Genomic DNA, 57,671 nt, shown 5'->3' with positions numbered 1-57,671 from the left:
CGGGCATGCGCGAGCGGTTCGACCAGCTGCGCAAGATGGGCATCAAGACGATCATGTGTACCGGCGACAATCCGCTGACCGCGGCGACGATCGCCCGCGAGGCGGGCGTCGACGACTTCATCGCCGAGAGCAAGCCGGAAGACAAGATCGCCGTCATCCGCCGCGAGCAAGCGGAAGGCAAGCTCGTCGCCATGACCGGGGACGGGACGAACGACGCCCCTGCGCTGGCGCAGGCCGACGTCGGACTCGCGATGAACAGCGGCACGATCGCGGCGAAGGAAGCGGCGAATATGGTCGATCTCGATTCCGACCCGTCGAAGATCATCGAGGTCGTCTCGATCGGCAAGCAGTTGCTCATGACTCGCGGCGCGCTGACGACGTTCAGTATCGCGAACGATATCGCGAAGTACTTCGCGATCATTCCGGCCATGTTCATTCTGGCCATTCCGGAGATGAACGCCCTGAACGTCATGGGGCTCGGGTCGCCGAAGTCCGCGATTCTCTCGGCTCTTATTTTCAACGCGATCATCATTCCGCTCTTGATCCCGCTCGCGATGAAGGGCGTCGCTTATAAGCCGATGGGCGCTTCCAAGCTGCTCGGACGCAACATCGTCGTCTACGGTCTCGGCGGCATCGTCGTACCGTTCATCGGCATTAAGCTCATCGATCTGATCGTGCATCTATGGATATAGAAGGGAAGGATCGCATATGAACGAAAGTATCGGGAGCGCGAACCACTCGGGCGGGTCGATCTTCGCCGTCGCCTTGCGGGCCGGCATCGTATTCATTATCCTGTGCGGCATGATCTACCCGCTCGCGACGACGGGACTGGCGCAGCTGTTCATGCCGCATCACGCGAACGGCAGCTTGATCAAGGGGGCCGACGGGCAAGCGATCGGCTCCGAGCTGATCGGGCAGAATTTCGCGGATCCGAAGTATTTCCAAGGGCGGGTATCGAGCATCGAGTATAAGGCCGAGGCATCCGGGTCGAATAACTACGCGCCGTCCAATCCGGACATGCTGCAACGGACCAAGGACTCGATCGAAGCGTGGAAGCTCGCGAATCCTGACGTGCCCGTATCGAAGCTTCCGATCGATCTCGTCACGAACTCCGGCTCGGGGCTCGATCCGCATATTACACCGGCATCGGCGGAGGTGCAGATCCCTAGAATCGGCAAGCTGACGGGCGTATCCGCGGAACGGCTGCAGGCGCTAGTCGACGAGCATACCGAGGGCAGAGACTTGGGCGTGTTCGGCGAGCCGCGCGTCAACGTGCTGAAGCTGAACATCGGCTTGCAACGTTTGCTTCAATAAGATAGCGCATGGGATAGAATCCCTGTCGGTCCGCACGGCGGATCGGCAGGGTATTCGCGCGAGAGGGGGACGCGGCATGGAAGGATTCCGGCGCCGTACGGCGGAAGAGCTGCTCTATTCGATCTATAAAATCCGGCAAGGCCGGTTCACCGTCTATATCGGCGCGGTCAACGGCTCCGGCAAAACCTATCATATGCTTCGCGAGGGCCATTCGCTGAAGAGCGGCGGCATCGACGTCGTGCTGTGCGCGGTGTCGACGAGACAGAGGCCGGAGACGGTTCGGCAGTGCGAAGGGATAGAACGCGTTCCGAGCATCCATTGGACGAAGGGCGATGCGGAGAAGAAAGATTTGAATCTGGAAGAGTTGACGCGGCGCAACCCCGAGGTCGTGCTCGTCGACGGACTGGCGCACCGCAACCGTCCGGGCGCGAAGTTCGCGACGAGGCTCGAGGATATTCAATATTTGCTCGGCAAAGGGATCAGCGTCATTACGACGGTGAACGTCTACGAGCTCGAGGGCGTCACCGATCTCGCGCAGCGGCTGACGGGCATCGAAGCCGAGACGACGGTTCCGGCCGGCACGCTCGACATGGCGGACGAGGTTCGCCTTATCGACGTCAGCCCGGAGACGATCCTGCAGCGATTGGACGAAGGCCATCTGCGCGACCTGTCGGCGTCGGCGGGCGATTCGGGTTTCCTGAAGCGGGGCAATATCGGCAAGCTGCGGGAGCTCGCGCTGCGCCTCGTCGCCGAAGGTGTGAACGAATCGCTGGAGAAGCATCGCGAGAAGCAAGGGCTGGTCGGTCCTTCCGGCGCCGCCGAGCGCATCCTCGTCTCCGCCCAGTATCATTGGAACGGCTCGATCCATATTCGCCGCGGCCAACAGATCGCGAAGCGGCTCGGCGGCGACATGCGGGTCGTCACGTTCGCGAAGCCCGGGCAGCCGCTGTCCAAGGAGTCTGCGGCGTTCAAGCGCTCGATCGGGAAGCTGGCGGACAAGGTCGGAGCCGAGTTCGAGGAGCTGCCTTGGACCGGCCGGAGGAAGATGCCCGGAGCGCTCGTGCGGTACGCGATTCGGAACAACGTGACGCGAATCGTGCTCGGCCATTCGAAGATGAGCTTCTGGCAAGATCTGCGGGGCGGCTCGATCGCCAGAGGCATTCTTCGCAGGGCGAAGAACGTGGACGTCTACTTCGTGGCGGACCGCGCCGACTACGAGGGCGAGCGCGTGCTGCCGGCGAAGACCGCCCGGGCGGCAGCGGCCGAGCCTTACCGCAGGTTAAGCGCGGAGGAGATCGAGCGGAAGATCGAGCGCATTCGCCGCGGCAAGTTCAAAGTGTATATCGGGGCCGCTCCCGGCGTCGGCAAGACGTACCGGATGCTGCGCGAAGGCAACGACCTATTGAAGAAGAGGATCGACGTTGTCATCGGACTGCTGGAGACGCACGGCCGCCAAGAGACGCTGGCGCAGGTCGGCGAGCTCTATACGGTGCCTCGCGAGATCATCGACTACAAGGGCGCGAAGCTGGAGGAGATGGACGCCGCGGCGATTATCGCGCGCAATCCCGAGGTCGTGCTGATCGACGAGCTCGCGCATACGAACGTGCCGGGCAGCGCGAACAAGAAGCGGTACGAGGACGTCGTGAAGATACTCGAGGCCGGCATCTCGGTCATCTCCACGATGAACGTGCAGCATCTGGAGAGCTTGAACGACGCGGTCGAGCAGATTAGCGGGGTGCGAGTGCGCGAGACGGTGCCGGACCGCGTCCTGCATCTGGCGGACGAGGTCGAGCTGATCGACGTCGCGCCGGGCGCGCTGCAGCAGCGGCTCCGGGAAGGCAAAGTGTACGCGATGGATAAGGTCGCGCAGTCGCTGAACAACTTCTTCAAGACCGGCAACCTGATCGCTTTGCGGGAGTTGGCGCTGCGGGAAATCGCGGACGATGTCGACGAACGGCTGGAGGCATGGGAGCGGGGCGGTTCGCTTCGGGGGCCGTGGCGACGGGAGAGCATCTTCGTCTGCGTCGCGGCGGGGGGGAACGCCGGCCGTCTCATTCGGCGCGGCTTCCGGATCGCGCACCGGTTGAAGGCGGAATGGCACGCGATGTACGTGCACGTCGGCGACGGCCCTCTCGGCGTCGACGCGGCCGCCAGCGTCGAGGCGGCGCGGCAACTGGCGGAGCGGCTGGGCGGCACGTTCGAGATCGGCCGCGCGAGATCGAAGCATCAAGTGCCGGAAGCGCTGCTCGCCAAGACCGAGGAATACCGGAGCACGCAGGTCGTCATGGGGCAACCGGCGAGAGGATGGGGCGTGCTGAAGGCGTTGTTCGGGCGGAGCGTCGTGGACGCGATATTGCGGCGCGGCCGCCACATGGATGCGCTCGTCGTGGCGAATTACGAACCCGGCATTCCGATCAAATCGCACTTGCAACCCTCGGAATAGTTCGTTAAGGTGAGCATAGACTCAGCATTTTCGGCGAAAGGGAATGGCTTGGCTATGCGGACTTTTTTTCGTTTTCTAGGTACGTATCGATGGTCGGCCGGCATGGCGATCGGCTTCATGCTGATCGAGCTGTTCGCGGAGCTCATGCAGCCGTTCTTGATTGCTAAGATCATCGACGAGGGCATCGCGAAGCAGGATCTGTCGGTCGTCTGGCTATGGGGCGGCGTGCTGGCTCTCGGGGCGCTGACGGCGTTCGCGGCCGGCATTACAAGCTCGTTCGTCGCGGCGCACGCGAGCCAGAGCCTCGGCTATGACGTGAGGGAGGCGCTCTACGCCAAAGTGCAGGGCATGGCGTACGCCGCGTTCAACCGGTTCGCGACGTCGTCGCTCATCACGCGGCTGACGAACGACGCGACGCAGTTGCAGGACGTCGTGTTCATGGGGCTGCGGTTCTTCCTTCGAATGCCGCTGCTCGTCGTCGGCAGCATGATCATGGCGGTGACGGTACATGCGGAACTCGGGCTGCTGCTCGTGGTCACGGTTCCGTTGCTGATCGTATTCGTCATGTGGGTCATGAAGAAGGCTTCGGTGCTGTTCCGCAAAGTGCAGACGAGGCTCGATACGCTCAACGGCGTCATGCAGGAAAATTTCACGGGCATGCGGCTCATTCGGATTTTCGTGCGGAAGGACGTGGAGGGAGAGCGCTTCGCCCGAAGGGGGCGCGAGCTGATGGACAGCTCGGTGTCGGCGATGCGGCTGACAGAGTTCACGCAGCCGTTCATTCTGTTCCTCATGAACGCTGGCATCATCGCGGTGCTCTGGTTCGGACACAAGGACATCGACACGGGAAGCGCGACGCTCGGGCAAGTCGTCGCGATCGTCAACTACTCGCTTCGCACCTCGATCGCGATGTCGATATTCGGCTCGATCGTCATGACGGTATCGCGGGCCCGGGCTTCGGCTGTCCGGATCGAGGAAGTGTTAACGACCGAGGAGAAGGATGCCAAGGGCGCTTCGAATGCGGGCTCGGGCGTCGAGGGACTCGTCGGAAGCCTGTCGTTCGAGAACGTGACGTTCCGTTATCCGGAAGCGGGCGCGCCGTCGCTGGAGCAGGCGACGTTCCGCGTGCAACCCGGACAGACGGCCGCAATCATGGGCGCGACGGGCTCGGGCAAGACGACGCTCATGCAGCTCGTCATTCGCTTCTATGAACCGGACGCCGGCGTTATTCGCATAGGCGGCGAAGACGTACGCGATATCGATCTGCAGAGACTGCGCGGATCGATCGGTTACGTGCCGCAGGAGGCGCTGCTGTTCACGGGGACGATCCGGGACAACATCGCGTGGGGCAAGGAAGACGCGACGATGGCGGACATTATCGAAGCGGCCGAGCTTGCGCAGATTCACGAGACGATCGTGAAGTTCCCGGACGGCTACGACACCCAGCTCGGCCAGCGCGGCGTCAACTTGTCCGGAGGGCAGAAGCAGCGGCTGTCGATCGCGCGGGCGCTCATCCGCAAGCCGGCGATGCTGCTGCTCGACGACAGCATGAGCGCGCTCGATACGCGTACGGAAGCGGCGCTTATGCAAGCGCTCGGCCGCTTGTCCGGCACGACGACTCTGCTCGTCACGCAGAAGATCAGCGCCGCCTCGAAGTCGGATATGATCTTGCTGCTCGACGACGGCCGACTGCTCGCGCAGGGCAGCCACGAGGCGTTGCTTGCGGAATCGCCGCTCTACCGGGCGATCTACGAATCCCAGTCCGGAGAGGAGGCGGCGCGGCATGCGGCAGATTCGGCAAGCTTTAAGTGATCCTTTTCGCTATCCGCGTCCTTCGAGCTTCATGGTTGCGGAGGAGTCGAAGGAGTCGGGCCAAGGCGGAAGAGAAGGCGTACGCGGAGGTCCGCAGAAGGAGCAGAAGGCGAAAGACTGGCGGAGCACGCTCGGACGCATTTGGCAGTATCTCGCGTACCGCCGATGGCAGATCGGCTTCGTGCTGCTCTTGGTCGTCGTCTCGACGTGCTTATCCTTGCTCGGTCCCTATCTGATCGGGATGGCCGTCGACGACTACTTGGAAGGACCCGGCGGCCAGCCTTGGGTCGCGTTCCTCATCGGCTTGTCCAGCGTCTACTTGCTCGGCTCGGTCATCGGCTGGGCGCATAACGTCTGGATGATCGGCATCGCGCAGGAGACGGTGCTGCGGATGCGCCAGGATCTGTTCGACAGGCTGCACCGGCTGCCGATTCCGTTCTTCGGGAAGCGCCGGCAAGGCGATCTGATGAGCCGGATGACGAACGACATGGACAACGTCAGCTCGACGCTCGGCAGCTCGGCGATCCAGCTGTTGTCGAGCGTTCTCATGCTGACCGGCACCGTCGTCGTGATGCTTCGGCTGAGCTGGATGCTGACGGTACTGACGTTCCTGATCGTGCCGATCATGTTCTACGGCATGAAGTGGATTACGAGACGGACGGGTTCGCTGTTCAAGGAGCGGCAGCGGCACCTCGGCGAGCTGAACGGCTACATCGAAGAGACGCTGTCGGGACAGCGGATCGTCAAGGCGTTCTCCCAAGAGGAGCGCGTCATGCGGGAGTTCCGGGAGCGCAACGGCATGATCCGCTTGGCCGGCTTCTGGGCGCAGTCGATCTCGGGCTTCATTCCGAAGCTGATGAACGGGCTGAACAACTTGAGCTTCGCGATCGTTGCGGGCCTCGGCGGCGTGCTCGCCATCCAAGGCAAGGGCGTCACCGTCGGTACGATTATCATCTTCGTCGAGTACGCGAGACAGTTCACGAGGCCGCTCAACGATCTGGCGAACCAATGGAATACGATGCTGTCGGCGGTCGCGGGCGCGGAACGCGTGTTCGAGGTGATGGACGAGCGGGAGGAGAGCGCGGACGAAGGAGGGGCCGCCGAACTGACGCAGGTGCGGGGCGAGGTGGAATTCCGCGACGTGTCGTTCGCGTACGACGAGCAGGCGGGACAGACGCTCGCCGGCATCAGCTTCCTGGCGAAGCCGGGGGAGACGATCGCGATCGTCGGACCGACCGGAGCGGGCAAGACGTCGCTCATTCAGCTGCTCGCGCGGTTCTACGATGCCGGCGGAGGCAAGATCTTGGTGGACGGCCACGATATTACGGCGATCAAGCGGGACAGCTTGCGCTCGCATATGGCGTTCGTGCTGCAGGACTCGTTCCTGTTCGAGGGCACGATACGCGACAATATTCGGTACGGCCGGCTGAACGCGACGGACGCGGAGGTCGAAGAAGCCGCGAAGCTCGCGAACGCGCACGGTTTCATCGCGCGTTTGCCTGGCGGTTACGAACACGTCCTGAAGGGAGACGGGAGCGGCATCAGCCAAGGGCAGAAGCAACTGCTCGCGATCGCGCGGGCGATACTCGCGGATCCTTCGATTCTCGTGTTGGACGAGGCGACGAGCAGCATCGATACGGTCACGGAGATCAAGATCCAGGAAGGCTTGTACCGGCTAATGGAAGGCCGCACGAGCTTCGTGATCGCCCACCGGCTGAACACGATTCGCAAGGCCGATCAGATTCTCGTGCTGAAGGATGGGCGGATCGTCGAGCGGGGCACGCACGCGCAGTTGCTCGCCGTGGGCGGGTACTATAGCGGTTTGCATCAGGCGTGATGACTACTTTTGAATCAGCACCGGCGTCTTCGTCGCGACTTGATCGTACAGCCAGCGGACGTCCTCGTTGTGCATGCGGATGCAGCCTTCGCTGACGTACTTGCCGATCGACTTCTCGTTGTTAGTGCCGTGGATGCCGTAGGCGTAAGACACTTTGCCGTTCTTGACGACCTTCAGGCCGAACCAGCGGTCGCCGAGCGGGTTGCGCGGATCGCCGCCTTTGATCTTGCCTTTGTAATAAGGGCGGTTCTTGATCTTCTCGACGATGCTGAACAAGCCTTCGGGCGTGTAGGACGGCTTCAGGCCGGTCGCGACGGGGAACGACTTGACCAGCTCGCCCAGCTCGTAGAAGTACAGTCTGTTCTGGCTCTTATCGATGACGATGAATTGCTCGTGCTTGAAGTACTTCTCGGCCAGTTGGTTCGTCGCCTCGGTCTTCGCGCTCGCCGCGGCCGTCGCCGCGTAAGCGGGCGCGCTCAGGGCGAAGGATAGACACAGTACGACGAGCAACAAGGTGAGCGTGCGCAGGCGCGCAGGAACGAAGACGCTCATTGGACGGTTGCCTCCCGCAATTGGTATGAAACTATATATGCGGGATATATTGGCAATATGATGCGTTTAACATATTTTTAAGTTCGGGGGCATATACTCATGAGTTATACGGCGGACGAGGTTGCCGCGTGGATGTTCGGCAGAATGCGAGACGCGGGAATGCTGTACCAGCGGGAAGCGGTGGAGCATATTCGGGCGCATTACGGAGAGTCGTTCATCTACGTGAACGAGGCCGGCCACGAGTCGATCGACAAGGAAGTGAAGAAGGCGTTCAAGAAGATGCACGGCGGCAAAGCCGCCTGGGACCGCGACGGCTTCTTCTGGGGCTGGACTTCGGCGATTAAGGTGTAGGTAGATTGATCGGGTGCTAGAGAATAGGGAAGACCCGTGCGGGCGCGCGGGTCTATTTGTTTTTGCTTGTAGGAGTTAAAAACTTCCAATAGAATAGAGAGTGTTTGTGTCGTATGACCATTGCGTCGAACGCAGCCTAAGGAGGAATTCACATTCATACTCGTACTTACATCAAGCCTCTCATTGTCGCATTGGCGCTCGTTCTTGCCATGTCATCGATAACGTGGCCTTCGCATGCCGTTGCTCAGCCATCGACGCCAAGTTATGCGGAGCAAGGACTTATTCAACAATTGGCGGCTAGCGAATATGCCGGCCGGCAAGCCGGAACGCCGGGTTATGCCAAGGCCGTGACCGCCATTGAATCCCGGATGAAAGCGAACGGCATGTCTCCCGTCTTCGGCAACGGGAAGTTCCGTCTGAGTTCGGCCGCGGAAGTAGCATCGTTAACGAAGGAACAAGTGTCAATCAACGGAAAGACGTTAACTCTTATGAAGGATTACATGCCTTACTCCCGGACCGCCGAAGGCAGGTTTGCTTTCTCCGACGTCTATGATGCTGGCGCGGGCAAGGCTGGGGACTATAAGGGGAAAATCAAGGGAGTTGCGCTGTTCCGATGGTTCGACAAGGACGGTAAATTCCCGGAAGGCGCTTTGGATCGAATTCAGCGGGCGATCGCCCAGGGAGCAACCGGAGTACTCATTATCGCCAACGGCGAATTAAAGGTAGGCAACTACGAGCATCCGTTAAACGGAGCGAGCTTGAAAGTTCCCGTGCTTTATATTTCGGAAGAGGCCGCTAAACGAGCGGGCTTCTCCAGCGGGTACCAAACTGCCGCGCTGACGAATCAGAAGATCGATATTCAGCTGTCGGTAAGCCGAAACGCTGGTTCTGCGGACAATTTAATCGGGGTCATCCCCGGCAAGCAAGAGAAGGCTGTCCTCTGGGTTACGAATATCGACGGTTTCGGCAGCTTGCCGGACGGTAGATCGTACGAGAGCGCGAAATCAGGATCGGCCGCGGCAGCGATGATGCTAGATATGGCGCGATATTACGCCGGCAATCAACCAGAGTATACGCAGTTGTTCGCGTTCGTCGGGGGTAAGTGGAAGGGGCAAGAAGGAATTTCCGCGCTGGCGGGTCGGCTGAACTTCGATAACATCGCGGCTACCGTCGATCTGTACGCGATGGGGGGCAGCGGCAGAGCGGAAGAGATCAACATTGGTTATACCGATCCGAGCTTCGAAACCTTCGCTAAAGCCGTCGCGAATCGAAGCTATTATAACAACGACTTGGGCAACTCGTTGTCCGGCGTGCTGAAGTCGAAGACCAAGCGACTGTTAATGGTACGGGACAGGGATACTTGGGTCGACGATTCCATGACGGATAAGGCATCCGCGATTTCGCCCCAGAGATACGAAGCGGGCGTGAATTCGCTGCTCGACTTGGCCGATCGAATCATGGTTCAGACGGCGAAGGAAGATTCCGCGCCTTTCGATTACGCAAGTCAGAAGATGACGACGGTTACGTTCGACAGTCCTAAGCTTACGCTCGGCAAGACGCAGAGTAAACATTATACGATCTACGCCGATGAACAATACCGCGGCCAGATTACGCAGGATGTTCTGAAGGGCATGGACGAAACCTACGAACGCATCGCTTATTACAATTATTATCCGAAGTCCGGTCAGAAGATTATCGCCCTCTTCATGAAGGACGGTAACGCGGCGGCCATCATCGCGGGCAGGAAGGATCTGGAGGGTCGTTCGGAAGCGGCCGGAGGCGGCTTCGCGAACGTCAATCCGAAGGACGGTAACATGTATATCTACATGAGATCCGGCCCGGCGTTGGGGACGGTCGCCCATGAATCGAACCATGCGTTGGCTTCCGTAAATCCGTATGCCGGCGATAATTTCGAATTGCAGGAGTGGCAGGGGCAAAGCCATATCGTACGATATTCGTATCAAGGAAGCCAACAGACATACATGACGGACCCTGTCCCGATGATGGACATGTGGTTCAAGAACAACAACGAAGTGTCCGGGCTAACGACGCTCATCTCCGATTACAAGACGGCCATGGATTGGGCGTGGTTCACGAAGCGCGTTCCGAATCCGAAAGGCCATCTCTATACTTACTATACCGCGGGCTCCATGTACGCGTTCTTGAATTACCGGTATGGAGCGGAGGCCTCAAGGCGGGCGATGTATCGTAATTATGAGGACGCAACACGCTTCCAGAGCAATCTGATCGCGGATACCGGGCTGTCGCTGGACGGATTCTTGCAAGCTTGGAGAGATTGGTTCGCCAGTCCGGACGCAATACTCGCATCTTCCGGCAACGGCAAGGCTTCAGGCAAGGAGTTTGATTACAAAATACTGTATACTCTCCCGGAAGGTAGTGGCGGCAACGAAAGCGCAGAGAATACCGGGCAGGGTGCCTTGCCGGGAACTACCGTGAAGGCCGGCGTCCAAGGAAATATTCGATATGCCTACGAATTCGCGAGCAAGGATCTATCGATCGTGTCTCTGAAGTTAGCGCCGGTCAAAACGGGGGCGCAATTCGTAATCGTATACAAGAGCAAAGATAGCAGATATATCAACATCTTCAATCCTCCGCAAGCCGATCGATTGTTGAAGTTCCAAGATCGCGTCGCCAAACCCGTCAAAGGACAAGCGACGATTACGCTGACGCAGGAGGAAGTGCGAACGATGCTCGATGTTGGGCGAGTATCTATTAAATTCGGCAATTTTAACGACTTTGTCTATTTGAACAGCAGCGATTGCGCGAAGTTGTTGAGGCTGTAATAAGAGCAGTAGAACAACGACCGGCATCCATATGGTGATGTCTCCGACTACGTCGGGGACCTCTTTACTTTGGATGTCCACCATCTTGATCTTGCGAGAAGTGTCTCATTTTGTATTTTACTGTATTAAATTCCCATAACGTCATGATATACTCGTAAGCGAACTAGGGGGCATGCCTATGACCAGAATCATCATGATCAGCGACATACATGGCTGCGTTGCCGAATTGAATCGATTATTGATCGCCTTGGATTACAGTCCCGGCAAAGACAAGCTGATGCTGCTAGGCGACTACGTGGACCGCGGAACGAATAGCAAGGGGGCGGTGGACCGGGTCATGGAGCTAGTGCGTCGGCATGGCGCGATCGCGCTGCGCGGCAACCATGATCAGCGGCTGGTCGATCTGGCGAGAGCATCGAACGCCGAGGTCAGGCATAAGTTTCTGGAGCATGGAGGCATACAGACGCTTCGGAGCTATTGCGGCGGAAAATGGGCCGAGATGACGGACGAGGCACTGGAGCAAGCCGTCGAACGGATACGTACGGACTACGCGCATCATCTCGATTTTCTGGCGAGCTTGCCCTTATATGCCGAGGACGACCGCCATATCTACGTGCATGCCGGACTGAATCCGGATTACGAGAATTGGAGAGACCAGTCCGATCGCGACTTCATGTACATCAAGGATGCGTTCATTCAATCCCGTCGAACGTACGGCAAGGTGGTCGTCTTCGGGCATACGAGAACGAAGGACATCCATGGGTCTCCGGACATCTGGTTCGGCGAAGGAAAGATCGGCATCGACGGCGGATGCGCCTACGGCATGCAATTGAATGCTCTTGTCTATCGAGATGGGCGATACGAATCGGAGAAGGTTCGCGCATTGTAAGAAGAAAGGAGCGTCGTCAATGGCCGATTATGCGCATAGGGATTTAGCCGAGCGGGACTTGGAAGCAATCAGCATGTTCCCGACTTCCCGGGATGAATTGTTCTTCATTGGTCCCCGGTTCGTCTATCCGCTCACGCCGGAGCAGATTCGCGAGATGCTCGCGAACCGGGCAAGTCCGACGGTTCTGGTAGACGGCAATGACGCGCCTATCGCTTATGCGAACCTGTACGATCTGAATCCGGAAGGGTCGACTTGCTGGCTCGGCAACGTCATCATTTCACCGGCTTATAGGGGACAAGGCGTTGCGGAGCATTTGCTACGGACGATGATGCACAAGGCTCGAGACGAGCACGGGATCGGCACTTTGAAGCTCTACTGTCATAATACGAATACGAGAGCGTTGCTCTTCTACGTCAAGCACGGCTTCGTTCCGTGCGGGGGCAATGTCGTCGAGAACCGCGAGGGGATCAAAATCGTGGCGATCGAGATGGAGCAACGATTAACGGCATAATGGCTTGACGACTGGTGTTAGAAATAAATAGTGGGGCCTAGCCGATGGCTTGTACGTAGAGTGCGACGTGGCAATAATTGGCGTTATGGGATTGGGTTTCGAATTAAATAAATTAAGTTCAAAGCCAAATGGGTTGGGGCTAGATAATTTAGGACTTGGTCTAGTCTTTGGGGTTGTGTGGATAACTTTCTATCAATATTTCGATATTTGGTGGCTAAATATAATGATAATACCGTTCTTATTGTTTGGATGTTACGGAACAATTCTTGGGTTAATTAATATATTTACAAATCTGTTCACTGGTTCGAATGAATCATTGAAATTAAAGTTGACTATCAAATTGCCGGTTGTCATTGCACAACTTGCCGGATTTATATTAACAGTAATATAAATAATGCAAATAATAAAAGATTTCTAGGGTTATCCTCGAAGAGCGAACTTCTGCTAACACCATATTAACGCTATGGACCGGCATTCGCCGACCCCCGATCCGGACCGAAGCGAAAGATGTATTTCTATGAGGCATTTCAGTATCGGGGAAGTAAATTCAGCCGGACACTTCCGCACCACCTGACCGCATCGCGACCGCCCTTCGGGCTTAAGGCTGTGGGACGTCGTGAATACAATAACGGTATATGAAATTATCGCAAAACAAAGAGTTGTGATCGATTGGAAGAATGGAAAGATATCATTGCTCAAAGGATAAGAGATAGAAACGAAAGAAGACTTGGAATTGAACGTATAGGATAGACCTTTCTGTTGAGCTAAATTCAAGTATTATTTATAAATATTTAGAAGAGGTAAAGGATATAAGAGAAGCCTTAATAAGGTTTATAACAACCAATTTTCTTTTCAATGAATAGGAATAATGTGAGCTGCCCGATATGGCGTTAACTTCATATTACATTAACGTTAGGTGAATTCCCCTTAGAGCATAAGATCGTTTTATCAAAACTGATTTTATGGATTATAATAAGTGTAGAAACCTAAAGTCTTACAATCGAGGTGAGTCGATTGAACAAAGAAGAAATACAAAAAACCATAAATGAACATAAAGCTTATATTGTAAAAGTTTTTTCAGTTGAGAAGATAGGACTTTTCGGTTCCTTTGCAAGAGATGAGCAAACAGAAGATAGTGATATTGATTTATTAGTGGAATTTATGCAGCCAGTTGGCTTTGAGTTTATTGAACTTAAAGAATACCTAGAATCATTGTTTCAAAAACCAGTAGACCTGGTAACGGCAAACGCGCTTAAACCATTCATGAAAGAACAGGTCATGAACGAGGTGCAATTTCAATGAAACGAAAGAGCATACAATTAAATGACATCTTAGAGTCAATAAACAAAATAGAGACTTACACAAAGGGAATCGATTTCGATTCCTTTTGTTTCAATGAAATGATGTTTGATGCAGTAGTAAGAAATCTCGAAATCATTGGCGAGGCGGCAAGAAATACGCCAGATGAAATAAAAATTAAATACCCAGATATCCCATGGAGACAGATGATCGGAGTAAGAAATATCTTAATCCATGAATATTTTGGAATCGACAATACGATAATTTGGCAAATAATAAAAACAAACCTACCGGAAATTAAGCCAATAATCATAAAGGCTCTTCATGAAGAAGGGGATATCGAGGTGTGCTGATGTTAGACGCATTCACTAAAAAGAGACTTGAAAAAATTATGACTGAATATATCGACAAGAAAATTCCAAAGCATATCAGAAATGAATTGAGACTGAATTATAAAATCAGAGGAAACAATCTTACACTTTTTGAAGAACGACCGGCTTTTATGAGCGATCAATGGATAGAAATTGATGTCGCACAATTCCGATTAGATCAAAACAAATGGAAAGTATATTGGAGAGACAGTAAAGATAAATGGCATTATGTTGAGGATATTATTCCTGATCAAGATTTTGAAAAGCAATTAAAAATAGTAGATGAAGATAACAGTGGATTATTCTGGGGGTAACTTGAAAGGGTCATGAGAAAGAAGTACACGTGGATAACTATAGCTGCATTGCTAATCGTATATGTCGTATTCTTCCCTTCTCCCACCGCTGAGATTGCCGTAAGAAAGCAATTACTATTTACCCTTCATCCGATTAAAGCATTCAGTAACTCGATTCACGAAGGTAAAATTAAGAATGACCCCAAGTATGGAGATTTATATGAAGTCGATGGGTTAGATTCATTTATTTATGTGAAGAAAAACGCACTGGGGTGGAAAATCAGTTCAATTGGAACGGGTCCATGATGATTCAAAGCTTTACTCGCAAAGAAACCCCCGATCAGTCGAGGCCACTGAATAACCTAGGTTATTCAGTGGCCTCGCGGGTGCGCGGGTCTTTTTTGCGTTTCGGCTGCACGTGTTGACGAACATGTGCTGCGCGTGCGGTGTGGTGTGACACTATAGGCGTTATTTGTGCAGTAGATGCAAATAGGAGCGATAAGCGGACAGTGGAGACGTTAACGTCATCTGTGCCCGTGAAGGATGGGTTGTAAGCTTAGTTGTCGTTTTTTGTATGTTGAAGCGCTCGGTTTCCAATTATCGTGTTATACTAGTTACAAAAATACCCAAACGATTGCGGAATTACTAAATAGTATTTTGTTAAAATGCGATGCCGGTTATAAAGGAGCCATTCGCAATTGGTTAGCAAAGTATTTATGAACGTAAATTACTCTTTGCTATTGTTCTGGTTAGGAATTATTTGCCTATCCTATTCCAGTCCCGCATTCGCTGTGCTTTTTAGCGCGATACACATATTATTCATGTTTTATTTCCTGGTCATCGCTATCTATTTATTATTCGCTGCGAAATCGCACCAAAAGATGATAGCGATCGTTTTTTTTCTTCCTATTGCTATTTTCATTATCGGGCCTCATCTCCGAGACGAATTTCACCGAATCACGACGATTCCGGACGATACCGTGATTAAGAAATACATTAAGACCGAGCATACCGGATGGAAAGAGATCTTAGATACGTCCGTTGCGATCGCTGACTATGATTCCGACGCGAATAATTTAGATTTGAAGTTAATAATCATGCCCGATATCTTCGTTAAGGACCAGTCGGAAATCTATAGAGATATCGATGCTGCAAGCTTCGCAAAAATCATGATGAACGTGATGTATCTTAATCTTATCGAGTTACCGATAAATGTATCCCAAGTGACGAGGCTCCCCTATACGATAACGGCTTACGGATATTGGGGAGATAAATTAATCATGAAAGCGACTTTTCAAAAAAACGGGAAAAAGTATAAGTTAGTTCAACCCTACCCGTTCGTTTCTTTGGTAGGCTCGGCAAATCGCTTACAGTTACAATATGAGATCGACGGGCAAAGGGGAAGTATTGATCTCATTGTGGAACATGTACCTATCTCTGATTTTCATTTCAACTTAATCAGAGAAAGTCTTAAGTAGCCCTTCCCTTAGAGGAGTTGAACTAATGGCCATAATCTGGGTAGTCTTCATGGTATTCGTAATTGTCGGTCTCATCGGCATCGAGCAAAAGCAAAAGGCAAGATTGAAAAACGACGAAAGAATCATTACTAGACTGGATCTAATTATCAAAGAGATAAATAGCAAGAAACAAGAGGAGCAACAATGAAATAATGAGCAAAATCATCATGATCAGCGACATACACGGATGCAGCGAAGAACTGGATCGATTATTGATCGCCTTGGATTACAGTCCTGGCGAGGACAAGCTGATGCTGCTCGGCGACTACGTGGACCGCGGACCGGATAGCAAGGGGGCGGTGGACCGGGTCATGGAGCTAGTGCGGCGGCATGGCGCGATCGCGCTGCGCGGGAATCATGACCAGCGGCTGGTCGATCTGGCGAGAGCATCGAACGCCGAGGTCAGGCATAAGTTTCTGGAGCATGGCGGCATACAGACGCTTCGGAGTTATTGCGGCGGAATATGGGCCGAGATGACGGACGAGGCACTGGAGCAAGCCGTCGAACGGATACGTACGGACTACGCGCATCATCTCGATTTTCTGGCGAGCTTGCCCTTATATGCCGAGGACGACCGCCATATCTACGTGCATGCCGGACTGAATCCGGATTACGAGAATTGGAGAGACCAGTCCGATCGCGACTTCATGTATATCAAGGATACGTTCATTCAATCCCGTCGAACGTACGGCAAGACGGTCGTCTTCGGGCATACGAGAACGAACGACATCCAGGGGTCACCGGACATTTGGTTCGGAGAAGGAAAGATCGGCATCGACGGCGGGTGCGCCTACGGCATGCAATTGAATGCCCTTGTCTATCGGGATGGGCGATACGAATCGGAGAAGGTTCGCGCATTGTAAGATGAAAGGAGCGGCGCCAATGGCCGATTATGAGCACAGGGATTTAGCCGAGCGGGACTTGGAAGCAATCAGCATGTTCCCGACTTCCCGGGATGAATTGTTCTTCATTGGTCCCCGGTTCGTCTATCCGCTCACGCCGGAGCAGATTCGCGAGATGCTCGCGAACCGGGCAAGTCCGACGGTTCTGGTAAACGGCGATGACGCGCCTATCGCTTATGCGAACCTGTACGATCTGAATCCGGAAGGGTCGACTTGCTGGCTCGGCAACGTCATCATTTCACCGGCTTATAGGGGACAAGGCGTTGCGGAGCATTTGCTACGGACGATGATGCACAAGGCTCGAGACGAGCACGGGATCGGCACGTTGAAGCTCTACTGTCACAATACGAATACGAGAGCGTTGCTCTTCTACGTCAAGCACGGCTTCGTTCCGTGCGGGGGCAATGTCGTCGAGAACCGCGAGGGGATCAAAATCGTGGCGATCGAGATGGAACGGCGATTAACGACATAAACATTAACGGCGTAAACGACGGAGGATAACCATCTGCATGACCATTGCAAGTAAACTCATGGGTACGTTCGTTACGGCGCTAGCGGTCTCGATCTTCATCTATGCGGTCGATTTCGCACCGGAAGGCGGCTACTACTCGCTGCCGATTCCCGCGTTCTTCTTCCTCTTCTCGTTTCTGAGCTTGGTTTCGCTTCCGATATCTCTGTTAATCGATATAGCGAAAAGACGGGCCAAGGGGGTGTTCGACACGCTTATCATCTATGCGGTCGTCAGCGCCGGAGGTTTCGGGGCGGCGGCCGCGGGTTGGCGGCTGGCGTTGGATTTGAGAATGACGCACAAGATGGTTTCGTACGGGTTAGCAACGTTGTTGCTGTTCTTATTATTGGAACACCTATTAAGTACAATCGAACGAAAATCAGAGAGAAAGAGGGATCATATTGGACTCGAACATAGCGAACGAAACGAATAAAGAGGTACCGCCGCCGCTTCGATTAGGGATATCGGGCTTGGGCGGATGGCTTGTATTGGTGCAGATCGGGCTATACGCGACGATTCTGCTTCTGATCGTTCAGTTCTTCAACGATACGCTCCCTGCTCTGCAGTCCGAAGAGTGGGATTTACTGACGACCAAGGGCTCCGAGCTCTATGATCCGATGTGGCAGCCCGTGTTAATCTTCGAGATAGCGGCCAACGTACTTTTGCTGCTTATGAGCTTCTATTGCCTCTATAATCTTTACCGCCGCAAGTCGATCTTGCCGAAGTTGATGATTATTTTCTATAGCGGGAGTCTGGCGGCCGGCATTATCGATTATGCGCTGTTGAATCAGATCGCTCTCGTGAAGGAATTTGATTTGCTCGACGCGGATATCATGAGGGATAACGTTAGGGCAGCCATAACGTGCGCTATCTGGATTCCTTATTTCATCAAGTCCGAACGGGTGCAGAATACGTTCATTAGATAAGCATTAATAGAAGGAGCCAACGAAGTGAAGCTCAAGGTGATCGTTTTTATCGTATCTCTTATGATTGTAACAAGTTGCGGTTCAACGACTTCTAATTCAAGCGAACAATTATTGACTGCCCCCGCAATAGACAAAGAAATTTCAAATACGACAGAATCAGAAGATACAAAGATTTCCAGCTTCGTTAACGAGATATTTGTTGATGACAGTTACTCGGCAGATGTGATGGTAGTTGGGTTACCAAACGGAATTAGCGAGAAGGCCGAGCGATTGACGCAACAAATGCAAGAGAGTTTAGCCGAGCATATGGAATGGTACACGAATATGCTTGGAAATTTGAAAGAGGGTGAACCATTGCCCTATGATGAGAGGCTTGGGATAACCGAGGAAGAGTATTCGTTTTTTAAAAGCTTGAACGATTACATGAATATGATCAAGCAAAAAGAGGTTACGATCCAAATCGAGAAAGACCGAGGACAGGTTACGGTTACTAATGCCGAATCGCCGGTACTAAAGAAGTTTACTTTCAATAATACGAAGAATACGATCAGCACAGTACTTGGAGATCTCGAATACAGCAATGAAATCGTAGCTTCAGAAGATCAGAAAGTTACCGGCAGATGGAATGGATATAGTTGGAGATTGGAAGAACGGAATAATAAATTGCTTCAGATCTCTATCGGGCAATTGGAGGGCGAGGGTAAGGGAGTCATATATATCAAATTGCAAGAGATGGGCAAAGAGAGTATAGAAGAAATATTATATTTCTAAAAGAGGAGAGAGATCCCTGGTTAACTAGAGGATCTCTCTGTGTTGGCGCGCATACCGCATTCTACCGCTGCCGCACCATGAAAAACTCGCACTCCCGCCGCGCATGGTACGCGATCTCGCTGACGCTCGATTGCACGACGACGGTGTTGTCGTCGAATCGAAGCACGACGCCGCCGTTATCGATCATGTGGTCGTTCTTGAATACTCTTACGGAGGCGCGCAGCCGGGCCGCTTCTTCGAAATCGCCGTCCGTCTCCAAACGAATGCTTAAAGCCATCGGTTCGTCCACTCCTTCATGCCCCCTATCATAGCATAACGCAAAGGTCGAGGTGAGCCTCATGAAACGAAGACTGACTTCCCCGCGCACGGCGGAAAATTGCAAATCGTTCATTCGACAAAACGTCGATCGGTTCAGTTTGAATTTCGGCGTGCCCGCGATGACGGGATGGACGAAGCTAGGCTGGTTCTGCTTGTCCTACCGGGACGGCAAAACCAGGCGCCACCCGATATTCAACCGGGCGTTCGGCAGAATCTCCCGCAGGGGGGGACGGACGGTCGTTACGTATCGCACCTACAAAGGACTAACGGATCCGATCGGGTTCTTCTTCTTGTTGGCAATGGCTGCCTGCTTCATGATCGCCGTAGCCGGTCGAGAGAGCTTGGTCATCCCGCTGGCCGAGACGGCGGAAGCAATCATCGGCTTAGCGGTAATGATGGCGGGCGTCACATGGCTATCCACCATCGTTCGAGAAGACGGCCGGGAGAACGAGCGGGAGTTGATCGGATTCATCGAGCGCAACTTCGGACAACTGCCGCCGGATGACGTCTAATCCGCAAACCCTCTTCGGCCGTCCCCCTACTTCATCCCGATCTGCGCCTTCGTCTTGACGATGACGTCGGCGATCTTCTTCTCGGCGGCGAGCGCTTGCCGCTGCTTCTCCGCGATCTGCTTCGCGAGCGAGACGAGCGTCTCGAGCGCGTCCATGGCGCCTCGAACGTCCTGCTTCTTGATTGCATGCTTGAAGTTGGTCCAGACGGGCGACTGGCTCTTGCGAGGCAAGGCGGCGGCGCTCTTGTACGCCTTAATCTGCACCTTGATCGCGTCCGTCTCGCCGAGCGTCGCGCGCGCGGCTTTGACGGCCGCGGCAGCCGACGTCTTGGCCGCCTTCAGCGCCGCTTCCTTCGCGCGGATGTCTTCCCGCGCGAGCTGGGTCGCCATCTTCATCGCGTTCGCTTGAAGGTTAAGCGCCGCGTTCAAAGTCTTGCTCTTCAACGCCCGCGCGGCGGAGATCTGCTTGTTCAGCTTCGTATAATCGTCGAACAGCGGCTTGTACTTCGCCTTGATCCGGTCGACTTCGGCTTGAAGCTTGTCCAGCTTGGCGCGGTCGATGTCCCGTATCGCCTTGCGGAGCGCGATCGCCGCCTCTTCGTTGGCGTAATGCAGCGCCTTGATCTGCGCTTCGAGCTGCATGTCTTCGTTCAGCAGTGCCTGCAGCGAAGGATAAGACTGCTTCAACTTCGTCGCGGTCGTGCCGCCGGCCGCGGCGACGGTCTTGTCGAAGTCGGTCTTGATCGGGGCGGTAAGTTCGATCGCGGCGGCCAAGGCGGAGCCGGGCACGGCGATCGATACGGCGAGGACGAGAAGCAACGTCGCGGCGATACTGGACAGCTTAAACATGGATATCCCTCCGGATTGGAATTTATCGGACAACGCGCAACGAACAAAAAAGCACCCGCAAGAAAGGCGTATTTCGCCTTCTCTTACGGGTGCTTCCTTCGTAAGCGGTCCGAATTCAGTTGTGTGCGTTCACTATACCAAGGCTCCCGGCGAGGTGTCAAGCGAACAGCCGACGCGGATCTCCGATGCTTTTTGGGCGTTAGCCGGCCCCCTCCCCCCAAATCTTCCTACCTGTCCGAATCATATATTCATCGTTCAATTACATAGAGTAGATAGGGGAGGCGGGAAGATGCCGAAGTACAAGAGGGTGTTGATCAAGCTAAGCGGCGGGGCGATCGCGGGCAGCGGGGAGTTCGGCTTCGATCCGGCGAGATTGGAGCATATCGCGAGCGAGATTCTGTCCGTGGTCGATATGGGCGTCGAGGTGTCTCTCGTCGTCGGGGGCGGCAATATTTTTCGCGGGAGCATGGCTTCTACGTGGGGCATCGAACGGGCGGAAGCGGACAATATCGGCACGCTGGCGACGGTCATCAATAGTCTGATGCTCCGCGGCGTCCTGAAGGCGAAGACGGACAGAGAGGTGCGCGTCATGACTGCCTTGCCGGTCAGCGCCGTCGCCGAGCCATACATACGATTAAGAGCGGTTCACCATATGGAAAAAGGCTACATCGTCATCTTCGCGGGGGGCAACGGACAGCCGTTCGTTACGACGGACTACCCTTCCGTGCAGCGGGCTATCGAGGTAAGATGCGCCGCGCTGCTCGTGGCCAAGCAAGGAGTGGACGGCGTGCTGAGCGCCGATCCGAAGGTGGATCCGGGCGCGCGCAAGTTCAAGTCCATGCACTACAACGACGTGCTGCAGCGCAACTTGACGGTGATGGATCAATCCGCGTTCATCCTGGCGCGGGATTTCGGCTTGCCGATCCACGTGTTCAACTTCGACAAGCCGGGCGCGATGAGGGCGATCTGCGAGGGCGGCGATATAGGGACGCTCATTAGCGGCAAAGCCGCGCTGTCGCTCGACGAACCGACCGATGCTTAGAACAAAACCATCTGCTCCTCGATGCATTCGGGAACGTCGTTCTTGACGTTGCCGACGATCGGGGAGACGGGGTATGCCCGCATCGCGCCTGCATCGTAAGGCTGCAGCAAGCTCATCAGCCCCGCCGTGTCCGCGTTGCCGCGGTCGAGCCAGAACGCTTCGTCCTCGGGGCGCACGATGACGGGCATCCGGTCGTGAATGTCCGCCATGAGCTCGTTCGGCGTCGTGGTAATGATCGAGCAGGTGCTGATCCGGCGGCCTTCCGGCGACGTCCATGTATCGTACAAGGCGGCCATCGAGAAGATGCCGCCGTCCTTCATCGTAATCCGCATCGGTTGCTTCTTGTCCCCCGCTTGCTTCCACTCGTAGAAGCCGTCGGCGGGCACGAGCGCTCTTCGGCGCGCGACCAGCGTACGGAAAGAAGGCTTCTCCAGCAGCGTCTCCGCCCGCGCGTTAATCATCTTGGAGCCGACGCGGTCGTCGGACGCCCAAGAAGGGACGAGCCCCCAGCGCAGCTCTCCGAGCCGGTTCTTCTCCCCGTCGTTCACGACCGCGAGCACCTGCTGCATCGGCGCGACGTTGTAGCGGGGCGTATGGTGCCCGGTTATCGGCATGTCGACGAGATACCTCAGCATCAGTTCCTCGATGGATACCACGATCGTATAACGTCCGCACATGGAAACCCCTCCTTATGTTTCTCAGTATAAGCCTGTCCGGGCCGAAAATAAAAGCGGATGAAATTGTGGTATAATGGGCGGTAAACGCATTGTCGCGAATGAGCGGGAATGCATCGATTCGGACCGGAGAGGATGTCCCTCGTGACCATAAGAGCAATCGTAACGGGAGCGACCGGCATGGTCGGCGAAGGGGTGCTGCACGAATGCCTGCAGCATCCGGAAGTCGAGCAAGTACTCGTCATCGGCCGCAGGCCGTGCGGCGTATCGCACCCGAAGCTGAAGGAAATCGTGCATGGAGACTTCTACGACCTATCCGCGATCGAAGGGCAGCTTAGCGGATACGACGCCTGCTTCTTCTGCCTCGGCGTATCGTCGGTCGGCATGAAGGAAGCGGACTATCGCAGGGTGACGTACGATCTGACGATGCACGCGGCCGAGACTCTCTCCCGATTGAATCCGGGCATGACGTTCTGCTACGTGACGGGGGCGGGAACGGACAGCACCGAGCAAGGCCGCAGCATGTGGGCGAGGGTGAAGGGCAAGACGGAGAACGATCTGCTGAAGCTGCCGTTCAAGCGGGCGTTCATGTTCCGTCCCGGCTATATGCATCCGACCAAGGGATTGAAGAACGTGCCCAAGTACGCCGTTCTGATTACTTGGTTGTACCCGCTGCTTCGCCCGCTGTTCTCGAAGCATCTCCTCACGCTGAAGGAAGTCGGGCACGCGATGATCAACGCCTCGCTTAAGGGCGACGGTCCTACCGTACTCAATCCGCAGGACATACAACGATTAGCTCGTCAATAGTCGACCGTCGGAGGCCAACCATGTTCGAGAAGGCGTTACCCCCCATCGAGACTTACGAAGCGAGGGACGGAAGATCCCTCTGCTACCGCCATTACCGCGCGGATAGCGATAAGCTGGTCATCCTGCTGCACGGCATCTCGGAAGACGGACAGTACTTGCATCCGCTCGCCGAATTCATCGCCCGGAAGCGGCTGGCGCAAGTCGTCGTGCCCGATCTACGCGGGTACGGCCTGCATCCGATTCGCAGAGGCGACGTGGAATACGTCGGCCAGCACGATCACGATATCGAGGACTTGGCGAAGTGGCTGGAGCAACGCGAGCCGCGGGCGCGCAAGCTCATCTTGGCGGGGCACTCCGGCGGGGGAGGCAACGTCCTGCGTCTCGCCGTGCGGCCGATCTCGCGGCAGATTAGCGGATACTTGCTCTTGGCCCCGGCGATTCATCCGAAGGCGCCGATTAATCACGAGAAGGATCCGGGAAGCGCGATTCGGATCAACATGCCGCGCATCGCCACGCTGACGATGATCAACGCGATCGGCATCCGGACGTTCAATCGCCTTCCCGTCATGCACAACGACAAGGCGCCCGCGCGCAGGCATGGACGGGAGACGCTCGACCTCAGCTACAGGCTGCTGCTGTCGCGGTCGCCGAACGCCAAGTACGAACGCAACCTGAAGGCGATGACCCAGCCGACGCTCGTGCTCGTCGGGGAGAAGGAAGAAGTGTTCATTCCGGGGCAATACGCGCCGCTGTTCGCCGAACATAACTCGGCGAAGGTGCGGATGATATTGGACGCCGACCACGACGGTATCTTATCGAGCGACGGAGCCATGCGCGAAGTCGAGAAGTGGCTGTTGGAGCTGGCGTAGCGAATAGACGGGATTCAGGGAGAACCGCCGGAGACGATCGGCGGTTCTCTTTTTTGGGTCGCGCGCGACATAGACAGGTCAAAAACACCAAGCTATGATGGGGAAAGGGGAAGCGATGATCATGTTCACATGGAGGAGGAGAAACCTATGAACGCCAAAAAAGCAGCAGCCGAGCAAGCCGCGGAACGTATTCGTGAAGGCATGATCGTAGGGCTGGGCACGGGATCAACCGCCTACTGGGCCATACGCCGAATCGCCGAGCGTGTCGGAGAGGGTCTCGCGATCAGGGCGGTGTCGAGCTCCGCGCGAACGGAACAATTGGCCGGAGAGCTCGGCATCCCGCTCCTATCTCTAGCCGAGGTCGATGTCATCGACATCTATATCGACGGCGCGGACGAGGTCGACGGGGAGTTCAACTTGATCAAAGGCGGGGGCGGCGCGTTGCTGCGAGAGAAGATTCTCGCTTACAACAGTCAAGCGTTCGTCGTCATCGTCGATGAATCGAAGCTCGTCGCGACGCTGGGCAAGTTCCCGGTTCCCGTCGAAGTCGTTCCTTTTGCCGTCGAGCTTACCTTGAAGAACTTAGCGAAGCTACAGTGCGAGCCTTCCCTTCGGTTAGAGAATGGCGAGCCGTATATAACCGATAACGGGAATTACATTATCGACTGCTCGTTTCATGCCATTCCCGACCCGGCACGATTGAACGAACGCATCCGAAGCATTCCCGGAGTCGTCGAATCGGGGTTGTTCCCGGGGATGACGAAGTCGGTCATCGTCGGTAGAGAAGACGGGACGACGTATACGCCGTGAGAGGTGAGCCGCTTGATCATTTGGATTAACGGGGCTTTCGGCGCGGGCAAGACGACGACTGCTCACGAGCTGCACCGAAGGCTTCCCGGCTCGCATATCTACGACCCGGAGAATGTCGGGTATTTCGTGAGGAAGAACGCACCGAAGGGAATCGACGACGGGGATTTTCAGAACTTGCCGATCTGGCGGTCGTTCAACCGGGATATGCTGCGGATGATGGCGAACCAATATGCGGGGACGATCATCGTGCCGATGACGCTCGTGAACCCGCAGTATTTCGATGAGATCGTGGGCGGGCTAAGGGCGGGCGGGGTCGAGATCAAGCATTTTGCTTTGGCGGCTTCCCCGGAGACGTTGTTGAGACGATTAAGAACGAGGGGCGATGGGAGCAACTCGTGGCCCGCGCGGCAGATCGACCGTTGCGTGGAGAGTCTCTCGCACGAACGGTTCGAGCGGCATATTCGCACCGACGGACTAACCGTGGAGAGCATCGTCGAACTGATCGCGGAGGAAGCGGGAGTGAAGCTACTGCCCGACAGGAGAAGCACGCTGAGGAAGCGATGGGATCGGCTGATCGTCAAGCTGAAGCATATCCGGTTCTAGAGGACGGAGGAGTTGTACGGACGCATGGGAATCGACTGGATTGCGTAATCGAATTGATGTCTATTCTGTAGAAGTATGGGAGGACTAGCCATGTACGAGACCAAGACGAGAGAGACCGACAACAGCGTCATCGAATTCATCGAGAACTTCGCGGATACGGAGAAGAAGCGGGCGGACGCGTACTTGCTGCTCGATATTTTCGAGGAAACGACGGGTTACGTAGGGAAAATGTGGGGACCGAGCATCATCGGCTTCGGTTCGTATCACTATAAGTACGCGTCCGGACACGAAGGAGACGCCCCGCTCGCCGCCTTCTCGCCGAGAAAAGCGAAGATCAGCCTCTACTTCGAGCCGGAAGACCCGCAGCGCGAAGCGTTGCTGGCCAAGCTTGGCAAGCATACGACGGGCAAATCGTGCGTGTACATTAACAAAGTCTCGGACATTGACGTCGAGACGATGCGGGAGCTCATTCGAAGAACCGTGAAGCTCACGCAGGAGAAGTATCCGAGTCAGGGCTAGAGATTGACCGGACTATAGCGAAGACCCCTATCCTCGTCGATCGGATTGGGGTCTTGCTTTCCCATCCCAACCGTGCTAATATCTGTTTGAACGTTCATTCAAATGGAAAACAGAACCATTCCCTACACTCTTCTACGATGCAGAGGTGCGCCGATGACAGACGCCGACAAACGAGACAGAATCATTACGGCCGCTTACGAGGTATTGGCCAAACAAGGCTACGACCGGGCTTCGACGAAGGAAATCGCGGCGACGGCCGGCGTCGCGCAAGGGCTGATCAACTATTACTTCCAGAGCAAGGATCTGCTGTTCGCGGAAGTGTTCCGCCGGGAAGCCGAGCGATATTGCAACTCGATCGACAAGCTGCTGGACTTCGACCGGAAGGGGCCGCTGGACGTCGAAGCGATCTCCGGCCTGCTGGAAGTGCCGAAGCAGCGCGCGATCGAAGATCCGGAATGGTCTAAGCTGCGCTACGAGTTGTTCGCGATCGGCTTGCGCAACGACGCCGCGATGCCGATTCTCAGAGAGATGCTGCAATTGCAGGGCAACCACTTCCGCAAGACGATGGAGACATTGACCGGATTTCCCCCCGAAGTGGCTGGGCCGATATCCTCGGTGCTGCATGCGACGATCGAAGGACTCGCGTTGCAGCGAATCGCAGATCCGTCGTTCCATTACGACGAAGCTTACGCGATGCTGGCGAAGATGCTTGGGGCATTTTACTTGTCGTTGGTGAGCGAGAAGAGAGAGTCATAAGGAAAGGCCTCTCTTTTTTTTCAAATAGATTGTTTGATCGTTCAAACAAGCACTAAGGAGAGTGGAGAGAGATGCATCGTTTATTGTCAGGTTGGGGAAATCGGATTCATAAAGTCAGGTGGGCGGTCGTTACCGCGTGGATCGTCTGCTTGCTGCTCGGAGGCATCGCCTTCGGCAAGCTGACCCCGCTGCTGAGCGGCGGAGGCTGGGACGTGCCGGGCTCGCATTCGCTGGCCGCCGCGAAGCTGCTCGCGAGCGAATTCGAAGGGCGGTCGGAGAGCGCCATGACTCTCGTCGTCCGCGATTCGGAGCATGCGGTCGGCACGCCGGAATATAACGAGAAGCTGCGCCAGCTCGTGGACCGGCTGAAGACGGAAGAAGGCGTGGCCGGCGTGTTCAGCGTGCTGGATGCCTCCGAGGGCATCGGATCGGGGCTCGTCGGGCAAGATCCGAACATGAGCATCGCTCTCGTCGATATGAGCATGGACGCGGACTTCGTCATTAATAACGTGCCGGACTACCAAGAACGCGTCGTCCTGCAAGGCGAGAGTCTCGGACTCGAGAGTTATCTCGTCGGCGGCATCGCCTTCTGGGGCGAGAGCAGCGTGCAGAGCCAGGAAGGACTGGCGAAGGCGGAGATGATCGTCTTCCCGCTCATCATCCTTATTCTGCTGATCGTGTTCCGCTCGCTCGTCGCGACGATTACGCCGCTCATCGTGACGATCGCGTCCGTGCTCGTCGCGATGGGAATCGTCTACCTCGTCGCCAGGGAAGTGGAGCTGTCGGTATTCGTGACGAACTCGGCGATGATGCTTGGCCTGGGGGTCGGCATCGATTACTCGCTATTCATCGTAAGCCGGTTCAAGGCGGAGCTCGAAGCGGGCCGCACGAAGCAGGAAGCCATAGTCACCACACTTTCGACCGCGGGGCATACGGTGTTCTTCTCGGCGGTCACCGTCATCGCCGCGATGTCCGCGCTGTTCGTCGTCCCGCTCGCGGCGATCAAGGCGATCGCGTTCGGCGGCATCGTCGTCGTGTTTGTCGCCGGATTGGCAAGTTTGACGTTGTTGCCGGCGGTACTCGTCATCCTCGGCGCGCGAATCAACAAAGGCAAGCTGCCGTTCCTCGGCCGCGGACGCAAGACGGGCAAGGAAAGCGCATGGAGAAGATGGACGTTCGGCATTATGCGCCGTCCCGCGCTGTTCCTCGTGCTGGCGTTGGCGGCGCTCGTCGCGGCCGCTTCGCCGGCGCTCGATCTGAAGCTGGACTCGCCGGATATCCGGACGCTGCCGGCGGATACGGCGGTGCGGCAAGGCTCCGATCTGCTCGAGCAATCGTTCGGCATCGGCGCGGCCGGGCAGATCGGCATCGTGCTGCGTAACGAGACGGGCGAGCTGGCGACGCCGGATGCGCTCGCCAAGCTTGCGAAGCTTGAGTCCGACTTGCGGGCGCAAGAACACGTCATTAACGTGTCGTCGGTGCTGTCGTTCTTCCCGGGCATGGATGCCGCGACCGTCTCCGGCTTGCTGCAGAACGGCGGAGGAGCGCTGCCCGCGGACGTTAATCTGATGGCGAAGCGCTACGTCAGCAACGATCGGCATACGAGCTTGATCGAGGTGACGCTCGACCAGTACGGCTCGAGCGACGAGGCGAGAGCAGTCGTCGAACGGATTCGCGATTCGCTGCTGCCCGCCGCGGACTTGCCGGCCGGCACGGCGTTCAGCGTCGGCGGCGAGACGATTACGGGAATGGATACGTCCAAGGCGATCAACGACAGCTTGCTGCCGGCGCTCGGCGTCATGCTCGTCCTGATCTTCCTCATCCTCGTGCTGACGTTCCGCAGCATCCTGCTGCCGCTCAAGGCCATCGTGCTGAATCTGTTCTCCGTCGCGGCGACGTACGGCATTCTCGTGCTCGTGTTCGCGAACGGATACGGGGCGGAACTCTTCGGCGTCGAGGCGAACGGATACATTATCCACTTCGTGCCCGTGTTGCTGCTCGCGCTGCTGTTCGGTCTGAGCACCGACTACGAAGTGTTCCTCGTAAGCCGGATCAAGGAAGAATACGATCGCGCCGGCCGGCACGAGGAGAGCATCGCGGAAGGCATGGAGAAGACCGGCCCGCTCATTACGGGGGCGGCGGTGCTCATGGTCGCGGTGTTCGCCGGCTTCGCCTTCTCCGGCGTCGTGCCGATCGCGATGCTCGGCTTCGGCATGGCGGTCGCGATCGCGTTAGACGCGACGCTCATCCGGATGCTGCTCGTACCGGTGGCGATGAAGCTGCTCGGACGATACAACTGGTGGTTCCCGGGACGGAAGGCAGTACACGGATCGCCGCAAGAGCAAGTGCCAACCCGCCGCCAAGGGAAAGACGTCGCGGGCGCGCGGGAAAGATAACCCGCCCGATTGACATCGTAAGCGATCGGCGGTAAGGTTAGAAGTACCAGATCACGGACGCGAAGCACGCGCCGCTTGCTCTCTTCGGAGAGCGGGCGGCGTTTTTGCTTTTCGGGGGGAGGAGAGACAGTCTTGCACGAGACGAAGCGTTCAGGCGCGACGCCGCACGACGAGGCGTTCAAGAAGCTGTTGCAGACGTTTTTCGCGGAATTCATCGCTTTATTCTTTCCGGAGTTGGACCGGTTGCTCGATCATGGAGAGACGAGATTGCTCATGCAGGAGCTTCTTGTCGATATCGTCGGCGAAGAGGCAAGAACGGTCGATTTGCTGATCGAGACCAAGTACAGGATGACGGACGCGTACGTGCTCGTGCACTTGGAGCCGCAATCGTACCGGCAAGAAGATTTCGCCGAGAGAATGTTCACGTATTTCGGCAAGTTATTCGAGCGGCACCGCAAGGAACACCGGTTGATCATTCCGATCGCCGTCTTCACGACCGCGGACGGATGGGAAGGAGAGGACGAGTTCTCGATGTCGGTTCCAGGCATGGAGATCGTGCGGTTCCGCTACTACAAAGTCGCTCTGCGCAAGCAAGACTGGCGCGCCTTCATCGGCTCCGATAATCCGGTAGCCGCTGCGTTGTTGGCGAAGATGGGATATAATAAGAGAGACAGACGCGAGCTCCGAAGCGCTTACTTAAGCATGCTGCTAAGCATGCGGGGACGGCTGGACAACGCGCGAATGGCGCTTATCATGTCCGTCGCCGATATGTACTACAAACCGAACCAGGAAGAGGATGAGTCCATCCTGCGAGAATTGCTCGCGAACGAATCCGATAAGGAGGAGATCGTCATGGAATTAATGCCGGCTTGGAAAAGATGGGGCTACGAGGAAGGCATCGAGGAAGGCATCGAGAAAGGCATCGAGAAAGGCATCGAGAAAGGCATCGAGAAAGGCCGGGAAGAGGCCAAGCGGGAAGTCGCCCTTCGCATGCTTGGCAAGGGAGCCAGGCCCGCGGACGTCGCGGACGTCCTTGATGTTTCCGTCGAAGAAGTCATGAAGTGGCACCGCGCCTAGCGCCGCAACAAGATAACGGGCTCGCGTTCGATCTCCCGATCGTCGCGAACCCGTTGTCTTTCAGTCCGTAATATTCCGCGTATAATACGCGATAATGTCCTTGCGCCGAATAATGCCGATGAATACGCCGCTATCGTCGACTACCGGAACGAAGTTCTGATCGGCCGCGAGCGTCAGCATGTCGTCCAAATCCGCTTCCAGCCGAACGCATTCGTGATGAATGCGTTTTTTGATTTGCGTTACCGGCACCGTGTCGAGATTATCGAACGTAAGGCCGGACGTGCTCTTCAGCTTCCACAGTAGATCGCCTTCGGATAACGTCCCGATATATTTGCCCGTCTGATCGTCGATGATCGGAATAGCCGAGTAGTGGCATCGCTCCAGGTGCGCAACCGCCTCGCGCATCGTAGCGCTCGACGTGAGATACGCCACTTGATGCTTGGGCAGCAGAAAATGCTCAATTCGCATAACGATCCCTCCACATACGTAAGAAGTTACATAGTTAATTAAACCACATTTAACGTGTCCAATGAAACATTTAACATCATTTACCTAAGTTTGATGCGATTGGTTCGATATGGCCGCTTGCGGACAAATGTGCTATTCGCAGGCTTCATTAACGGTTATGATGGCGATAGCAGGAACTTAAGCGATGGGGGACGACGATAATGGAATTGAAATTGTTCAAGGCGCTGTGGGGATTGGAAGGGACGCTGGAGGAGCAATTCGCCAGAGCGTCGGCCGCGGGTTACGCGGGCATCGAGGGAGCGCCTCCGGGCGCGGACCAACGGGAGCGGTTCATGACGCTTCTGGAGCAGTACCGAATGGAATACATCGCCCAAGTGTTCTCGGGCGGCGACGATCACATCGCCAGCTTCCGCGAGCAGGTCGCGTATGCGGCCAGCTTCAAGCCGATCATGATCAACGCGCATAGCGCGCGCGATTGCATGACGGACGACGAGCAGGACCGGTTCTACTCGGCGGCGCTGGAAGTCGAGCATCAAATCGGGCTTCCGATCGGCCACGAGACGCACCGTCAACGCGCGATGTTCACGCCGTGGACGACCGCGCGGCTGCTGCGGAAGTTCCCCGAGCTGCGCGTCACCGCGGACTTCAGCCACTGGGTGAACGTGTGCGAATCGCACTTGGAGGATCAGGCGGACAATCTTGCGATCGCGATGGAGCGGACGATTCATATTCACGGACGCGTCGGCTATCCCGAGGGGCCGCAAGTGCCGCATCCCGCGGCGCCGGAATACCGGACGGAGCTGGAGCTGTTCACGGGCTGGTGGCGCAGCATTCTCGAGCGTCGCGCGGAGCAAGGCGCCACCTCGGCCACGTTCACCGCGGAGTTCGGCCCTCCGGGTTATCTGCACACGATTCCTTACACGAACGTGCCCGTCGCGGACTTGTGGCAAGTGAACCAATGGATAACCGACTATGTGTCGGAGCGATTTAAGGAATGGAAGCTATAACGAATCGGAATCGGATGGACGCCTACGATAGTCTTTGGGCGTCCTTCCTTTTATTTTGCGGAACGTCCTGTTGAAGAAGCTGATATCGTCGAACCCGGTCTCCAGCGCGATCGCGACGACCTTGTCGTCCGTCGTCTCCAGCAATCGGCAGGCGTGCCGGATCTGGACCGATTGCTTATACTCGAGCATGCTCATTCCCGTCGCGTCCTTGAACTTGGCGGTGAAGGAAGACACGCTCATCCCGCATAGCTTGCTCAGTTGCTCGAGCGAGAACGACCGCGTGTAGTTGGTCTCGATCAGATGGCGGATCGACTCGATCCTCTCCCGGTCCGACAGCTCCGGCCGGTTGCCGGACGTTCCGTCGCGGTGGAAGCGGCTGAGCATGATCAGACACTCGATCCAGCGGTTCTTGACCAGAAGCGGGTAACCGGCCTGACGCTCGGCGAGCTCGGTTTCCATTCTCTTCAAGCTGTCCAGCAGCAACCCGCTCTGAAGCTCGTCCAGCCGGATGAAGGGGACGAACGACGCGCTCGCCCGATGGAACGGAGCCAAGTAGAAGAAGTCGACGAATCCGGGCAACCGGAGCAACGTCTCGATCTCCCGCTGCAGGAACGCCGTGTCGAACAACACGTTGTAGACGATCGTGTCTTCATGGGGAGACGCCTCGTACCGGTGGCTGGCATGGGGCTCGAGGATGAACACGTCTCCGGGACGCAGGGCGTAGCGATGGTCCGCCATCTCGTGCGTCGCGCTTCCGCTTACGACGTAGACGAGCTCGTAGAAGTCGTGGGCATGCGAAGGAATTTCCGTTCCTTTGCGGATATTGTACCTCTGGACGACGAAGGGGAATTCGCCGTCGGGCATATAATCCTGCTTGCGCAATAGCTGTTCCATCCGTCCGTCGCTCCTCGTCTGGCAGATCCACCAATAACGTTCATCGATCCTCCAAGAGGAGCATCGCCTGTCGCTAGTATTATTAACGCATAAGCAAGGCGATTACGCGAGGGGGAATGCGAGATGGTGGACAACAAGATGAAGATTGAACAGGGCAAGATCGATTATTATCGGGAAAATGGTTTCGTGCAGCTGGACGGCGTACTGAGCGAGGAGGAAGTCGAGGAGCTTCGCGGATATTTGGAAGAAGCGATGCGCGAGACCGCGGGCAAATCCGCCAACAACTCGCCGTCGGACGGCCTGTACTACAAGGTGCTGAACCAGAAGGTCAATACGTGGAGAGACCACGGCGGCATGGCCCGGTTCGTCCTGTCGCGCCGGTTCGCCGACATCGGCAAGCAATTGACGGGGTTCGAGGGCATCCGCCTGTTCCACGATCACGCGCTGCTGAAGATGGCGGGCGATTCGAAGCCGACGCCTTGGCATCAAGATACGCCGTATTGGCCGATGAACGAGCCGGGCGCATTCTCGATCTGGATCGCGCTCGACGACGTCGACGAGAACAACGGCTGCATGATGTTCGTGCCGAAGTCGCAGCGCATCCGCAATCTGAAGAGCATCGATCTGGTCGATCCTCAGGATATTTTCGCGGACGCCGCGGATGCGGACCGGAACACGGCGGCGATCGTGCGCATGAAGGCGGGCAGCTGCACGTTCCATAACGGGCTTACGTTCCATTACGCCCATGCGAACAAGTCGGATAAGCCGCGCCGCGCGCTGGCGATCGTCTTCATGGCGGACGGCACGACGTACAGCGGCGCGGGGCATCTGTGCACGGACGGCCTCGGGCTCGCGACCGGCGACAAGCTGGCGGGCGGGCTCTTCCCGAAGCTGGCGTAAGGAGGCGACCGTCTTAGCCGTGTAGCGCGTTCCTCGCAGTCGGAACGCCTCCGTCCGACGGACCGCCGTCGGCCGGGGGCGCTTGCTGCGCTTTTTATTGTCGTTCGGCTATCATCCTTACCTCCGGCGGGTAATGAGTCGTAATCCCATTACCGCATGGAAGGTGATTCCCTATGTCCGCCATTCGAACCGGCGCAACCGCGCCGAACGAACTGCCCCGCCGTCCCGCCGATGCCGCCGTAGCCGCCGAAGCCCGGAAGCTCGCCAACCGGAGCTTCATACGCAAGCTGTGGGCGCGGTATCGCGACGACGACGTCACCGCGCTCGCAGCCCAACTCGCCTATTCGTTCATGTTGGCGTTGTTTCCGTTCCTGCTGTTCGTCGCCAACGTCGCCGGCTTCTTCTATCACGAGAAGGATGGCGCGATCCGCGAAATCGTCCGTTATCTGCCGACGGAGTCCGCGGATACGGTAGTGACGATCGTGAACGAGACGTCCGCCGGCCGTAGCGGATTCTTGCTTGTTTTCGGGATGCTCGCCGCGTTATGGGCCGCGTCGGGCGGCGTGAACGCGTTCATTAAAGGAATGAACAAGGCATACGACGTACGGGAAACCCGCGTCTGGTGGAAAGTACGCGGGCTGTCGCTGCTCGCGACGCTGTTCCTCGCGGCGACGATCTTTATCGTGTTTGCCTTGCTCGTGTTCGGCGATCAGATCGGAGAATACGCGTTCAAGCATTATCCGGCGTTAGAACCGTTCGAGACGTTATGGACCGTCGTCCGGTTCGTCTTGCCGGTCGCCGCGGTGTTCGGCGCGATCGCGCTGCTGTTCAACCGGATGCCGAACCGACTCCTCGGTTGGCGCGAAGTATGGCCAGGCGCGGCGTTCACGACGGTCTCCTGGATCGGAGCTTCCGCGTTATTCTCCGTCTACGTCGACCATTTCGGCAACTACTCCAACACCTACGGAAGCCTCGGAGCGGCTATCATCTTGCTGACTTGGTTGTACTACAGCGCGATCGTTCTGTTGCTGGGCGGGGAAATCAACGCGACGATTCACGCGGATCGTCATTCTGTAGATTGAGGAGCTTGGCGGCGTATGGATAGCGCGTTGCGCGTTGCCGTGGTATGATCACAAGTATAGGATAATGTGGCGAAGAACGCCCCCGGCCGACGGCCTACTGTCAGCCGGGGGTTCGTTGTTTGCGCATACGAGGAGCGATTCCGACGTTGAAGACGCTGATTATCGCGGAGAAGCCGGACATGGGCCGCAACATCGCCGCCGTCATCGAGCCGAAAGCGCAGAATAGGCGCTCTTATCTAGAGGGCGACAAGTTTATTATTACGTGGGCGATCGGCCATCTCATCGGGCTGGCCGAGCCGGACTTATACGACGAGAAGTACAAGAAGTGGCGCTTCGGCGATCTTCCGATCATACCGGACGCGTTCAAGCTGCTGCCGAATCCGCGCACGAAGGATCAACTCGAGGTGATCAAGGAGCTGGCGACTCGAGCGGACGCGCTCGTGAACGCGTGCGATGCGGGGCGGGAGGGGCAGCATATTTTCTCGCTCATCGTCAGGCATCTCGGGCTACGTCAGCCGGTGAAACGGCTGTGGATCTCGGACTTGACGGCGGAGACGATCCGCCGCGGGTTCGACGAGCTGAAGGACAACGCGGAGTACTTGAACTTGACGCAGGCGGCGCGGGCGCGCAGCGAGGCGGATTGGCTCATCGGCATGAACGGCTCGCGCGCGTTCACGACGAAGCATAACGAGCTGCTGTCCGTCGGCCGCGTGCAGACGCCGGTGCTCGCGCTCATCTACGACCGGCAGAAGCAGATCGAAGCGTTCGACTCGCTGAAGTTCTACGACATCACCGGCATGTTCGCGCAGGCGCCGACCGTCTACCGAGGCATCTGGCAGGGCGAACGGATTACCGACGAGGAGAAGGCGAACGCGATCGCCGCCAAGGTGAAAGGTAAGCCGGGCACGATCGCGAGCTACGACGTCAAGGATACGAAGGAATACCCGTTCAAGCTGTACGACCTCACGCTTCTGCAGCGCGAGGCGAACGGCAAGTTCGGATTCTCGGCGAAAAAGACGCTCGACGTCGCGCAGGCGCTGTACGAGAAGCACAAGGTCATCTCTTACCCGCGGACGAACTCCAACTACGTGAACGAGCAGAACGTTCCGGAGATGCATCGCGTTCTCGATTCGATGCGGAGCTCGCCGGACTACGGGGAATTCGTGCAAGGCGCGAACAAGCGGCTCGTCCATACGGGTAACAAGGCGGTGTGCAATCCGACGAAGGTCGAGGATCACCACGCGATCATGCCGACGCTTAAGAAGCCGCAGGGGCTCGCGCCCGACGAGAAGAAGCTGTACGATCTCGTCGTCAAGCGGTTCCTGTCGCACTTCTATCCGGCTGCGGAGTATAAGGTTCACACGGTGCTCACCGAGGTGGAGGAAGAGAGCTTCAAGACGACGGTGAAGCAGCTGCTGTCCTTGGGCTGGAAGGTCATCTACGCCGGCGATCAGGAGAAGAGCAAGAAGGATAGCGGGAAAAAAGAAGGCAAGGACGACGGCGGCGGATCGGGCGGCGCGCAGGAGGACGAGGCGGAGGAGACCGATGCTCCGTTCGAGTTGAACGCGTCGTTGCCCGTGCGCTGCGAGGACGCCGAGGTGAAGGCGAAGGAGACGCAACCGCCGAAGCACTATACCGAAGGCACGCTATTGAAGGCGATGGAGAGCGCGGGCAAGCAGATCGAGGACGACGAGCTGCGCGACGCGATGAAGGATTCGGGGCTCGGCACGCCGGCGACGCGCGCGGCGACGATCGAGCGGCTGAAGCAGGTCGGCTACGTCGACATGCAGGGCAAGCGGATCATGCTGACGCAGAAGGGACGCATCGCCGTCGAGCTCATTCGCGGCGCGGGCGTCGAGCTGCTCACGTCGCCGGAGATGACCGGCCAATGGGAGCGTCGGTTGAACGAGATCTCGCGCGGGCAAGCGTCCGCCGACACGTTCATGGAGAACGTGAAGAAGTTCACGCGCTTAATCATTGCCAAGGTTAACGATCAGCGGCCGGCGCAGAAGAACGCGTTCGCTTCCGCGGAGCCGGCGGGCGGGAGCAAGGGCGGCAAGCGCGCCGCGGGAGGCGCGAAGGCATCGGGCGAGCGTGCGGCCGGCGCGGGCGAGGGCGCAGGCAAGCGGTCTCCGCGCGCTACGGCGGCGAAGAGCGCGGGGGGCGGCACAAGGGGCGGTTCGGCAACCGCCACTGCCGCTCCGGCCGCGCCTGGCGTCGTCGCCGCGTGCCCGCGGCCGGGCTGCGGCGGCCATCTGTTCATGGGCCGCAAAGGCTACGGCTGCAGCAACTACCGCACCGGCTGCGGCTTCGTCATCTGGAAGGAAAGCTTAGGCCGTTCGCTGACCGACGCGATGGTGAAGAGCCTCGCCGAGAAGGGCAAGACGGCGAAGCTCAAGTTCGGCGGCAAGGACGGCGAGGAGGCTTACGAGGCGCGGATCGCGCTCGTTAATCCCGCGACCGGGGAGTTGGCGTTGGAGCGGGGGTAGAGAGCTTCGGATTGACGTATCTTCAAGTTATGAGATAATGGAAACAAATAGTAACGGGAAGCGCCCTTCAGCCGAACACGACGTGTTGGATTGAAGGGTGTTTGCGTTAGGGAGGAAGAGACGGATGACGGACGATCGCAAGCGGAAGGAAGATCGGGTACGCGAGCAGCCGGTGACGTACGAGGCGTACGCAAGCTTACCGGACGACGGAAGGCGGTACGAGGTGCTGGATGGGGCATTGGAAGCAATGTCGCCGTCGCCTACGGCGAACCATCAATCGGTAAGTATGGATCTGGTTCTGCGCCTGCAACGATGCAAGTCGGATTATTTTATTTTAGCCGCGCCGCTGGACGTTATTTTGAGCCGCACGAACGTGCTTCAGCCTGATCTACTCCTTATTCATCGCAGCCGGGCGGACATCGTAACGAAGCGTGGAGTGGAAGGGGCGCCGGATCTGGTCGTAGAGATACTGTCCCCTAGTTCGAGGGCGCGGGATAAAGTACGGAAGATGAAGATCTACGCGAAGCACGGCGTTCCCGAATACTGGGTCATCGAGATCGATTCCCGGACGTTGGAGCGTTACGTTCTGGCCGCGACCGGATACTACGAGCTGACCGAGTTGTTCGAATCCGGGGATACGGTGTCGTCGGACAAGCTGCCCTGCGCTTCGTTCCCGTTGGACGACTTGTTCGGCGATCTCCTTCCGCTCGCCTAGTCCCGCCAGAGCGCCGGATATGCTTGCCAAACGGATCGCTTCGGGTTACCTTATAGAAAGTTGAATCGCTAAATACGAAACGGGTGCTCGATGAAGTCGGGCTGAGATTGCGGCCGCATGCCGCTGACCGTCGATCTGATCTGGGTAATGCCAGCGTAGAGACGTTTTTCGTCGCGCATCCTAACGATGCCGTGCGCTAGCCTGCCCATGCGAGGGGGGCTTTTTTTATTATCGAATGGAGGTTATCGCCATGATCATCATGAACGAGAAAATCAAAGCCGCGGAGCTGCTGCTTACGGGGTTGAACGGAGAGGCGCTCGGCGTCGTCTCCCGGGACGAAGCGCTGCGCATGGCGAAGGAGCTGAAGGCGGATCTCGTCTGCACCTCGCTGTTCAGCAGTCCGCCGCCGTGCAAGCTCGTCGTCAGAGGCATGGCGAAGCAGGACGCGGCCAAGGAGAAGCAAGCCGAGCGCAAGCAGGACGGGCCGCTCAAGGTGAAGGAAATTCGGTTGACGGCGAATATCGAAGAGCACGACTATGATACGAAGATGAGGCAGGCGGACAAGCTGCTCGCCTCGGGCAACGCCGTGCAGTTCGTCGTGAAGCTGCAAGGCAGCAAGGAAGGGCCGCAGGCGAAGGAATTGCTGGAGCGTCTGCTGAAGGAATTGGCGGGCAACGGCAAGAAGGAGACGGGCATTCAGCTCAGCGGCAAACAAGCGGCCGTCAAGGTGCTGCCTCTGTAAGAGGCGCACGCCTGAACGACCGCTTGCGCGTTGCCGGATATTCGGTTATTTCGCCGCCAGCGCGACGGCGAGCTGAGCCGCCACCTTGGCGTTGTTGTAAACGAGCGAGATGTTGGTCGCGAGGCTGCGTCCGTCCGTCAGCTCCTTGATGCGGGCGAGCAAGAACGGCGTCACCTTCTTGCCGGCGATGTTCTGCGCCTTCGCCTCGTCCAGCGCCTGCTGGATGACGCCTTCGATCTCTTCCTGCTTCAGCGCCGATTCCGCCGGCACCGGATTCGCGATAACCGCGCCGCCGTCCAATCCGAGCGCCCACTTCGTGCGGAGCACGTCGGCGACCTGCGAAGGCTCGTCGAGCCGGAAGTCGACGCCGAAGCCGCTCTCCCGCGCGTAGAACGACGGGAATTCGTCGGTCTGGTAGCCGACGACCGGGACGCCGTGCGTCTCGAGGAACTCGAGCGTTCTCCCGATGTCGAGGATCGACTTCGCGCCGGCGCACACGACGGCGACGTTCGTGCGGGCGAGCTCCGTCAAGTCGGCGGAGACGTCCATCGTGACTTCGCCTTCGCGGTGAACGCCGCCGATGCCGCCCGTCGCGAATACGCGGATGCCGGCGAGCGCCGCGCCGATCATCGTCGCGGATACCGTCGTCGCGCCGATGCGGCCGGAGCTCAGCATGTACGGGAAGTCGCGGCGGCTGACTTTGTCCACTTGCTTGTTCGTGGCGAACGCTTCGAGCTCTTGCTCGTTCAAGCCGATCTTCACTTTGCCGTCCATGATGCCGATCGTGGCGGGAACTGCGCCTTCGTCGCGGATGATCTGCTCGACCTTGCGGGCCATCTCGATATTTTGCGGGTACGGCATACCATGGGAGATGATTGTCGTCTCGAGCGCCACGATCGGCTTGCCGGTCGCGAGCGCGTCGCGGACTTCGTCGGTATAAGTCAAGTAAGGGTTCAATGTCATTGGAATCGCTCCTTCATCTTCTGTAGTAGTGTCTCTTCGCTCAAGTCGGCGGATACCGATTGGCTCGTCTGCAGCGTAAGGTGCGCGGCCGTGAGCCCGTATTTGCAAGCGTCGGCGTACGAAGCGCCGCTCAGGATGCCGTAAGCGACTCCCGCGACGAACGCGTCTCCGGCGCCGGTCACTTCGACGACGTCGGTCGGAATCGGCGACAGCAGCCAGCTCTGCCCTTCGCCGGCGTAGAAGATGCCGTGCTGCCCGAGCGTGACGAACACGTGCGCGACGCCCCGCCGTTGAATGGCGGCCGCGAGCGCGGGATAGTCCGGCGAGTCGGTCGGAGGAAGGCCGGCGAGCTCGTGGGCTTCCTCCGTATTCGGGAAGATCGCCGTGACGCCGGACAAGTCGGCTGGCAGCTTGGCGGCCTTATTGGACGATACGGGATCGACGAACAAGGCCAGGCCGGCGTCCTTGCAACGCTTGATCAGCTCTGCCAGGCTATCCGCCGGAATGTTCGTGTCGGCGATGACGAGCCGCGACGCCGCGATGTGCGGCCACCGGTCTTGGATCATGTCGACCGTGAACTTGTCATAGATGCCCATGTCTGCGAACGCGACGTGCATTTCGCCGGCGTTGTCGAGAAGCGCCGTGTACGTGCCGGTTTTCACCCCGGCCAGCGTATAGGTCAGGCTCGTGTTCACGCCGCGCTTGGCGGTTTCCTTCAGCACCCATTCGCCGGCTTGGTCGTCGCCGATGACGGTCAGCAGAGAGACGTCGCAGGCGAGGCTGGCAAGGTTCTCGGCGATGTTGCGCGCGACGCCGCCGCAGGTCTGCTCGACGCGGACCGGGTTCGAGGAAGCCGGGCGAATCGCTTGGAGGCTCGTCGCCTTGCTGTCGAGGTTCGCTCCGCCGATGCACAGCACGGCGTTATCCTCGGCGAGGACGTAGGCGCGGCCGCGAATGACGCCTTTGCGCATGAGGGCGGCGATATAGCCCGCGACCGCCGACCGGGAAATGCCGACGCTGTCGGCGATTTCGTTCTGCGTAATGAACGGATTGTGCCGGATGAGGGCCAGAATCTGAGTATCGCGATCCATCTCGGCGCCCCTTTCGCTTGATCTGGTTTCATTGTACGCCCGTCTATAACAAATGTCCATAACACAAACAAATGTTTATGATCCTAAAAATGGCGAGGAGATTCTCTTATGACGGTATTATTCACCGATGCGATCGCGAAGCTGGCGAGGGAGCGTTCGGCAAGCATGGATCGGGCGCGGACGATCGATCCGGCGTTGCTCGACTATATTTACGAGAACAAACTGTTCAAGCTATTCGTGCCGGAGTCGCTCGGCGGATTGATGCTGCAGTTGCCCGAGGCGCTCCGGGCGTTCGATGACGCGGCGAGGATCGACGGCAGCTTCGGATGGGCGGTCACGATCGGATCGGGGGGCGGATTCTTCTCCGCGACGTTGCCTCCGGAGCAGGCGCGCGCGTTATTCGCCCACGATAAGGCCGTCGTCGCCGGCAGCGGTCATCCGAACGGAGCGGCTCGCAAGGTAGATGGAGGCTATATCGCTAGCGGACGATGGTCCACGTGCAGCGGATCGACTTACGCGAGCGTGTTCACGGCGAATTGCCGGCTCGTGCCGGAAGGCGCCGAACCGTCACCGGACGATCCGTACCGATCGTTCGCGTTCTTGCCGGACCAAGTCGAGATCGTCCGCGATTGGAACGCGTTCGGGATGCGGGCGACGGACAGCCATACGATCGTCGTGCGGGACGCGTTCGTGCCGGACGACATGACGTTCGATATTGTGTCCCCGCCGAACTTCGACGATCCGATCTTCCGATACCCGTTCCTGCCGTTCGCCCAGACGTCGTTCGCGGCGGTGAGCCTCGGCGTCGGGCGGCACTTCGTCGAAGAGGCGGCAGCATTCGCGGAGGAGAAGGCAACGGAGTGGTCGCGGAAGAAGCCGCAATGGCTGGAGGCGCTGCGAGGGCGGATCGGGAAGCAGGCCGCGGCGCTGCGCGAAGCTTCGGATGCGTTCTACGCCGTCGTAGGCTCGACGTGGACGTCGTTCGTCGAGTCCGGGCAACTGGGCGCCTCCGGGGAGGAAGAGGTGGGGCGAACGAGCAAGCAAGCCGCTCAGGCCGCTCTGGACGCGGCTCGCGATATTTTCCCGCTGGTCGGCATGACCGCTCTCATGGAGGATCATCCGATCAACCGCGCATGGCGCGACTTGCACACCGTGACGCAGCACGCGGTGCTCGCGAGGCTCGACTGAACCGCGCTCCGGTTGCCCGCGCAAGAAGGCGAGAGAAGACAACGAATCGCGACAAAGTATTATATCCCCTGTCCCCGCCCGCATCGATAATGGAAGGTGACAAGGGAGGGGCTAGCATGAGACTTGGAGTATCCTATTATCCGGAGCATAACCCGGAATCGAAGTGGGGCGCGGACCTCGCGAGCATTCGCGAGGCGGGCATCGCGCGCGTGCGCGTCGCGGAATTCGCCTGGTCGCGCATGGAGCCGGACAACGGCCGGTTCGAGTGGGGGTGGCTCGATCGGTTCCTCGACTTGGCCGGGGAATACGGACTCGGCGTCATCCTGTGCACGCCGACGGCAAGTCCGCCGATCTGGCTCGTCGAGCAATATCCGGAAGTGATTCCGGTAGACGAGGAAGGCCGGCGCAACGTGTTCGGGGCGCGCCAACACCGTTGCTATAACGCGCCGGCATACGTGCGATGCGGGCTGCGAATCGTAGAGGAGATGGCGGTACGGTACGGCGATCACCCGAACGTCGTCGCTTGGCAGCTCGACAACGAATACGGCGGCGAGCAGAAGCGGTGCCACTGCGACCATTGCAAGCTTGCTTTTCAACGGGATCTGGAAGGGAAGTTCGCGGATATCGGAGAGCTGAACGAGCGGTGGGGGACGGTGTTCTGGTCGATGGAATACCAGAGGTTCTCGCAGATCGCGCCGCCGATGTTATATAAGACCGACCTCTGGCTGAAGAACAACCCCAGCCTCGAGATGGCGTACACGAAGTTCTGTTCGGACGCGATCGTGACGTTCAGCCGCGAGCAGATCGCGCGCATTCGTCCGCGAAGCGGCGCGCGCCCGATTACGACGAACCGGTTCCCGCTCGATTGGGGCGACAACGTCGAATGGACCGAGCTCGTACGCGATCTCGATGTCGCGGGGATGGACCTCTATAGCGAGCATCTGCATGAGATCGCCTTCTACGCCGACTTCAACGAGAGTCTGAAGCCGGGGCGTTCCTGGTTCATGGAGTTCGGCCCGAACGCGGCGAACTTGGCGGACGGGATGCGGCAGTTGCAAGGACGCGGCGTCGAATGGTTCACCGTGTTCAAGTTCAAACCGTTCCCGTTCGGCCAGGAGCAGAGCTTGAAGGAGCTCGTGACGACGACGGGAGAGCCGACGGACAGCTACCGGCTCATGCAGGCGTGGTCTGGCGAGGAACGGGCGGGAAGCCTTCCGGCGCGGTTCGCGTCGTCCGGCATCGGACTCGTCTTCAGCTTCGAGAGCTCGTGGGCGTACACGATCAGCGTCTGGGGCCACCAAATTCACAACCGGATGTACTATCCGAACTACGTCGTCGACGTCGTGTACAAGAGCCTGTACGACGAACGTCTGTCCCACCGCATCGTAAGCCCGGGGGACGCGCTGGACGGCTTGCATACGATCGTCGTTCCGCTTCACATCGTGCACGATCCGGAGCTGGAGGCGCGGTTGCGGGCGTTCGCGGACGAAGGAGGGACTGTCGTCGTCACGAGCGATCTGTTCCAGAAGAACAAGGACAACGTCTTCTTAGGCGAGATGCCTGCGATATACCCCGAATGGTTCGGACTGCGTTCGTTCGTCTCGTCGCCGAAGCCGGAGGGCGATCCGGTGCTCTACCGGGTGCCCATCGGTTCGCGCGGCGGCCGGGTCGTCATGCTGCACAAGGACGCCACGCTCGAAGACTGGCAGGCGCTCGCGGCAGGCTTGTCTCGATAGTTATCGAAATCGTTGCCGGAATGCGAAAGACTCGCTCTCCTATTGGAGGGCGGGTCTTCTTAGCGTTACGGTGCATCGCGCCGAGTTCAACCGCGTCTACGCCTTCTCCACGTCCACCCGGGTCGAGAAGAACGTCGCGCCGCCGCCCATGTCGGCGAGGCGCTGCGACGTAAGGGAGTTGGCCGCCTGCACGCCGTCGTTGCCGCTCTCCCACCACAAGCCTTGGCAGACGAGCACGCCGGGCAGCACGTTGTTCGCGACCTTCACCGTAATGCGAATCTCGCCGCGCTCGTTCCAGACGCGCACTCGGTCCCCGTCGGCCAGCCCGTAAGCGGCCGCGTCGCCGGCGTTCATATCGAGCAGCGGCTGCTTCTCGAGCTTCTTCAAGCGCTCCTGGTTGGCGAACGTCGAGTTGATGAAACTATGGTTCGGCCCGGGGATGAAGAGGAACGGCAAGCCGTTGTCTTCGAGCAACGGCGAGTACTCGGGCACGGGCGGCAAGCCGGCGCGAAGCATTTGCTCCGAATACAGCTCGATGCGGCCGGACGGCGTCGGAAGACGATTGAACTCGCCCGCCGCAGGTCCGACCGGCTTCAGCTTCATCCAGCCGCGCTCCCGCAATGCTTCGTAAGTGATCCCTTCCAGCGCGGGATTGTCCGGGTTGTCGAGCGCCTCGCGAATCATCTGCTCCTCCGTCAGGTCGAACAGCTCCGGCTCGAAGCCCAAGCGCAGGCCGAGTTCCTTGAACAGCGTGAAGTTCGACTTGCATTCCCCGATCGTCTCGATAATCGGCTCGTGCAACTGCACGTATAGGTGCCAATAAGACATGAAGAGATCCGGATTCTCGAAATGGCTCGTCGCAGGCAGGACGATGTCCGCGTACAGGCACGTGTCGGTCAGGAACAGATCGTGCACGACGGTGAACAGGTCGCCCTTCATGAACCCTTCCCTGACTCGGTTCTGATCGGGCGCCACGATGGCCGGGTTGCTGTTGTAGACGAAGACGAACCGAACGGCCGGATCGGCCTCGGTGAGCGCTTCGCCGAGCCGGTTCATGTTAATGACGCGGGCGTTCGGGTCGGGCTGCAGGTCCGGACGCTCGACGCGGCTCGCGTTCAACGCGCCGTACCCGCCGTTGCCCTTGATCGCGCCGCCGCCTAGCGCGGCCCATTGGCCGGTCAACGCGGGCAGGCAAGCGATGGCTCGAATCGCCATGCCGCCGTTGTCGTGGTGCTGCAGGCCGTTGCCGATGCGGATGTAGGAAGGCGAGCCTGCCGCGTACCTACGCGCCAGCGAGACGATCAGCTCCGCCGGAATGCCGGTAATGCCGGCGACGACTTCGGGCGGGTATTCCTCCGCCTTCGCCGCCAATTCCTCGTAGCCGACCGTATTGGCCGCCAGAAACGTCTCGTCCGTCAAGCCTTCCTTGATCAATACGTGCATCAGTCCGAGCGCGAGCGCGGCGTCCGTGCCCGGCAAGATCGGGATGAACTCGTCCGCCCACGTCGAGGTCCGGTTCCGGTGCACGTCGATGTGGACGATCGTCGCGCCGCGCTTGCGCGCCTCGGTCAGGTACATGACTTGGTGCATGTTCGTGGACACGAGGTTGCAACCCCAGATCAGCACGAACTTCGAATGAACGGTGTCCTCCGGATCGATGCCGTAGCTGCCGCCCATCGTATACTTGTATCCGGTGGATCCGGCCGCGCTGCAGATCGTCCTGTCCAACTGGCTAGAGCCGAGTCTATGGAAGAAGCGCCGATCCATGCCTTCGGCGCTGAGCACGCCCATATTTCCGTAGAAGCTATAAGGCAGAATGGCTTCCGGGCCGTACTCGTCGATCGTCCGACGCATGCGGGAGACGATCTCTCCGTAAGCCTCTTCCCAGCTGATCCGTTCGAATTCGTGCGTGCCCTTCGGCCCGACTCTGCGCATCGGATAGAGCACGCGATCCGGATGGTAGACGCGCTCGGGCAGATGGCGCACCTTGTTGCAGATCGCGCCTTGCGTGGCGGGATGCTCCGGGTTGCCGCTAAGCGCGACGATGCGTCCGTCTTCGATCGTCGCGTGCAGGCTGCACGTATCCGGACAGTCGAACGGACATACCGACCTGGCGACGCGGGTTGCGGTTTGTTGCATGGACATGCTCACTCTCCTCATGATGATGCTCTGCGATGAAGAATCTCTATTTTCTCGACAACCGATAGAATCAGTATACAACAATCCGAAGGCGGGCGGCGGGCAGGAAAACAATGTAAACGCGGCGAACTATTGTTCGTAGATCCACTTAACTCGGGAGGTATCGAATTGAGTAAACAAGTGAAGGTGCTCGTCGGCACGAACAAAGGCGTATTCATCTACTCATCGAACGAGGAAAGACGGAATTGGAGCATGAGCGGCCCGTTCCTGAACGGCTGGGAAGTGTACAGCGTGCTCGGCGACAGCCGGCACGGCCATGCGTTGTTCGCGGGTACTTCGCATGCGGCTTACGGGGCGTCGATCCGGGTGAGCCGCGACTTCGGGGAGACGTGGACGCAGATCGAAGACGGTCCGAGCTACTCCGAGGAGAGCGGATTCTCGCTGAACCGGATTTGGCAGCTCGTCAAGGGCGCCCCGTCCCAGCCGGACACGCTGTACGCGGGCGCGGAGGAAGCGGGCTTGTTCGTCAGCCGCGACAGGGGCGAAACCTGGCGAGAGCTGAGCGGCCTTACGAGCCATCCGACCCGACCGGGCTGGGGGCCGGGAGCCGGCGGCATGTGCTTGCATACGATCGTCGTCGATCCGAACCGGCCGGAGCGGATCTGGGTCGCGATGTCGTCGGTCGGCGTCTTCCGTTCGCTCGACGGCGGGGAGACGTGGCAGACGTGCAACGTCGGTCTGGCGCGCGTGCCGACGGGACAGCCTTACGACGAGATCGGTTACTGCATTCACAAAATGGCGGCAGACCCCGATAACCCGGACATTCTGTACATGCAAGAGCATTGCGGCGTGTTCATGTCCAAGGACGGAGGGGATAACTGGTTCCCGATCGAGGAAGGGCTGACGCTGAAGGAAGGCATGGATCCGTTCGGCTTCCCGTTCGTCGTCTCCAAGACGGGGGACTTGTTCATCATCCCGCTCGAGAGCTCGGAGAAGCGCTCGATGAAGGACGGACGCCTGCTCGTCGTCCGCCGTCACCGCGACGAGCCGGAGTGGCTGCCGATCGGGGACGTCGTGCCCGAGGAGCAACAGCACGTGAGCGTGCTGCGCGACGCGATGGACGTCGACGCGCTCGATCCGTACGGCGTCTACTTCGGCACGACTTCGGGCGAAGTGTTCTGCTCGACAGACCGCGGCGTGCAATGGCAGCGGCTGCCGGGCCGGCTGTCCCGCATTCTGTGCGTGAAAACGTGGGTGATCGAGGACGAGGCATGATCATCGAAGCGACCGTGCCGGGGCTGCTTACGGATTGCACGGACGGGAGGGCGCGGGTCAAGCTCGAGGCCGACACGCTGCAAGGCGCGATCGACCGGCTGTTCGCCGACTATCCGCTGCTGAAGCGCCACGTGTATACCGAGAGCGGCAGCGTGCGCAAGCACGTGATGCTCTGCTATAACGACCAGAATATCGCTTGGCTCGACCGGCTCGACGTGCCGCTTCGCGACGGGGATAAGCTGCACGTCATGCAGCTCGTGTCCGGCGGCTAATCGGAACGGCTCTCCCGACGCATATCGCTTGACGCAACAAGCTTTTTTCGCGCCGCGCGCGTACGAACGCCTACCCTCCCGAAGGCATACAATGTATGACTTCATCGAGCGAGAGGGTGGTTCAGGTGGATATCCAATTGACTTCGTTGCATTGGGTATACCTGGCGTTCATCGTATTCATTCTGGCGTTGCTCATCCGGCGACGCGACACGACGATGATCTGCGTCGTCGGCATATTCACGATCGGCTGGATCGCGACGGAGACGCTAAGCGGGTCCGTGTCGGGTATCTTCAACAGCTTCATCTACGCGACCAAGGAGCTGCTGGGGACGATCTTCATCATCTCGATCATCGTCGCGATGAGCCGCGTTCTGATCATTACCGGCATTAACGAGATGATGGTCGGTCCGCTGACCCGGTTCATGAGAACGCCTACATTGGCGTTCTGGGGCATCGGCATCATCATGCTCGTGACGTCGTTGTTCTTCTGGCCGTCCCCCGGCGTCGCGCTGATCGGCGCGGTGCTGTTGCCGGTAGCCGCCAGGGTCGGATTGCCCGCGCTCGGCGCGGCGATCGCGATGAACTTGTTCGGGCACGGCATCGCGCTGTCCGGCGACTACATCATTCAAGGCGCGCCTAAGCTGACGGCGGACGCGGCGGGCTTGCCCGTCTCGGACGTGATGGAGGCGAGCATTCCGCTCGTCATCGTCATGGGGCTCGTCACGACGGTGCTGGCGTTCTGGTTCATGAAGCGGGATATGAAACGCGGCACGTGGCGGGACGGTCTCGTCGGCGCGGACCGCGGCACGGCCGATATCGGCGGCTCGTCGTCGGCGAATTCGGTGCCGCTGCCGACGTCGTTGAAAAGATGGCTCGCGGCAGGCATCGGCTTGGCGTTCATCGCCGACGTCGTCGCGATGTTCGCGCTCGATCTGCAGGGCGGCGACGCGACGGCGCTCATCGGCGGCACGGCGGTCATCATCCTGATCGCGGTCACGCTCATCGCCCACCGTAACCGGGGGCTCGAGGAGACGACCTCTTATTTAATCGAAGGGTTCCAATTCGGCTTCCGGGTATTCGGCCCGGTCATCCCGATCGCGGCGTTCTTCTACTTGGGCGACGCGGCGTTCGGCGAGATTTTCGCCAAGGGGCTGGCCGAAGGCTCGCACGGCATCGTCAACGACCTCGGCGTCTCATTCGCGAACAGCGTGCCGGTCAACGAAGGGGTCGCGGCGGCGACGCTGACGGTAACCGGGGCCATTACCGGCCTGGACGGCTCCGGCTTCTCCGGCATCTCGCTCGTCGGACCGATCGCCCACATGTTCTCGATCGCGATCGAGAGCGGCGCGGCGACGCTGACCGCCCTCGGGCAGATCGCGGCGATCTGGGTCGGCGGCGGCACGCTCATCCCATGGGCGCTCATCCCCGCGGCCGCGATCTGCGGCGTCAGTCCGTTCGAGCTGGCGCGGCGCAACCTGAAGCCCGTGCTGATCGGTCTCGCGGTGACGACGATCGTGGCGATGTTCTTGGTGTAATAATCTCCGGCGCATCGGAACGCCATTGTTTGGGTAAGCTTCGTGATGGAGGCCGCTTCGCACGTCCGGCTATTCCTGCCGGACGTGTCGCTCCCATCGTGCTTTCCGACAATGAATGCTCTGCGTCGCGCGCCGGAATCGCGGGCGTAAGGGCGGTTTTCGAGGGGAGGACAAACTTCTTCCACCGGTAATTTTTGAAAAGATTTGCTTTTCGCTTGCGAACCTGATAACATTAAACCTATCGAAATCGTGACCTGAATTCACAACATGGAATGGGTTATGTTTTGACTGACCCTGCCGTGGTGTGGATTTTTTATTCGTATGAATAAAAAAGTTCATGAGGCAATTGAAGTTGGAGGTGAAATAAATGCAACAAGGAACAGTAAAATGGTTCAACGCTGATAAAGGCTTCGGTTTCATCGAGGTTGAAGGCGGCAACGACGTGTTCGTACACTTCAGCGCGATCCAAGGCGAAGGTTTCAAAACGTTGGACGAAGGTCAACGCGTATCCTTCAACGTGGTACAAGGCAACCGCGGTCCGCAAGCGGAAAACGTGGTTAAACTGTAAGCAACCGACAAAAGCGCCCTTAACGGAAACGTTGGGGGTGCTTTTTTTATGCGCGTAAACGGATGGCTAAGTTGCTTGAAGTTGGATATGCTAAAGGCGACAGCAAGCGAAGGGGGTTCGTCCATGTACTCGCGCAAAAAAACGTTCGAGGAGATTCCGGAAGAGATGACGGCGATCTGGTCGTGCGAGACCGAGGGGTGCAACGGATGGATGCGGGACAATTTCTCGCTCGACGCGGTCCCGACCTGCCATCTATGCCAAACGCCGATGGTTAGCGGCACGAGGATGCTGCCTCAGCTCGTGAATACGAGCCGCAACTATAAGTCGTTACGGTAAAGGCTTCGATAGACGAAAATACGGTTATGCTTGGAGCGTCCATGATATGGGCGCTTTTTTTGTTTTTATTTGATGTTAAGAAATATTACTTATACGGCATTGTTTCCGTTTTCATAGCAGTTAGAGAACGGTTTTCTGAAAATAATGCGCTTGTTTTGTGTAAGTATATATGACATAATAACGCTAAACATTGGCATATCGTTCTCATTAAATGACAGTACATGTTAGATTTTATTGTGGGGAGTTGCTAACATGAAGAAAAAACTCGTTCTGGTCGGGAACGGAATGGCGGGCGTCAGCTGTATCGAGCAATTGCTTAAGTTGGCACCGAACCGTTACGAGATCACGATCTTCGGAAGCGAACCGCATCCGAACTACAACCGGATTCTTCTCTCCTCCGTGCTCGCCGGCGACGCCGACATGCGCGATATCGTCATTAACGATTGGGCTTGGTATGAAGATAATAACATTACCTTATATACGGGGCAGACGGTGAACCGCATCGACTCGGAGAGGAAGCTGGTCTCGACCGACGGGGGCATCAGCGTGCCTTACGACGAGCTGATCGTCGCGACGGGTTCCCTGCCGTTCATGCTGCCGTTGCCGGGCGCGGACAAGGAAGGCGTTATCGCCTTCCGGGACATCAAGGACTGCGAGACGATGATCGAGACGAGCCGCAAGTACAAGAAGGCGCTCGTCATCGGGGGAGGCCTGCTCGGGCTGGAGGCTGCCCGCGGGCTGTTGAACTTGAATATGGACGTCTCGGTCGTCCATATCCACCCGCACCTGATGGAGCGCCAGCTCGACCAGCCGGCTTCGATCATGCTGCAGCGGGAGCTGGAGAGTCAGGGCATGAAGTTCCTGCTCGCGAAGAACACGGATTCGATCCTCGGCAAGAAGCGCGTGACCGGCGTTCGGTTCACGGACGGCTCGGAAGTCGCGGCGGACCTCGTCGTCATGGCGGTCGGCATCCGTCCGAACGTGGCGCTCGCGAAGACGAGCGGCATCGACGTGAACCGCGGCATCGTCGTGAACGACTATATGGAGACGAACGTGCCGTACGTATCGGCGGTCGGGGAATGCGCGGAGCACCGGGGCATCGCCTACGGACTCGTCGCGCCGCTCTACGAGCAGGGCGCCGTGCTGGCGAAGCGGCTGGCGGGCGCGGAGACGGGCCTCGGCTATCAGGGCTCGGTCGTGTCGACGAAGTTGAAGGTATCGGGAGTGAACGTCTTCTCCGCCGGGCAGTTCAAGGATGCGCCGGATACGCGCGCGGTTAGGCTGCAGGACGAATTGGACGGCATCTATAAGAAGATCGTGCTTAAGGAAGGCAAAGTCATCGGGGCGGTGCTGTTCGGCGATACGTCCGACGGCTCGCGCATCTTCTCGCTCATTCGCAGCGGCGAAGACGTAACGGGCAAGGAGAAGGAAGTGCTGCTCGGCACGAGCGCCGGCGGAGGCAAGTCCAAGTCCGGCGTCGAGCTGGCCGCGGAGATGAGCATGGACGAGATCGTCTGCGGCTGCAACGGCGTCAGCAAGGGCGCTATCGTGAAGGCGATCGAGGAGAAGGGCTGCGCCAGCGTGAACGACATCAAGGCATGCACGAAGGCATCCGCCTCCTGCGGCGGCTGCAAGCCGCTCGTCGCGGACCTGCTCACTTGCGTCGTTGGCGCGGACGGCGTCAAGGCGGTCAAGGAAGGCATGTGCGGCTGCACGACGCTCGGTCGGGACGAAGTCGTGACGGCGATCCGGAGCATGCACCTTACCACCTCGAAAGAAGTCATGAACGTGCTGGAATGGAGCAATCCGGAAGGGTGCTCGAAGTGCCGCCCGGCGCTTAACTACTATCTCGGCATGGCGTGGCCCGAGGAGCACGAGGACGAGCGGGAATCCCGGTTCGTCAACGAGCGCAACCATGCCAACATCCAGAAGGACGGCACGTATTCCGTCGTGCCCCGCATGTACGGCGGCGTGACGACGCCGAAGGACTTGATCAAGATCGCCCAGATCGCCGACAAGTACGAGGTGCCGCTCGTGAAGATTACCGGCGGCCAGCGCATCGACCTGCTCGGCGTGAAGAAGGAAGACCTGCCCGCGATGTGGGCCGAACTCGACATGCCGTCGGGCTACGCGTACGCCAAGTCGCTTCGCACGGTCAAGACGTGCGTCGGCTCGACGTTCTGCCGATTCGGCACGCAGGATGCGATCGGCATGGGCATCCAGTTGGAGAAGAAGTTCGAGCGGCTGAACACGCCGGCGAAGGTGAAGATGGCCGTGTCGGGCTGCCCGCGCAACTGCGCGGAAGCGACGATCAAGGACTTCGGCGTCATCGCGATCGACGGCGGCTGGGAGCTGCACGTCGGCGGCAACGGCGGCACGAAGCTGCGGGGCACGGATGTGCTGTGCAGGGTGAAGACCGAAGAGGAAGTGCTGGAATGGAGCGGCGCTTACTTGCAATTTTACAGGGAAACCGGCAAGTACAACGAGCGAACCTCCGAATGGCTGGAGCGCATCGGTCTGGATACGATCAAGGCGGCGCTCGAGAAGCGGGAAGATCGACTCGCCCTCGTCGGCCGAATCGAGCATACGCTCGGCTTGATGAAGGATCCATGGCAAGAGATCATCGCGGAGAAGAAGCTGAACGAGACGTTCGTTCCGATCGTGAACGCCGCGAATAGCTGATTAGACGATAGCGGAGCAAAGGGGAGCATCTATGAAACGAATCGCGATCGGCCACATATCGGAGATCGGGGAACGCAGAGCGCGCACGGTACGTCTGGGCGCAACGGAGATCGCGCTGTTCAAGCTGTCGGACGGCTCGCTGCGCGCGATCGAGAACAAGTGCCCGCATAAGGGCGGCAAGCTGTCCGAAGGAATCGTGTGCGACCATCACGTGTTCTGCCCGTTGCACGATTGGAAGATCAACCTGAAGGACGGTCTCGTGCAGGCGCCGGACGAAGGCTGCGTGTACGCGTTCGAGGTCGAGGTCGACGAGGCGTCCGGCAGCGTCTGGCTTCATGTCGACGACGATCGGATTCTCGTCTCATGAGCGGGTAGGGAGGTTGGCTAGCGATGAAGAAGCTGAAGCTCGTGCTCATCGGCAACGGCATGGCAGGCGTAAGGTGCATCGAAGAGATTATGAAGCTGGCTCCGGATACGTTCGACATTACGATTATCGGCAAGGAACCGCATCCGAACTACAATCGCATTATGCTGTCCAAGGTGCTGCAGGGCGATACGCGAATTTCCGATATAACGATCAACGATTGGCAGTGGTATAAGGACAGGGGAATTACGCTGCACGCGGGAGATCCGGTCGTCGCGATCGATACGGCCAAGCAGGAGGTCGTCAGCGAGAAGGGAGCGGTGGTGCCGTACGATCGCCTCGTGATCGCGACGGGCTCGCTGCCGTTCATGCTGAACATGCCGGGCGGCGATTTGCCCGGCGTTACGGCGTTCCGCGACATCGCGGATTGCAACACGATGCTGGAGGCGTCGCGCCGTCACAAGCGTGCGGTCGTCATCGGCGGCGGCTTGCTCGGACTGGAAGCGGCACGCGGCTTGCTGAACTTGGGCATGGAAGTCAACGTCGTCCATATTAACCGCTATCTCATGGAACGCCAGCTCGACGCCGATGCGGCCGAGCTGCTGCGGGCGGAGCTCGAGAGCCAAGGGATGCGGTTCCTGCTAGAGAAACAGACCGATAGGGTGCTCGGGCGCAAGCGCGCGGAAGGGCTGCAGTTCAAGGACGGAACGAGGGTGTTGGCGGACTTGGTCGTCATGGCGGTCGGCATTCGGCCGAACGTACAGCTGGCCATCGACGCAGGCATTGCGGTGAACCGCGCGATCGTCGTGAACGACCGGATGGAGACGAGCATGCCGAACGTGTACGCCGTCGGGGAATGCGCGGAGCATCGCGGCATGGTATACGGACTTGTCGCGCCTCTGTACGATCAAGGCAAGGTTCTCGCCAAGTCGATATGCGGGGCGGCGACCGACGGCTATCAAGGGTCGGTTCTCTATTCGCAGTTGAAGGTGTCCGGCATCGAAGTGTTCTCCGCGGGAGAGATTCGCGATTCGGAAGTGACGGCTTCGCTGAAGGTGCTCAATACGATCAACCGGACTTACAAGCGGGTAACCGTGCGGGACGACCGGATCGTCGGCGCCGTTCTGTTCGGAGACAGCAGCGAAGGCAATAAGCTGCTCGGCTACATCAAGCAAGGCGCGGACGTATCCGTGCTCGACGCGAAGCAAGGCGGCGGTCAGGGCGGGGACGCGGACGAAGCTTACGTTAGCGAACTGTCTGACAAAGAGACGATCTGCTCGTGCAACGGCGTAACCAAGGGGATGATCGCCACGGCGATCCGGCAAGACGGATTGGAGACGTTCGAGCAGGTGCGGGAATGCACGCGGGCTTCCAGCTCGTGCGGCGGCTGCAAGCCGCTCGTCTGCGCGATCTTGAAGCTGACCTTGGAGAATGGCGGCGCGGCGGAAGCGCCGAAGGAGACGGTGTGCGCCTGCACGTCGCTCGATCACGACGAGCTAAGGCTTGCGATCAAGCTCGGAGGGTACGGGGCTCCGGCCGAGGCGCGAGTCGCGCTCGGATGGGGTACGACGGACGGCTGCGAGAAGTGCGTTCCCGCTACGAGTTATTACATCGGCGCATCGGGCGTCGTTGCAGGCGCGGGTTCGGCGGCTTCGGCGCCGGCGCTCGCGGACGGCACCTATCGGGTGCAGCCGCGCACGTACGGCGGCTACGTCGGCGCCGGGCAGCTGCGCAGCATCGCGGACGCGATCGAAGCATACGGCATTCCGCTCGCCAAGCTCGGCGAGGGCCGCGTCGATCTCCTCGGCGTTGCGCGCGATAGGATCGCCGACGTGGTGAATGCGCTGGGCATGCCCGTCGCGCAGCGCTCTTACGGTTATCCGATAGCGGTTATCTCGTGCGACGGCATCCGGTACGACCCGCTCGCGCTCCAAGATTCGGCCGGCATGGCCGAGGCGCTGGAGCGTCGGCTGGAACGGCTTCAAGCGCCGACGGCGATCTCCGCGGCCGTATCCGGCAGCCCGCTTCACCGCGCGGGCACGCTGGCGGCTGACGTCGGCATCGTAGGCGCTCCGGGTGGTTGGGAGATTCACGTCGGCGGCAGCGCGAGGGGACTCATTCGCCAAGCGCAGCTTCTCTGCACCGAGTCGGACGACCACGCGGCGCTCGATATGGCGTCCGCGTACCTGCAATCGTACGCCGACAATGCCTGGTACGGCGAGACGACGGGAGAATGGATCGATCGCGTCGGTCTGATCAACTTGAGAGAGCTGCTATTCAACCGCGCTTATCGCGCGGAGATGTTGAAGCGGCTAGGGCCGTCGTTCGCGGGCAACACCATACAAGGTCGGCCGTTAGACGCGGCTGCGATAGGGCAGGTGAGGTAGATGGGCGTTAACACGGCGGAACAACCGGTGTCCAGATCGGTATTCGATACGCAATGTCCGTTCTGCAGCGTGCAATGCAAAATGCAGGTCATCGAGGAGCAAGCCGGAGACGGGGCGCCGTCGTTCACGGTCGTGCCGAAGCCGAACGCGGCGTCCGAAGGGCGGCTGTGCATCAAGGGCATGAACTCGTACCAGCACGCGCTTACGGCCGAACGCATCCTGTACCCGATGGCCCGCATCGACGGGGAATTCGTGCGGATCTCCTGGGACGAAGCCTACAGCCGCATTCATCATAAGTTCACGGAGCTTCGGAACCAATATAGCTATGACGCGATCGGTCTGTATGGCGGCGGCTCGTTGACGAACGAATCCGCATATTTGCTCGGTAAGTTCGCGCGCGTCGCCCTCCAGACCAAATATATCGACTACAACGGCCGCTTCTGCATGTCGGCCGCCGCGTCGGCCGGCAACAAGGCGTTCGGCATCGATCGGGGACTTACGAACCCGCTATCCGACATCGCGCTTGCTAAATGCATCATCCTCGCAGGCACGAACATCGCGGAATGCCAGCCGACGCTCATGCCTTACTTCACGAGAGCGAAGGAGAACGGCGCCTTCTTCATCGTCATCGATCCCCGCGAGACGGGGACGACTGCGATGGCCGACCTGCACTTGAAGGTGAAGCCGGGAATGGACGCGGCTCTCGCGAACGGCATGCAGAAAGTGCTGCTGGAGGAAAGCTTGATCGATCCCGCGTTCTTGAACGAGCGCACGACGGGAGCATCCGAGCTGAAGGCGCACCTGAGGTCGCTCGATTTGGAGGAGATCGCGGAGCTTACCGGCGTGCCGTCCGCGGACATTCGCAAGGCGGCGATCGCATACGGCAAGGCGGCTTCGGGCATGGTTTTCACCGCGCGGGGCGTAGAGCAGCAGACGGACGGGTATATGGCTGTCCGCGGTTTCTTGAATCTCGTGCTGATGACCGGCAAGATCGGCAAGCCCGGTTCGGGCTACGGCGCGGTTACCGGCCAGGGCAACGGGCAGGGCGGCCGGGAGCACGGGCAGAAGGCCGATCAATTGCCGGGCTACCGGTTGATCGAGAACGCCGAAGACCGCGCCTATATCGCCGGCGTATGGGGCGTCGATCCGAGCAGCTTGCCGGGCAAGGGCGTATCGGCTTACGAGATGATGGAGAAGGTGCATAAGCAGGACATTCGCGCGTTGCTCGTCATGGGCTCGAATCCGATCGTCTCGAACCCGAACGCGAACTTCGTGGAGGAAGGGCTGAAGAAGCTCGACTATCTCGTTGTCGCCGATATGTTCCTATCGGAGACGGCGCGCATGGCCGACCTCGTATTGCCGGTTACGGCGTATATCGAGAACGGAGGGACGCTGACGAATCTGGAAGGACGCGTGCTGCTCCGGGAGAGCAACCGGCCGGCGCCGGGAGAGGCGAAGCACGATTGGCAGGTGCTCTGCGACGTCGCGAAGACGTTCGGCAAGGAGAAGGGCTTCTCGTTCGCTTCGGCGGAGGAGATCTTCGAGGAGCTGCGGGTGGCCAGCCGCGGAGGGCTCGCGGACTATTACGGCATTACGTACGACCGGCTCCGCAAAGAAGAGGGCGTCTATTGGCCGTGTCCCGATCCTTCGCACGCCGGAACGAAGCGGCTGTTCGAGGCGTCGTTCGCGCACCGCGGCGGCAAGGCCGAGCTTATACCGGTGGCGAATCACTTGCCCGACGAGCCGACGGATGATCTATACCCGCTCAGCTTGACGACGGGCAGGGTGCTCACGCATTATTTGACCGGCGTCCAGACAAGGCGAAGCCACTCGCTCGCGGCGCGCGACGTCGAGTCGTACGTGGAGATTCATCCGCGTACGGCGCGGAAGTTGGGCATCAAGGACGCGACGCTCGTCCGTCTCGCCTCGCGGCGGGGCGTAGTCGTGCTTCGTAGCCGCTTCACGACGGCGATTCGCGAGGATACGGTGTTCGTGCCGATGCATTGGGGCGACACTCAGAACGTGAACAAGGTGACGAATCCGGCGCTCGATCCGACGTGCCGGATGCCGGGCTTTAAGTCGTGCGCGGTGCGCGTGTCGCCGTTGTTCACTTAGGCGGAACGGTATGCGAAAGGGATAGGTTGGCGAAGTCGCCGTCCTATCCCTATTTTTTGCTTCGCTACATAAAGCTAAATTACCATCCAGCCGCCACGCAACCGTTTAACGTTACCACACAACGCTAAATCGCCTCGCGGCTGCCACGCAACCGTTTAACGTTATCACATAACGCTAAACCGCCAACTGGCTGCCGCGCAACCGTTTAACGTTACCACATAACGTTAAATTACCATTCTGCCGCTGCGCAACCGTTTAACGTTACCACTGCAACTAGAATAAAAAGTGGACACCTCATAAGCGCAAACAGATAATAAACTCAACAAGAATTAAGAGGTGTCCGGCATGAGTGAGAGAAGACAGCATTACAACGAAGAGTTTAAAGAACAGGC

Annotated in this window: 56 protein-coding genes (1 of these 56 running past the window's edge); 47 read left to right on the top strand and 9 right to left on the bottom strand. The window is 58.4% G+C overall.

Annotated elements, in window-relative coordinates:
• From kdpB to ACFQZG_RS19960, 5 genes are all read left to right on the top strand, one after another.
• Nucleotides 1-692, top strand: the 3' portion of a protein-coding gene (gene kdpB, locus ACFQZG_RS19980; protein ID WP_378155701.1) for a potassium-transporting ATPase subunit KdpB. 1,339 nt of this gene lie to the left of the window's left edge; 692 of the gene's 2,031 nt are visible here — the last part of the coding sequence; the start codon falls outside the window, past its left edge; the stop codon is at nt 690-692.
• 16 nt (nt 693-708) lie between these two features.
• Nucleotides 709-1,314: a potassium-transporting ATPase subunit KdpC gene (gene kdpC / locus ACFQZG_RS19975; RefSeq protein WP_378155700.1), complete on the top strand. Its 606-nt coding sequence runs from the start codon at nt 709-711 to the stop codon at nt 1,312-1,314.
• A gap of 76 nt (nt 1,315-1,390) precedes the next feature.
• Complete coding sequence (locus tag ACFQZG_RS19970; protein ID WP_378155699.1) at nt 1,391-3,757, top strand: histidine kinase; 2,367 nt, start codon at nt 1,391-1,393, stop codon at nt 3,755-3,757.
• Nucleotides 3,758-3,811: 54 nt separating this feature from the next.
• The gene (locus tag ACFQZG_RS19965; protein WP_378155696.1) at nt 3,812-5,569 is read left to right on the top strand and encodes an ABC transporter ATP-binding protein; all 1,758 of its coding nucleotides are present in this window, start codon (nt 3,812-3,814) and stop codon (nt 5,567-5,569) included.
• Nucleotides 5,550-7,406: an ABC transporter ATP-binding protein gene (locus ACFQZG_RS19960; RefSeq protein WP_378155889.1), complete on the top strand. Its 1,857-nt coding sequence runs from the start codon at nt 5,550-5,552 to the stop codon at nt 7,404-7,406. Before ACFQZG_RS19965 ends, ACFQZG_RS19960 begins: the two co-directional genes overlap by 20 nt.
• Nucleotides 7,407-7,409: 3 nt before the next feature.
• Here the strand turns inward: ACFQZG_RS19960 and ACFQZG_RS19955 are convergent, their stop codons facing one another.
• Nucleotides 7,410-7,958 (bottom strand): L,D-transpeptidase, encoded by a 549-nt coding sequence (locus ACFQZG_RS19955; RefSeq protein WP_378155694.1) that lies wholly within the window; start codon nt 7,956-7,958, stop codon nt 7,410-7,412.
• A 99-nt stretch (nt 7,959-8,057) separates the two neighbouring features.
• Here ACFQZG_RS19955 and ACFQZG_RS19950 point away from each other — a divergent pair, with 99 nt between their 5' ends.
• The 15 genes from ACFQZG_RS19950 (at nt 8,058) to ACFQZG_RS19880 (ending at nt 19,100) form a co-directional block, all read left to right on the top strand.
• Nucleotides 8,058-8,309, top strand: a complete 252-nt coding sequence (locus tag ACFQZG_RS19950; protein WP_378155692.1) for a DUF6953 family protein — start codon at nt 8,058-8,060, stop codon at nt 8,307-8,309.
• Nucleotides 8,310-8,518: 209 nt separating this feature from the next.
• Nucleotides 8,519-11,113: a protease-associated domain-containing protein gene (locus ACFQZG_RS19945; RefSeq protein ID WP_378155690.1), complete on the top strand. Its 2,595-nt coding sequence runs from the start codon at nt 8,519-8,521 to the stop codon at nt 11,111-11,113.
• 178 nt (nt 11,114-11,291) lie between these two features.
• The gene (locus tag ACFQZG_RS19940) at nt 11,292-12,002 is read left to right on the top strand and encodes a metallophosphoesterase family protein (protein ID WP_378155688.1); all 711 of its coding nucleotides are present in this window, start codon (nt 11,292-11,294) and stop codon (nt 12,000-12,002) included.
• Between the two features lie 19 nt (nt 12,003-12,021).
• Entirely contained in the window at nt 12,022-12,513 is a 492-nt protein-coding gene (locus ACFQZG_RS19935; RefSeq protein WP_378155686.1) for a GNAT family N-acetyltransferase, read from the top strand.
• A gap of 1,014 nt (nt 12,514-13,527) precedes the next feature.
• Nucleotides 13,528-13,815: a nucleotidyltransferase family protein gene (locus ACFQZG_RS19930; protein WP_378155684.1), complete on the top strand. Its 288-nt coding sequence runs from the start codon at nt 13,528-13,530 to the stop codon at nt 13,813-13,815.
• Nucleotides 13,812-14,165, top strand: a complete 354-nt coding sequence (locus ACFQZG_RS19925) for a HepT-like ribonuclease domain-containing protein (RefSeq protein WP_378155682.1) — start codon at nt 13,812-13,814, stop codon at nt 14,163-14,165. The genes ACFQZG_RS19930 and ACFQZG_RS19925 overlap by 4 nt, the downstream gene beginning before the upstream one ends.
• Entirely contained in the window at nt 14,165-14,497 is a 333-nt protein-coding gene (locus ACFQZG_RS19920) for a DUF3024 domain-containing protein (RefSeq protein WP_378155887.1), read from the top strand. The genes ACFQZG_RS19925 and ACFQZG_RS19920 overlap by 1 nt, the downstream gene beginning before the upstream one ends.
• Nucleotides 14,498-14,509: 12 nt before the next feature.
• Nucleotides 14,510-14,782, top strand: a complete 273-nt coding sequence (locus ACFQZG_RS19915; RefSeq protein WP_378155680.1) for a hypothetical protein — start codon at nt 14,510-14,512, stop codon at nt 14,780-14,782.
• Nucleotides 14,783-15,174: 392 nt separating this feature from the next.
• Complete coding sequence (locus ACFQZG_RS19910) at nt 15,175-15,954, top strand: hypothetical protein (protein ID WP_378155678.1); 780 nt, start codon at nt 15,175-15,177, stop codon at nt 15,952-15,954.
• Nucleotides 15,955-15,979: 25 nt separating this feature from the next.
• Nucleotides 15,980-16,141, top strand: a complete 162-nt coding sequence (locus ACFQZG_RS19905) for a hypothetical protein (protein ID WP_378155676.1) — start codon at nt 15,980-15,982, stop codon at nt 16,139-16,141.
• A gap of 4 nt (nt 16,142-16,145) precedes the next feature.
• Entirely contained in the window at nt 16,146-16,856 is a 711-nt protein-coding gene (locus tag ACFQZG_RS19900) for a metallophosphoesterase family protein (RefSeq protein WP_378155675.1), read from the top strand.
• Nucleotides 16,857-16,875: 19 nt separating this feature from the next.
• Nucleotides 16,876-17,367 (top strand): GNAT family N-acetyltransferase, encoded by a 492-nt coding sequence (locus tag ACFQZG_RS19895; RefSeq protein ID WP_378155673.1) that lies wholly within the window; start codon nt 16,876-16,878, stop codon nt 17,365-17,367.
• 37 nt (nt 17,368-17,404) lie between these two features.
• On the top strand, nt 17,405-17,836 hold the full coding sequence (locus ACFQZG_RS19890) for a hypothetical protein (RefSeq protein ID WP_378155671.1): 432 nt from the start codon (nt 17,405-17,407) through the stop codon (nt 17,834-17,836).
• A gap of 37 nt (nt 17,837-17,873) precedes the next feature.
• Entirely contained in the window at nt 17,874-18,329 is a 456-nt protein-coding gene (locus tag ACFQZG_RS19885; RefSeq protein WP_378155670.1) for a DUF2569 domain-containing protein, read from the top strand.
• Between the two features lie 24 nt (nt 18,330-18,353).
• The gene (locus ACFQZG_RS19880) at nt 18,354-19,100 is read left to right on the top strand and encodes a hypothetical protein (RefSeq protein WP_378155668.1); all 747 of its coding nucleotides are present in this window, start codon (nt 18,354-18,356) and stop codon (nt 19,098-19,100) included.
• Between the two features lie 61 nt (nt 19,101-19,161).
• Here ACFQZG_RS19880 and ACFQZG_RS19875 read toward each other — a convergent pair whose 3' ends face one another.
• On the bottom strand, nt 19,162-19,377 hold the full coding sequence (locus tag ACFQZG_RS19875) for a hypothetical protein (protein WP_378155666.1): 216 nt from the start codon (nt 19,375-19,377) through the stop codon (nt 19,162-19,164).
• Between the two features lie 61 nt (nt 19,378-19,438).
• On the opposite strand from ACFQZG_RS19875, the gene ACFQZG_RS19870 reads away from it, so the two are divergent.
• Nucleotides 19,439-19,930: a hypothetical protein gene (locus tag ACFQZG_RS19870; RefSeq protein ID WP_378155664.1), complete on the top strand. Its 492-nt coding sequence runs from the start codon at nt 19,439-19,441 to the stop codon at nt 19,928-19,930.
• 26 nt (nt 19,931-19,956) lie between these two features.
• Here ACFQZG_RS19870 and ACFQZG_RS19865 read toward each other — a convergent pair whose 3' ends face one another.
• Nucleotides 19,957-20,778, bottom strand: a complete 822-nt coding sequence (locus ACFQZG_RS19865; RefSeq protein ID WP_378155662.1) for a hypothetical protein — start codon at nt 20,776-20,778, stop codon at nt 19,957-19,959.
• Nucleotides 20,779-21,067: 289 nt separating this feature from the next.
• Here ACFQZG_RS19865 and pyrH point away from each other — a divergent pair, with 289 nt between their 5' ends.
• Nucleotides 21,068-21,820, top strand: a complete 753-nt coding sequence (gene pyrH / locus ACFQZG_RS19860; protein ID WP_378155660.1) for a UMP kinase — start codon at nt 21,068-21,070, stop codon at nt 21,818-21,820.
• Here pyrH and ACFQZG_RS19855 read toward each other — a convergent pair.
• The gene (locus ACFQZG_RS19855; RefSeq protein ID WP_378155658.1) at nt 21,817-22,497 is read right to left on the bottom strand and encodes an SOS response-associated peptidase; all 681 of its coding nucleotides are present in this window, start codon (nt 22,495-22,497) and stop codon (nt 21,817-21,819) included. The genes pyrH and ACFQZG_RS19855 overlap by 4 nt on opposite strands.
• A 141-nt stretch (nt 22,498-22,638) precedes the next feature.
• Between ACFQZG_RS19855 and ACFQZG_RS19850 the strand changes: the two genes are divergently transcribed.
• From ACFQZG_RS19850 to ACFQZG_RS19815, 8 genes are all read left to right on the top strand, one after another.
• Nucleotides 22,639-23,301, top strand: a complete 663-nt coding sequence (locus tag ACFQZG_RS19850) for an NAD-dependent epimerase/dehydratase family protein (protein ID WP_378155656.1) — start codon at nt 22,639-22,641, stop codon at nt 23,299-23,301.
• Nucleotides 23,302-23,321: 20 nt separating this feature from the next.
• Nucleotides 23,322-24,170 (top strand): alpha/beta hydrolase, encoded by an 849-nt coding sequence (locus tag ACFQZG_RS19845; protein WP_378155654.1) that lies wholly within the window; start codon nt 23,322-23,324, stop codon nt 24,168-24,170.
• Between the two features lie 147 nt (nt 24,171-24,317).
• Nucleotides 24,318-24,980: a ribose-5-phosphate isomerase RpiA gene (rpiA, locus tag ACFQZG_RS19840; RefSeq protein WP_378155652.1), complete on the top strand. Its 663-nt coding sequence runs from the start codon at nt 24,318-24,320 to the stop codon at nt 24,978-24,980.
• Nucleotides 24,981-24,992: 12 nt separating this feature from the next.
• Nucleotides 24,993-25,583: an AAA family ATPase gene (locus tag ACFQZG_RS19835; protein WP_378155651.1), complete on the top strand. Its 591-nt coding sequence runs from the start codon at nt 24,993-24,995 to the stop codon at nt 25,581-25,583.
• A 90-nt stretch (nt 25,584-25,673) separates the two neighbouring features.
• Nucleotides 25,674-26,102: a DUF1801 domain-containing protein gene (locus ACFQZG_RS19830; RefSeq protein ID WP_378155649.1), complete on the top strand. Its 429-nt coding sequence runs from the start codon at nt 25,674-25,676 to the stop codon at nt 26,100-26,102.
• Nucleotides 26,103-26,255: 153 nt separating this feature from the next.
• Complete coding sequence (locus ACFQZG_RS19825) at nt 26,256-26,858, top strand: TetR/AcrR family transcriptional regulator (RefSeq protein ID WP_378155647.1); 603 nt, start codon at nt 26,256-26,258, stop codon at nt 26,856-26,858.
• 71 nt (nt 26,859-26,929) lie between these two features.
• Nucleotides 26,930-29,254, top strand: a complete 2,325-nt coding sequence (locus ACFQZG_RS19820; RefSeq protein WP_378155645.1) for an MMPL family transporter — start codon at nt 26,930-26,932, stop codon at nt 29,252-29,254.
• A 132-nt stretch (nt 29,255-29,386) separates the two neighbouring features.
• Nucleotides 29,387-30,331 carry an Rpn family recombination-promoting nuclease/putative transposase gene (locus ACFQZG_RS19815; RefSeq protein ID WP_378155643.1) on the top strand — a complete coding sequence of 315 codons (945 nt, stop codon included), beginning with the start codon at nt 29,387-29,389 and terminating at the stop codon, nt 30,329-30,331.
• 60 nt (nt 30,332-30,391) lie between these two features.
• On the opposite strand, the gene ACFQZG_RS19810 is transcribed toward ACFQZG_RS19815, so the two are convergent.
• Complete coding sequence (locus ACFQZG_RS19810) at nt 30,392-30,799, bottom strand: CBS domain-containing protein (RefSeq protein ID WP_378155641.1); 408 nt, start codon at nt 30,797-30,799, stop codon at nt 30,392-30,394.
• Between the two features lie 200 nt (nt 30,800-30,999).
• Between ACFQZG_RS19810 and ACFQZG_RS19805 the strand changes: the two genes are divergently transcribed.
• Nucleotides 31,000-31,806, top strand: a complete 807-nt coding sequence (locus tag ACFQZG_RS19805; RefSeq protein WP_378155639.1) for a sugar phosphate isomerase/epimerase family protein — start codon at nt 31,000-31,002, stop codon at nt 31,804-31,806.
• Here the strand turns inward: ACFQZG_RS19805 and ACFQZG_RS19800 are convergent.
• The gene (locus ACFQZG_RS19800; protein WP_378155637.1) at nt 31,801-32,700 is read right to left on the bottom strand and encodes a helix-turn-helix domain-containing protein; all 900 of its coding nucleotides are present in this window, start codon (nt 32,698-32,700) and stop codon (nt 31,801-31,803) included. The genes ACFQZG_RS19805 and ACFQZG_RS19800 overlap by 6 nt on opposite strands.
• A gap of 123 nt (nt 32,701-32,823) precedes the next feature.
• Between ACFQZG_RS19800 and ACFQZG_RS19795 the strand changes: the two genes are divergently transcribed.
• From ACFQZG_RS19795 to infC, 5 genes are all read left to right on the top strand, one after another.
• The gene (locus ACFQZG_RS19795) at nt 32,824-33,600 is read left to right on the top strand and encodes a phytanoyl-CoA dioxygenase family protein (RefSeq protein ID WP_378155635.1); all 777 of its coding nucleotides are present in this window, start codon (nt 32,824-32,826) and stop codon (nt 33,598-33,600) included.
• Nucleotides 33,601-33,773: 173 nt separating this feature from the next.
• On the top strand, nt 33,774-34,682 hold the full coding sequence (locus ACFQZG_RS19790; RefSeq protein ID WP_378155634.1) for a YihY/virulence factor BrkB family protein: 909 nt from the start codon (nt 33,774-33,776) through the stop codon (nt 34,680-34,682).
• Nucleotides 34,683-34,828: 146 nt separating this feature from the next.
• Entirely contained in the window at nt 34,829-37,171 is a 2,343-nt protein-coding gene (locus ACFQZG_RS19785) for a type IA DNA topoisomerase (RefSeq protein WP_378155632.1), read from the top strand.
• Nucleotides 37,172-37,295: 124 nt separating this feature from the next.
• Nucleotides 37,296-37,886: a Uma2 family endonuclease gene (locus ACFQZG_RS19780; protein ID WP_378155630.1), complete on the top strand. Its 591-nt coding sequence runs from the start codon at nt 37,296-37,298 to the stop codon at nt 37,884-37,886.
• A 250-nt stretch (nt 37,887-38,136) separates the two neighbouring features.
• Nucleotides 38,137-38,628: a translation initiation factor IF-3 gene (gene infC, locus ACFQZG_RS19775; protein WP_378155628.1), complete on the top strand. Its 492-nt coding sequence runs from the start codon at nt 38,137-38,139 to the stop codon at nt 38,626-38,628.
• 45 nt (nt 38,629-38,673) lie between these two features.
• Here infC and ACFQZG_RS19770 read toward each other — a convergent pair whose 3' ends face one another.
• Both ACFQZG_RS19770 and ACFQZG_RS19765 read right to left on the bottom strand, forming a co-directional pair.
• Nucleotides 38,674-39,585: a pseudouridine-5'-phosphate glycosidase gene (locus ACFQZG_RS19770; protein ID WP_378155885.1), complete on the bottom strand. Its 912-nt coding sequence runs from the start codon at nt 39,583-39,585 to the stop codon at nt 38,674-38,676.
• 2 nt (nt 39,586-39,587) lie between these two features.
• Nucleotides 39,588-40,682 (bottom strand): carbohydrate kinase, encoded by a 1,095-nt coding sequence (locus ACFQZG_RS19765; protein WP_378155626.1) that lies wholly within the window; start codon nt 40,680-40,682, stop codon nt 39,588-39,590.
• Nucleotides 40,683-40,790: 108 nt separating this feature from the next.
• Between ACFQZG_RS19765 and ACFQZG_RS19760 the strand changes: the two genes are divergently transcribed.
• Together ACFQZG_RS19760 and ACFQZG_RS19755 are read left to right on the top strand one after the other, a co-directional pair.
• Nucleotides 40,791-41,870: an acyl-CoA dehydrogenase family protein gene (locus ACFQZG_RS19760; RefSeq protein ID WP_378155624.1), complete on the top strand. Its 1,080-nt coding sequence runs from the start codon at nt 40,791-40,793 to the stop codon at nt 41,868-41,870.
• 116 nt (nt 41,871-41,986) lie between these two features.
• On the top strand, nt 41,987-43,606 hold the full coding sequence (locus ACFQZG_RS19755) for a beta-galactosidase (protein WP_378155622.1): 1,620 nt from the start codon (nt 41,987-41,989) through the stop codon (nt 43,604-43,606).
• 96 nt (nt 43,607-43,702) lie between these two features.
• Here ACFQZG_RS19755 and ACFQZG_RS19750 read toward each other — a convergent pair whose 3' ends face one another.
• Nucleotides 43,703-45,751: a molybdopterin-containing oxidoreductase family protein gene (locus ACFQZG_RS19750; protein WP_378155620.1), complete on the bottom strand. Its 2,049-nt coding sequence runs from the start codon at nt 45,749-45,751 to the stop codon at nt 43,703-43,705.
• A 162-nt stretch (nt 45,752-45,913) separates the two neighbouring features.
• On the opposite strand from ACFQZG_RS19750, the gene ACFQZG_RS19745 reads away from it, so the two are divergent.
• The 9 genes from ACFQZG_RS19745 to nasC all read left to right on the top strand — a co-directional run bounded on the left by ACFQZG_RS19745 (nt 45,914) and on the right by nasC (nt 57,279).
• Nucleotides 45,914-47,020 carry a WD40/YVTN/BNR-like repeat-containing protein gene (locus tag ACFQZG_RS19745; RefSeq protein WP_378155618.1) on the top strand — a complete coding sequence of 369 codons (1,107 nt, stop codon included), beginning with the start codon at nt 45,914-45,916 and terminating at the stop codon, nt 47,018-47,020.
• Nucleotides 47,017-47,292: a MoaD/ThiS family protein gene (locus ACFQZG_RS19740; protein WP_378155616.1), complete on the top strand. Its 276-nt coding sequence runs from the start codon at nt 47,017-47,019 to the stop codon at nt 47,290-47,292. The genes ACFQZG_RS19745 and ACFQZG_RS19740 overlap by 4 nt, the downstream gene beginning before the upstream one ends.
• Before the next feature lie 125 nt (nt 47,293-47,417).
• Nucleotides 47,418-48,827 (top strand): hypothetical protein, encoded by a 1,410-nt coding sequence (locus ACFQZG_RS19735; protein ID WP_378155614.1) that lies wholly within the window; start codon nt 47,418-47,420, stop codon nt 48,825-48,827.
• A 367-nt stretch (nt 48,828-49,194) separates the two neighbouring features.
• Nucleotides 49,195-49,395 carry a cold-shock protein gene (locus tag ACFQZG_RS19730; RefSeq protein ID WP_378155612.1) on the top strand — a complete coding sequence of 67 codons (201 nt, stop codon included), beginning with the start codon at nt 49,195-49,197 and terminating at the stop codon, nt 49,393-49,395.
• Nucleotides 49,396-49,518: 123 nt separating this feature from the next.
• On the top strand, nt 49,519-49,731 hold the full coding sequence (locus ACFQZG_RS19725; protein WP_378155610.1) for a cold-shock protein: 213 nt from the start codon (nt 49,519-49,521) through the stop codon (nt 49,729-49,731).
• Between the two features lie 252 nt (nt 49,732-49,983).
• A complete protein-coding gene (nirB, locus tag ACFQZG_RS19720) occupies nt 49,984-52,413 on the top strand; it encodes a nitrite reductase large subunit NirB (RefSeq protein ID WP_378155608.1) in 2,430 nt (809 codons plus the stop codon).
• A gap of 31 nt (nt 52,414-52,444) precedes the next feature.
• Entirely contained in the window at nt 52,445-52,780 is a 336-nt protein-coding gene (nirD, locus tag ACFQZG_RS19715) for a nitrite reductase small subunit NirD (RefSeq protein ID WP_378155606.1), read from the top strand.
• A 23-nt stretch (nt 52,781-52,803) separates the two neighbouring features.
• Nucleotides 52,804-55,164, top strand: coding sequence for a nitrite reductase large subunit NirB (gene nirB / locus ACFQZG_RS19710; RefSeq protein WP_378155604.1), 2,361 nt, complete (start codon nt 52,804-52,806; stop codon nt 55,162-55,164).
• Nucleotides 55,165-57,279, top strand: a complete 2,115-nt coding sequence (nasC, locus tag ACFQZG_RS19705; RefSeq protein WP_378155602.1) for an assimilatory nitrate reductase catalytic subunit NasC — start codon at nt 55,165-55,167, stop codon at nt 57,277-57,279.
• Nucleotides 57,280-57,671 lie beyond the last annotated feature (392 nt).

Origin of the sequence: Cohnella sp. GCM10027633 (assembly GCF_042675445.1) — a bacterium.
Taxonomy (GTDB): Bacteria; Bacillota; Bacilli; order Paenibacillales; family Paenibacillaceae; genus Cohnella.
Note: the sequence above shows the minus strand (reverse complement) of the source record. Positions and strands in the feature narration are given on the sequence as shown.

Coding starts and splice junctions, on each gene's coding strand:
- ACFQZG_RS19805 (WP_378155639.1), top strand. CDS start 31,000: ATGGAATTGAAATTGTTCAAGGCGCTGTGGGGATTGGAAGGGACGCTG.
- nirD (WP_378155606.1), top strand. CDS start 52,445: ATGAAACGAATCGCGATCGGCCACATATCGGAGATCGGGGAACGCAGA.
- ACFQZG_RS19890 (WP_378155671.1), top strand. CDS start 17,405: ATGACCATTGCAAGTAAACTCATGGGTACGTTCGTTACGGCGCTAGCG.
- ACFQZG_RS19825 (WP_378155647.1), top strand. CDS start 26,256: ATGACAGACGCCGACAAACGAGACAGAATCATTACGGCCGCTTACGAG.
- ACFQZG_RS19920 (WP_378155887.1), top strand. CDS start 14,165: ATGTTAGACGCATTCACTAAAAAGAGACTTGAAAAAATTATGACTGAA.
- ACFQZG_RS19795 (WP_378155635.1), top strand. CDS start 32,824: ATGGTGGACAACAAGATGAAGATTGAACAGGGCAAGATCGATTATTAT.
- ACFQZG_RS19925 (WP_378155682.1), top strand. CDS start 13,812: ATGAAACGAAAGAGCATACAATTAAATGACATCTTAGAGTCAATAAAC.
- rpiA (WP_378155652.1), top strand. CDS start 24,318: ATGAACGCCAAAAAAGCAGCAGCCGAGCAAGCCGCGGAACGTATTCGT.
- ACFQZG_RS19760 (WP_378155624.1), top strand. CDS start 40,791: ATGACGGTATTATTCACCGATGCGATCGCGAAGCTGGCGAGGGAGCGT.
- ACFQZG_RS19875 (WP_378155666.1), bottom strand. CDS start 19,377: ATGGCTTTAAGCATTCGTTTGGAGACGGACGGCGATTTCGAAGAAGCG.
- ACFQZG_RS19970 (WP_378155699.1), top strand. CDS start 1,391: ATGGAAGGATTCCGGCGCCGTACGGCGGAAGAGCTGCTCTATTCGATC.
- ACFQZG_RS19790 (WP_378155634.1), top strand. CDS start 33,774: ATGTCCGCCATTCGAACCGGCGCAACCGCGCCGAACGAACTGCCCCGC.
- ACFQZG_RS19820 (WP_378155645.1), top strand. CDS start 26,930: ATGCATCGTTTATTGTCAGGTTGGGGAAATCGGATTCATAAAGTCAGG.
- ACFQZG_RS19905 (WP_378155676.1), top strand. CDS start 15,980: ATGGCCATAATCTGGGTAGTCTTCATGGTATTCGTAATTGTCGGTCTC.
- ACFQZG_RS19740 (WP_378155616.1), top strand. CDS start 47,017: ATGATCATCGAAGCGACCGTGCCGGGGCTGCTTACGGATTGCACGGAC.
- ACFQZG_RS19900 (WP_378155675.1), top strand. CDS start 16,146: ATGAGCAAAATCATCATGATCAGCGACATACACGGATGCAGCGAAGAA.
- kdpC (WP_378155700.1), top strand. CDS start 709: ATGAACGAAAGTATCGGGAGCGCGAACCACTCGGGCGGGTCGATCTTC.
- ACFQZG_RS19765 (WP_378155626.1), bottom strand. CDS start 40,682: ATGGATCGCGATACTCAGATTCTGGCCCTCATCCGGCACAATCCGTTC.
- ACFQZG_RS19725 (WP_378155610.1), top strand. CDS start 49,519: ATGTACTCGCGCAAAAAAACGTTCGAGGAGATTCCGGAAGAGATGACG.
- ACFQZG_RS19865 (WP_378155662.1), bottom strand. CDS start 20,778: ATGTTTAAGCTGTCCAGTATCGCCGCGACGTTGCTTCTCGTCCTCGCC.
- ACFQZG_RS19855 (WP_378155658.1), bottom strand. CDS start 22,497: ATGTGCGGACGTTATACGATCGTGGTATCCATCGAGGAACTGATGCTG.
- ACFQZG_RS19830 (WP_378155649.1), top strand. CDS start 25,674: ATGTACGAGACCAAGACGAGAGAGACCGACAACAGCGTCATCGAATTC.
- pyrH (WP_378155660.1), top strand. CDS start 21,068: ATGCCGAAGTACAAGAGGGTGTTGATCAAGCTAAGCGGCGGGGCGATC.
- nasC (WP_378155602.1), top strand. CDS start 55,165: ATGGGCGTTAACACGGCGGAACAACCGGTGTCCAGATCGGTATTCGAT.
- ACFQZG_RS19915 (WP_378155680.1), top strand. CDS start 14,510: ATGAGAAAGAAGTACACGTGGATAACTATAGCTGCATTGCTAATCGTA.
- ACFQZG_RS19950 (WP_378155692.1), top strand. CDS start 8,058: ATGAGTTATACGGCGGACGAGGTTGCCGCGTGGATGTTCGGCAGAATG.
- nirB (WP_378155608.1), top strand. CDS start 49,984: ATGAAGAAAAAACTCGTTCTGGTCGGGAACGGAATGGCGGGCGTCAGC.
- ACFQZG_RS19935 (WP_378155686.1), top strand. CDS start 12,022: ATGGCCGATTATGCGCATAGGGATTTAGCCGAGCGGGACTTGGAAGCA.
- ACFQZG_RS19895 (WP_378155673.1), top strand. CDS start 16,876: ATGGCCGATTATGAGCACAGGGATTTAGCCGAGCGGGACTTGGAAGCA.
- ACFQZG_RS19870 (WP_378155664.1), top strand. CDS start 19,439: ATGAAACGAAGACTGACTTCCCCGCGCACGGCGGAAAATTGCAAATCG.
- ACFQZG_RS19940 (WP_378155688.1), top strand. CDS start 11,292: ATGACCAGAATCATCATGATCAGCGACATACATGGCTGCGTTGCCGAA.
- ACFQZG_RS19800 (WP_378155637.1), bottom strand. CDS start 32,700: ATGGAACAGCTATTGCGCAAGCAGGATTATATGCCCGACGGCGAATTC.
- ACFQZG_RS19955 (WP_378155694.1), bottom strand. CDS start 7,958: ATGAGCGTCTTCGTTCCTGCGCGCCTGCGCACGCTCACCTTGTTGCTC.
- nirB (WP_378155604.1), top strand. CDS start 52,804: ATGAAGAAGCTGAAGCTCGTGCTCATCGGCAACGGCATGGCAGGCGTA.
- ACFQZG_RS19755 (WP_378155622.1), top strand. CDS start 41,987: ATGAGACTTGGAGTATCCTATTATCCGGAGCATAACCCGGAATCGAAG.
- ACFQZG_RS19945 (WP_378155690.1), top strand. CDS start 8,519: ATGTCATCGATAACGTGGCCTTCGCATGCCGTTGCTCAGCCATCGACG.
- ACFQZG_RS19965 (WP_378155696.1), top strand. CDS start 3,812: ATGCGGACTTTTTTTCGTTTTCTAGGTACGTATCGATGGTCGGCCGGC.
- ACFQZG_RS19845 (WP_378155654.1), top strand. CDS start 23,322: ATGTTCGAGAAGGCGTTACCCCCCATCGAGACTTACGAAGCGAGGGAC.
- ACFQZG_RS19730 (WP_378155612.1), top strand. CDS start 49,195: ATGCAACAAGGAACAGTAAAATGGTTCAACGCTGATAAAGGCTTCGGT.
- infC (WP_378155628.1), top strand. CDS start 38,137: ATGATCATCATGAACGAGAAAATCAAAGCCGCGGAGCTGCTGCTTACG.
- ACFQZG_RS19810 (WP_378155641.1), bottom strand. CDS start 30,799: ATGCGAATTGAGCATTTTCTGCTGCCCAAGCATCAAGTGGCGTATCTC.
- ACFQZG_RS19750 (WP_378155620.1), bottom strand. CDS start 45,751: ATGTCCATGCAACAAACCGCAACCCGCGTCGCCAGGTCGGTATGTCCG.
- ACFQZG_RS19780 (WP_378155630.1), top strand. CDS start 37,296: ATGACGGACGATCGCAAGCGGAAGGAAGATCGGGTACGCGAGCAGCCG.